General features: G+C 66.3%; 44 protein-coding genes and 4 pseudogenes (1 of these 48 only partly in view). 40 read left to right on the top strand and 8 right to left on the bottom strand.

Annotated features, from left to right (window positions below; all coding sequences use genetic code 11):
* The 10 genes from BFF94_RS15940 to BFF94_RS15895 all read left to right on the top strand — a co-directional run.
* Positions 1 to 682, top strand: a 682-nt coding sequence (locus BFF94_RS15940; RefSeq protein WP_219139536.1) for an aminotransferase class III-fold pyridoxal phosphate-dependent enzyme, incomplete at its 5' end; no start/stop codon positions are given.
* A 62-nt stretch (positions 683 to 744) separates the two neighbouring features.
* Positions 745 to 1863 (top strand): polyamine ABC transporter substrate-binding protein, encoded by a 1119-nt coding sequence (locus BFF94_RS15935; protein WP_128849213.1) that lies wholly within the window; start codon positions 745 to 747, stop codon positions 1861 to 1863.
* 186 nt (positions 1864 to 2049) lie between these two features.
* A complete protein-coding gene (locus tag BFF94_RS15930; protein ID WP_219139535.1) occupies positions 2050 to 3204 on the top strand; it encodes an ABC transporter ATP-binding protein in 1155 nt (384 codons plus the stop codon).
* 10 nt (positions 3205 to 3214) lie between these two features.
* Complete coding sequence (locus tag BFF94_RS15925; RefSeq protein WP_219139534.1) at positions 3215 to 4198, top strand: ABC transporter permease subunit; 984 nt, start codon at positions 3215 to 3217, stop codon at positions 4196 to 4198.
* The gene (locus tag BFF94_RS15920; RefSeq protein ID WP_246637329.1) at positions 4195 to 5163 is read left to right on the top strand and encodes an ABC transporter permease subunit; all 969 of its coding nucleotides are present in this window, start codon (positions 4195 to 4197) and stop codon (positions 5161 to 5163) included. Before BFF94_RS15925 ends, BFF94_RS15920 begins: the two co-directional genes overlap by 4 nt.
* Positions 5160 to 6725, top strand: coding sequence for a DUF3138 family protein (locus BFF94_RS15915; protein WP_219139533.1), 1566 nt, complete (start codon positions 5160 to 5162; stop codon positions 6723 to 6725). Before BFF94_RS15920 ends, BFF94_RS15915 begins: the two co-directional genes overlap by 4 nt.
* A gap of 26 nt (positions 6726 to 6751) precedes the next feature.
* On the top strand, positions 6752 to 8044 hold the full coding sequence (locus BFF94_RS15910; protein WP_128846448.1) for an NAD(P)/FAD-dependent oxidoreductase: 1293 nt from the start codon (positions 6752 to 6754) through the stop codon (positions 8042 to 8044).
* A 71-nt stretch (positions 8045 to 8115) separates the two neighbouring features.
* On the top strand, positions 8116 to 8496 hold the full coding sequence (locus tag BFF94_RS15905; protein ID WP_128846451.1) for a cupin domain-containing protein: 381 nt from the start codon (positions 8116 to 8118) through the stop codon (positions 8494 to 8496).
* 45 nt (positions 8497 to 8541) lie between these two features.
* Positions 8542 to 9957, top strand: a complete 1416-nt coding sequence (locus BFF94_RS15900; protein WP_219139532.1) for an amidase family protein — start codon at positions 8542 to 8544, stop codon at positions 9955 to 9957.
* Between the two features lie 25 nt (positions 9958 to 9982).
* On the top strand, positions 9983 to 11473 hold the full coding sequence (locus BFF94_RS15895; protein WP_219139531.1) for an aldehyde dehydrogenase: 1491 nt from the start codon (positions 9983 to 9985) through the stop codon (positions 11471 to 11473).
* Between the two features lie 71 nt (positions 11474 to 11544).
* On the opposite strand, the gene BFF94_RS15890 is transcribed toward BFF94_RS15895, so the two are convergent.
* Together BFF94_RS15890 and BFF94_RS15885 are read right to left on the bottom strand one after the other, a co-directional pair.
* A complete protein-coding gene (locus BFF94_RS15890) occupies positions 11545 to 13398 on the bottom strand; it encodes an ABC transporter ATP-binding protein (RefSeq protein WP_128844669.1) in 1854 nt (617 codons plus the stop codon).
* 98 nt (positions 13399 to 13496) lie between these two features.
* A complete protein-coding gene (locus tag BFF94_RS15885; RefSeq protein ID WP_372454204.1) occupies positions 13497 to 14546 on the bottom strand; it encodes an alpha/beta hydrolase family protein in 1050 nt (349 codons plus the stop codon).
* 157 nt (positions 14547 to 14703) lie between these two features.
* Here BFF94_RS15885 and BFF94_RS15880 point away from each other — a divergent pair, with 157 nt between their 5' ends.
* The 7 genes from BFF94_RS15880 to BFF94_RS15850 all read left to right on the top strand — a co-directional run bounded on the left by BFF94_RS15880 (position 14704) and on the right by BFF94_RS15850 (position 19634).
* Complete coding sequence (locus BFF94_RS15880) at positions 14704 to 15300, top strand: TetR/AcrR family transcriptional regulator (RefSeq protein WP_128844667.1); 597 nt, start codon at positions 14704 to 14706, stop codon at positions 15298 to 15300.
* Between the two features lie 147 nt (positions 15301 to 15447).
* Positions 15448 to 16014 (top strand): TetR/AcrR family transcriptional regulator, encoded by a 567-nt coding sequence (locus tag BFF94_RS15875; RefSeq protein ID WP_128844665.1) that lies wholly within the window; start codon positions 15448 to 15450, stop codon positions 16012 to 16014.
* 225 nt (positions 16015 to 16239) lie between these two features.
* Positions 16240 to 16665, top strand: coding sequence for an organic hydroperoxide resistance protein (locus BFF94_RS15870; protein WP_128844662.1), 426 nt, complete (start codon positions 16240 to 16242; stop codon positions 16663 to 16665).
* Between the two features lie 56 nt (positions 16666 to 16721).
* A complete protein-coding gene (locus tag BFF94_RS15865) occupies positions 16722 to 17756 on the top strand; it encodes an alpha/beta hydrolase (protein ID WP_128844660.1) in 1035 nt (344 codons plus the stop codon).
* A 241-nt stretch (positions 17757 to 17997) separates the two neighbouring features.
* Positions 17998 to 18369, top strand: a complete 372-nt coding sequence (locus tag BFF94_RS15860) for a CidA/LrgA family protein (protein ID WP_219139530.1) — start codon at positions 17998 to 18000, stop codon at positions 18367 to 18369.
* Complete coding sequence (locus BFF94_RS15855; protein WP_219139529.1) at positions 18366 to 19100, top strand: LrgB family protein; 735 nt, start codon at positions 18366 to 18368, stop codon at positions 19098 to 19100. The genes BFF94_RS15860 and BFF94_RS15855 overlap by 4 nt, the downstream gene beginning before the upstream one ends.
* A gap of 228 nt (positions 19101 to 19328) precedes the next feature.
* Complete coding sequence (locus tag BFF94_RS15850; RefSeq protein WP_128847026.1) at positions 19329 to 19634, top strand: hypothetical protein; 306 nt, start codon at positions 19329 to 19331, stop codon at positions 19632 to 19634.
* A gap of 81 nt (positions 19635 to 19715) precedes the next feature.
* Here BFF94_RS15850 and wrbA read toward each other — a convergent pair whose 3' ends face one another.
* Together wrbA and BFF94_RS15840 are read right to left on the bottom strand one after the other, a co-directional pair.
* The gene (gene wrbA, locus BFF94_RS15845; RefSeq protein ID WP_128847023.1) at positions 19716 to 20318 is read right to left on the bottom strand and encodes an NAD(P)H:quinone oxidoreductase; all 603 of its coding nucleotides are present in this window, start codon (positions 20316 to 20318) and stop codon (positions 19716 to 19718) included.
* Positions 20319 to 20379: 61 nt separating this feature from the next.
* Positions 20380 to 21105, bottom strand: coding sequence for a pirin family protein (locus BFF94_RS15840; protein ID WP_128847021.1), 726 nt, complete (start codon positions 21103 to 21105; stop codon positions 20380 to 20382).
* 128 nt (positions 21106 to 21233) lie between these two features.
* Here BFF94_RS15840 and BFF94_RS15835 point away from each other — a divergent pair, with 128 nt between their 5' ends.
* From BFF94_RS15835 to BFF94_RS15825, 3 genes are all read left to right on the top strand, one after another.
* Positions 21234 to 22151 carry a LysR family transcriptional regulator gene (locus tag BFF94_RS15835; RefSeq protein WP_128847018.1) on the top strand — a complete coding sequence of 306 codons (918 nt, stop codon included), beginning with the start codon at positions 21234 to 21236 and terminating at the stop codon, positions 22149 to 22151.
* A 94-nt stretch (positions 22152 to 22245) separates the two neighbouring features.
* The gene (locus BFF94_RS15830; protein ID WP_201260438.1) at positions 22246 to 23367 is read left to right on the top strand and encodes a Fic family protein; all 1122 of its coding nucleotides are present in this window, start codon (positions 22246 to 22248) and stop codon (positions 23365 to 23367) included.
* 243 nt (positions 23368 to 23610) lie between these two features.
* Positions 23611 to 24681 carry a lysozyme inhibitor LprI family protein gene (locus BFF94_RS15825; protein ID WP_219139528.1) on the top strand — a complete coding sequence of 357 codons (1071 nt, stop codon included), beginning with the start codon at positions 23611 to 23613 and terminating at the stop codon, positions 24679 to 24681.
* Positions 24682 to 24706: 25 nt separating this feature from the next.
* On the opposite strand, the gene BFF94_RS15820 is transcribed toward BFF94_RS15825, so the two are convergent.
* A complete protein-coding gene (locus BFF94_RS15820; protein ID WP_219139527.1) occupies positions 24707 to 25792 on the bottom strand; it encodes a LacI family DNA-binding transcriptional regulator in 1086 nt (361 codons plus the stop codon).
* Between the two features lie 241 nt (positions 25793 to 26033).
* On the opposite strand from BFF94_RS15820, the gene rbsK reads away from it, so the two are divergent.
* From rbsK to BFF94_RS15800, 4 genes are all read left to right on the top strand, one after another.
* A complete protein-coding gene (gene rbsK, locus BFF94_RS15815; protein WP_219139526.1) occupies positions 26034 to 26960 on the top strand; it encodes a ribokinase in 927 nt (308 codons plus the stop codon).
* Between the two features lie 45 nt (positions 26961 to 27005).
* Positions 27006 to 28340, top strand: coding sequence for an MFS transporter (locus tag BFF94_RS15810; protein ID WP_372454203.1), 1335 nt, complete (start codon positions 27006 to 27008; stop codon positions 28338 to 28340).
* 43 nt (positions 28341 to 28383) lie between these two features.
* A complete protein-coding gene (locus tag BFF94_RS15805) occupies positions 28384 to 29331 on the top strand; it encodes a dihydrodipicolinate synthase family protein (protein ID WP_128847013.1) in 948 nt (315 codons plus the stop codon).
* A gap of 337 nt (positions 29332 to 29668) precedes the next feature.
* Positions 29669 to 30316, top strand: a complete 648-nt coding sequence (locus BFF94_RS15800) for a hypothetical protein (RefSeq protein WP_128847011.1) — start codon at positions 29669 to 29671, stop codon at positions 30314 to 30316.
* 162 nt (positions 30317 to 30478) lie between these two features.
* On the opposite strand, the gene fliD is transcribed toward BFF94_RS15800, so the two are convergent.
* Complete coding sequence (gene fliD, locus BFF94_RS15795) at positions 30479 to 31993, bottom strand: flagellar filament capping protein FliD (RefSeq protein WP_128847008.1); 1515 nt, start codon at positions 31991 to 31993, stop codon at positions 30479 to 30481.
* A gap of 1005 nt (positions 31994 to 32998) precedes the next feature.
* Here fliD and BFF94_RS15790 point away from each other — a divergent pair.
* The 11 genes and pseudogenes from BFF94_RS15790 to BFF94_RS15740 form a co-directional block, all read left to right on the top strand.
* Positions 32999 to 33412: a DoxX family protein gene (locus BFF94_RS15790; RefSeq protein WP_128847006.1), complete on the top strand. Its 414-nt coding sequence runs from the start codon at positions 32999 to 33001 to the stop codon at positions 33410 to 33412.
* Between the two features lie 422 nt (positions 33413 to 33834).
* A pseudogene (locus BFF94_RS15785) lies at positions 33835 to 34527 on the top strand (type VI secretion system baseplate subunit TssF); the annotation flags it as partial.
* Entirely contained in the window at positions 34502 to 35128 is a 627-nt protein-coding gene (locus BFF94_RS15780; protein WP_443627104.1) for a hypothetical protein, read from the top strand. The pseudogene BFF94_RS15785 and the gene BFF94_RS15780, both read left to right, overlap by 26 nt.
* 104 nt (positions 35129 to 35232) lie before the next feature.
* Positions 35233 to 35913, top strand: a complete 681-nt coding sequence (locus BFF94_RS15775; RefSeq protein ID WP_128847031.1) for a hypothetical protein — start codon at positions 35233 to 35235, stop codon at positions 35911 to 35913.
* Between the two features lie 56 nt (positions 35914 to 35969).
* Positions 35970 to 39314, top strand: a complete 3345-nt coding sequence (locus BFF94_RS15770; protein WP_128847004.1) for a type VI secretion system Vgr family protein — start codon at positions 35970 to 35972, stop codon at positions 39312 to 39314.
* Positions 39292 to 39786 carry a hypothetical protein gene (locus tag BFF94_RS15765; protein WP_128847001.1) on the top strand — a complete coding sequence of 165 codons (495 nt, stop codon included), beginning with the start codon at positions 39292 to 39294 and terminating at the stop codon, positions 39784 to 39786. Before BFF94_RS15770 ends, BFF94_RS15765 begins: the two co-directional genes overlap by 23 nt.
* 81 nt (positions 39787 to 39867) lie before the next feature.
* Positions 39868 to 42426 (top strand): annotated as a pseudogene (locus BFF94_RS15760) (type VI secretion system Vgr family protein); the annotation flags it as partial.
* A 689-nt stretch (positions 42427 to 43115) separates the two neighbouring features.
* Complete coding sequence (locus BFF94_RS15755; RefSeq protein ID WP_128846999.1) at positions 43116 to 44201, top strand: DUF6708 domain-containing protein; 1086 nt, start codon at positions 43116 to 43118, stop codon at positions 44199 to 44201.
* 81 nt (positions 44202 to 44282) lie between these two features.
* Positions 44283 to 45227, top strand: a complete 945-nt coding sequence (locus tag BFF94_RS15750) for a dTDP-4-dehydrorhamnose reductase family protein (protein WP_128846996.1) — start codon at positions 44283 to 44285, stop codon at positions 45225 to 45227.
* Between the two features lie 98 nt (positions 45228 to 45325).
* Positions 45326 to 45669 (top strand): annotated as a pseudogene (locus BFF94_RS15745) (LysR family transcriptional regulator); the annotation flags it as partial.
* Positions 45659 to 45868: pseudogene (locus BFF94_RS15740) on the top strand (succinylglutamate desuccinylase); the annotation flags it as partial. The pseudogenes BFF94_RS15745 and BFF94_RS15740, both read left to right, overlap by 11 nt.
* A 197-nt stretch (positions 45869 to 46065) precedes the next feature.
* Here the strand turns inward: BFF94_RS15740 and BFF94_RS15735 are convergent.
* Positions 46066 to 46338, bottom strand: a complete 273-nt coding sequence (locus BFF94_RS15735) for a hypothetical protein (protein WP_128846993.1) — start codon at positions 46336 to 46338, stop codon at positions 46066 to 46068.
* Between the two features lie 759 nt (positions 46339 to 47097).
* On the opposite strand from BFF94_RS15735, the gene BFF94_RS15730 reads away from it, so the two are divergent.
* From BFF94_RS15730 to BFF94_RS15710, 5 genes are all read left to right on the top strand, one after another.
* Positions 47098 to 47670, top strand: coding sequence for a plasmid fertility inhibition factor family protein (locus BFF94_RS15730; RefSeq protein ID WP_219139525.1), 573 nt, complete (start codon positions 47098 to 47100; stop codon positions 47668 to 47670).
* A 246-nt stretch (positions 47671 to 47916) separates the two neighbouring features.
* The gene (locus tag BFF94_RS15725; protein ID WP_219139524.1) at positions 47917 to 49266 is read left to right on the top strand and encodes a reverse transcriptase family protein; all 1350 of its coding nucleotides are present in this window, start codon (positions 47917 to 47919) and stop codon (positions 49264 to 49266) included.
* A 326-nt stretch (positions 49267 to 49592) separates the two neighbouring features.
* Positions 49593 to 49922, top strand: a complete 330-nt coding sequence (locus tag BFF94_RS15720) for an H-NS histone family protein (RefSeq protein ID WP_128846989.1) — start codon at positions 49593 to 49595, stop codon at positions 49920 to 49922.
* 577 nt (positions 49923 to 50499) lie between these two features.
* Complete coding sequence (locus BFF94_RS15715; protein ID WP_128849445.1) at positions 50500 to 51747, top strand: MFS transporter; 1248 nt, start codon at positions 50500 to 50502, stop codon at positions 51745 to 51747.
* A gap of 44 nt (positions 51748 to 51791) precedes the next feature.
* The gene (locus tag BFF94_RS15710; protein ID WP_246637326.1) at positions 51792 to 52343 is read left to right on the top strand and encodes an SLOG cluster 4 domain-containing protein; all 552 of its coding nucleotides are present in this window, start codon (positions 51792 to 51794) and stop codon (positions 52341 to 52343) included.
* A gap of 299 nt (positions 52344 to 52642) precedes the next feature.
* Here the strand turns inward: BFF94_RS15710 and BFF94_RS15705 are convergent, their stop codons facing one another.
* Positions 52643 to 52771, bottom strand: the 3' end of a protein-coding gene (locus BFF94_RS15705; RefSeq protein ID WP_128842730.1) for a bifunctional helix-turn-helix transcriptional regulator/GNAT family N-acetyltransferase. The gene runs 855 nt beyond the window's last position; 129 of the gene's 984 nt are visible here — the last part of the coding sequence; its start codon lies beyond the right edge, outside the window; its stop codon occupies positions 52643 to 52645.

Below are 52771 nucleotides of genomic sequence, written 5' to 3'. Positions count from 1 at the left end.
CGCGGGCGGCGTGATCTTCCCGCCGTCGACGTACTGGCCGGAAATCCAGCGGATCTGCCGCAAGTACGACATCCTGCTCGTCGCCGACGAAGTGATCGGCGGCTTCGGCCGCACCGGCGAATGGTTCGCACACCAGCACTTCGGCTTCGAGCCGGACCTGATCACGATGGCCAAGGGCCTCACGTCGGGCTATGTGCCGATGGGGGCGGTCGGCATTCACGAGCGGGTGGCGCGGCCGATCATCGACAACGGCGAATTCAACCACGGCCTCACGTACTCGGGTCACCCGGTCGCGGCGGCCGTCGCGGTCGCGAACCTGAAGCTGCTGCGCGACGAAGGGATCGTCGAGCGCGTGAAGACCGACACGGGCCCGTACTTCCAGGCGCTGATGCGCGAAACCTTCGCGCGTCACCCGATCGTCGGCGAAGTGCACGGCCACGGCCTCGTCGCGAGCCTGCAGCTTGCCGAGGCGCCGGCCGAACGCCGCCGCTTCGCGAACGGCGGCGACGTCGGCACGATCTGCCGCGACTTCTGCTTCACCGGCAACCTGATCATGCGCGCGACCGGCGACCGGATGCTGCTGTCGCCGCCGCTCGTGATCTCGCGCCAGGAAATCGATGAACTCGTGTCGAAGGCAAAGAAGGCCGTCGATGCAACCGCCCAGCAACTGGGTATTTCGTAACGGCTTTGCCTACAGGCGTGCGGCAGGCGCCGCACGCCGCCATAACCCAAGGGAATTCCACCATGCGTGCCTGCTTACTTCGCCAAGCCTGCTCTGTTGCCGCCCTTGCCGCCGCGGCAGCGTTCACGTCGGTCGCCAGCCCGTCGGCGCATGCGGCCGACGAGCTGAACGTCTACAACTGGTCCGACTACATCGCGCCGGACACGATCCCGAACTTCCAGAAGCAGACGGGCATCCACGTCAAGTACGACAACTACGACAGCGACGACACGCTTCAGGCGAAGCTGCTTGCCGGCAGTTCGGGTTACGACATCGTCGTGCCGACGTCGAACTACATGGCCAAGCAGATCCAGGCCGGCGTGTACCAGAAGCTCGACAAGTCGAAGATTCCGAACCTCGCGAACCTCGACCCGCTGCTGATGAAGATGATCGCCGACGCCGATCCGGGCAACCAGTACGGCGTGCCCTGGGCCTACGGCACGGACGGCATCGGCTACAACGCGCAGGCGGTGAAGAAGGCGCTCGGCGACAAGGCGCCGGTCGACAGCTGGGCACTGGTGTTCGACCCGGCCAACATGGAAAAGCTGAAGAGCTGCGGCGTGTCGTTCCTCGACCAGGCCGTCGACGTGTTTGCCGCCACGCTGCAATACATGGGCAAGGATCCGAACAGCAAGAACCCCGGCGACTATCAGGCTGCCTTCGAAGTCCTGAAGAAAGTCCGCCCGTACATCACCCAGTTCAACTCGTCGGGCTACATCAACGATCTCGCGAACAACGACGTGTGCGTCGTGCTCGGCTGGTCGGGCGACGTCGGCATCGCGCACCGCCGCTCGGCGGAAGCGAAGCGCTCGTACGACATCAAGTTCTCGAACCCGAAGGAAGGCGGCCTGCTGTGGTTCGACGTGATGGTGATCCCGAAGGATGCGCCGCACCCGGAAGCTGCGCTGGTGTGGATCAACTACGTGTCCGATCCGAAGGTCAACGCGGCGATCACCAACACGGTGTTCTACCCGACCGCGAACAAGGCCGCGCACCCGTTCGTCACGCCGGCCGTCGCGCAGGACCCGACCGTCTACCCGCCTGAAGACGTGCTGAAGAAGATGGTGCTGATGAAGCCGATGCCGGCCGACATCCTGCGCCTCCAGAACCGCCTGTGGGCGCAACTGAAAACCGGCCACTGATCGCCATGCATCACGGCGGCGCAGGTATCGCTCCACGCCTGCCCGCCTGAGATCCGCGGACCTCCGTCCGCTCGCGCGCACCGCGCACTGTTCCATCCGGCACGAGCCGTTGTCCGCGAGTCGCGTTGCGCGCCTCGTGCGGGGACGCTCACGCCTGAAATCCGTGAAGAACGAATGGTGACTCCCATGCAATCGATACCCTCTTCCGCTGCTGCACGACAGACCCAACCGGCCGCCGCGGCCCGTACGCAAAACGACGCCTTCGTGCGCATCGAAAACGTCGTGAAGAAATTCGGCGACAGCACAGCTGTCGACAACGTGAACCTGACGATCGCGAAGAACGAGCTGTTCGCGCTGCTCGGCAGCTCGGGCTGCGGCAAGTCGACGCTCCTGCGCATGCTCGCCGGGCTGGAGACGGCCACCTCCGGCAAGATCTTCGTCGACGGCGAGGACCTCGCGTCGCTGCCGCCGTACCGCCGCCCGGTGAACATGATGTTCCAGTCGTACGCGCTGTTCCCGCACATGTCGGTCGAATCGAACGTCGCGTTCGGCCTGAAGCAGGAAGGCACGCCGAAGAACGAGATCAAGGAACGCGTGGCCGACGCGCTCGCGCTCGTGCAGATGAGCAAGTACGCGCAGCGCAAGCCGCACCAGCTCTCCGGCGGCCAGCAGCAGCGCGTCGCGCTCGCCCGCTCGCTGGTCAAGCGCCCGAAGCTGCTGCTGCTCGACGAGCCGATGTCCGCGCTCGACAAGAAGATCCGCCAGAAGACCCAGCTCGAACTCGTGAACATCATCGAGAAGGTCGACGTGACCTGCGTGATGGTCACGCACGACCAGGAAGAGGCGATGACGATGGCGAGCCGCCTCGCGGTGATGAGCGAAGGCAAGATCGTGCAGATCGGCGCGCCGGGCGAGGTGTACGAGTTCCCGAACAGCCGCTTCTCGGCGGAATTCATCGGCTCGACCAACCTGTTCGAGGGCCGCGTCGTCGAGGACGAGCCCGATCACATCTTCGTCGAAAGCGACGATCTCGAAGCGAGGATGGTTGTGAACCACGGCGTGACCGGCCCGCTCGGCATGCCGGTCGGCATCTCGGTGCGCCCGGAGCGCGTGCACGTGTCGCGCGAGAAGCCGGGCTCGAAGCACAACTGGGCGCGCGGCGTCGTGACCGACATCGCGTACATGGGCAGCTACTCGCTGTATCACGTGCGTTTGCCGAGCGGCAAGACGGTCGTGTCGAACCTGTCGAGCTCGCACCTGATGCACGACAGCGCGCCGGCATGGAACGACGACGTGTTCGTGTCGTGGTCGCCGGCCAGCGGCGTCGTGCTGACCCAGTGAGGACGACATGATGAGAAACCCTGCTTCCACGCCGTCCGCGCCGGTGTCAGTCGCCGCCGCGAGCACCGGCGCCGGCCGGTCGCGCCCGAGCCGCTTCGCCGCGCTGTCGCGCTTCCTGCCGTCCGGCCGCAGCGTCGCGATCGGCGTGCCGTTCCTGTGGCTCGCGGTGTTCTTCGCGCTGCCGTTCGTGCTGGTGCTGAAGATCAGCTTCGCCGACCAGATGCTCGGCATCCCGCCGTACACCGCGCTCGCGCGGGTCGAGGCCGGCACGGTGCAGGTCGTGCTGTCGCTGAAGCATTACGCGCTGCTGTTGCAGGACGACCTGTATCTGAACACCTACGTCAGCTCGCTGAAGATGGCCGCCGCGTCGACGCTGATGTGCCTGCTGGCCGGCTACCCGATCGCGTACTGCATCGCGCGTGCGGCGCCGGCTCGCCGCAACCTGCTGATGATGGCCGTGATGCTGCCGTTCTGGACGTCGTTCCTGATCCGCGTATACGCATGGGTCGGCATCATGAAGGACGACGGGCTGCTGAATCATGCGCTGGCGGCGCTTGGCATGATCGCGACGCCGCTGCGCCTGTATCACACCGACGCGGGCGTCTACATCGGGATGGTCTATTCGTACCTGCCGTTCATGGTGATGCCGCTGTACGCGCACCTCGTCAAGATGGATCTCACGCTGCTCGAGGCCGCGAACGATCTCGGTGCGACGCCGTGGTCCGCGTTCTGGCGCATCACGCTGCCGCTGTCGAAGAACGGCATCGTCGCGGGCAGCCTGCTGGTGTTCATCCCGGCGGTCGGCGAGTACGTGATCCCCGAACTGCTCGGCGGCGCGAACACGCTGATGCTCGGCCGCGTGATGTGGGACGAGTTCTTCAACAACATGGACTGGCCGATGGCGTCCGCGGTGACGGTGACGATGGTGCTGCTGCTGCTCGCGCCGATGGCGCTGCTCCATTACAGCCAGGCCGAAGGGGAGGCGCAGCCATGACCCGCGCGAATCGCATCCTGTCCGCCTGCGTGCTGGGCGCGGGCTTTCTGTTCCTGTACGTGCCGATCGTCAGTCTGGTCGTCTATTCGTTCAACGCGTCGAAGCTCGTGACGGTGTGGTCGGGGTTCTCGCTGAAGTGGTACGGCGCGCTGCTGCACGACGGCGAACTGCTCACGGCCGCGTGGCTGTCGCTGAAGATCGCGCTGCTGACGGCCACCGCATCGGTCGCGATCGGAACCTGGGCCGGTTTCGTGCTGGCCCGCATGGGGCGCTTTCGCGGCTTCACGCTGTATGCCGCGATGATCAATGCGCCGCTGGTGATTCCCGAAGTGATCCAGGGCATCTCGCTGCTGTTGCTGTTCGTCGCGATGCAGCAGACCTTCGGCTGGCCGGCCGGGCGCGGCTGGCTGACGATCTGGATCGGCCACGTGATGCTGTGCCTGTCGTTCGTCGCGGTGATCGTGCAGTCGCGCGTGAAGGAGCTCGATCGCTCGATCGAGGAGGCCGCGCTCGATCTCGGCGCGAGGCCGTGGAAGGTGTTCTTCGTGATCACGCTGCCGCTGATCGCACAGGCGCTGGTGTCCGGCTGGCTGCTCGCGTTCACGGTGTCGATCGACGACGTGATCCTGTCCGCGTTCCTGTCGGGCCCCGGCGCGACGACGCTGCCGCTCGTCGTGTTCTCGCGCGTGCGGCTCGGGCTGAATCCGGAGATGAATGCGCTCGCAACCGTGTTCATCACGGTCGTGACGATCGGCATCGTCGTCGTGAACCGCGCGATGCTGGCCCGCGAGCGGCGGCAGGCGCGCGACGCGCGTGCGCGGCTCGCGGCATCCGCACCGGATGCGCCGGCCTCGCCGCCTGCTTCGTCGCCTGCCTTGCCGCCCGCGCGTTCGCCGGCCGCGCCCCGTTGCACGACCGCGTACCGCATCCCACGAAGTGACGAACGACAAGGAGACATGCGATGAAAAAGAAAATACTCTGCGCGCTGATCGCCGGCGCGCTGCCGGGGTTGGCTGCCGCGAATTCGAGCGCCGACCAGATCAGGGCGCTGCAGCAGCAGCTCGCGGTGTTGCAGCGGCAGATGAACGCGCTGCAATCGCAGCTCGCCGCGAAGCCGGCGGCCGCACCGGTTTCGTCGAACGCGGCGGCCGGTGCGGCGCCGGCCGACCCGTCCGTGCCCGGCTACGGGCAGGCGCCGGCCGTGCTGAGCAACGACGACGTGTCGGAAATCCGGCAGCAGGTCGCGAACCAGCAACTGAAGGTCGACTCGCTGACCGATGCCGCGCGCACGGGCCCGATCGCAGGGCTGTCGGTGACCGGCTACCTCGACCCGACTTACGTGTACAACCGTGGCGGCGGCACGTCGTCGTTCCAGTTCGCGAACCATGAGAACGCCTACACCTATTACAACAGCACGTTCGGCGACGTATTCCTCGACATCAAGAAGACGTTCGGCGTTGGCCCGACCGCGCCGTCCGCGGAAATCACGCTGATGCCGAACCGCGGCGCGGGCCTGTCGATGATGACGGGCAGCGGCGCGAGTGGGCTCAACATCGTGAACACGGCGGTCGTCACGGTGCCGCTGTCGGGCACGACGTCATTCGTCGGCGGGCTGGTGCTCGGCTTCGGCGGCTACGAGTACCAGCAGTCGAACCAGATGCTCGCGCTCACGCACAACCTGTTGTACGACTTCTCCGATCCGGGCTCGTCGATCGGCGCGGGCATCAATTATCAGAGCGCGGACGGCCACTGGGCGTGGAAGTTCTTCGTCGGCAACGAGCAGTTCCGCAGCGCGGGCGCGGTTACGCAGACCGGCGTGAACGCGCTCGGCGACCCGATCACGACGAGCAACAAGGTACCGACCTTTACCGCGCGCGTCGACTACATGCACGGCAGCGCGCTCGACGTCGGCGGCTCGATCAACATCGGCCGCCAGACGCTGGTGAGCGCGATCGATCCGGCGACCGGCAACGTGCGCTACGGCGTGGGCGGCAACGCGCCGAGCGCGTACGGCGCGTTCTTCTTCGGCGAAGCCGACGCAACCTACACGCTCGCCGATGCGCAGTACAACGCGGAGCTCGACTACGGCCAGCAGCAGCACGGCGCGTTCAACGGCGGTCTCGCGCAGTGGTTCGGGCTGTCGTTGCTCGCGCACCGCAAGTTCAATGCGCCGGTGGTCGGCCGGATGGGCGCGACGCTGCGCTACGACCTGCTCGTGAACCGGAAGAACGGCGGCGGCGGTTCGTCGATCGGCCTGAACGGCAACGGGATGGATCCGAACAACGGCTTCGGCATCGATGCGGACTGCCTCGCGATGTCGAAGGCGAACGGCGGCGTCGGCTTCGAGTGCACGGGCGCGACGCGGCAGGCCGCCGCGTTCGACCTGCTGTTCTACCCGACCCAGCAAGTGACGGTGAAGGTCGAGTACCGGCACGACTGGGCGAGCAACAAGGTCTTCCTGCGTCACGACGGGTCGTATGCGAAGTCGAACGACCTTCTCGCCACCCAACTCATCTACGCGTTCTGACGCGACGCCGTTCGCGAGTCTTACTCATGCTCAAGTTCAAGAAGCAGCAACATGTTCAGTCGTACTATGCAGCGACAGTCAACGAGCGCGTGCGCCATCCGTCGCTCGACGGGGCCGTGGCCGCCGACGTCTGCGTGATCGGCGGCGGGCTCACCGGCCTGTCCGCGGCGCTCGATCTCGCCGAGCGCGGCCATTCGGTCGTGCTCGTCGAGGCGTCGAAGATCGGCTGGGGCGCGAGCGGCCGCAACGGCGGCCAGCTGATCGCCGGCTACTCGTGCGACATCGATACGTTTTCCGCCTACCTGCCGGAGGACGACGTGCGGCGCGTCTGGGCGATGGGGCTGGAGTCGGTCGACATCGTCAGGCAGCGGGTCGAGCGTCACGGCATCGATTGCGACCTGACCTTCGGCTACGTGACCGCCGCGAACAAGCCGCGCCATGTCGACGCGCTGCGCAAGTGGCGCGATACCGCGGCGAGCCGCTTCGGCTATCGCGGCTACGAAATCGTCGAGCGCGCCGACATGCCGCGCTTCGTCGCGTCGGACCGTTACCTCGGCGGTCTCCGTTACGAAGGCAGCGGCCACCTGCATCCGTTGAACTACACGCTCGGCCTCGCGCGCGCGGCGCGCGACGCCGGCGTGACGATCCACGAGGACACGCCCGCGCTCTCGCTCGATCGAACGGCGCAGCATCATCGCGTCACATGCGCGCGCGGGCACGTGGACGCCAGCTACGTCGTGCTGGCCTGCAATGCATACCTGGGGCAGCTTGCGCCGGCGCTCGCGCGCAAGATCATCCCGGTGGCGACCTACCTGATCGCGACCGAGCCGCTCGGCGGCACGCGCGCGGCCGAAACGATGCCGGCCGATGCGGCGATCAGCGACTGCAATTCGGCGCTCGACTATTTCCGGCTGACGCGCGATCGCCGGCTGCTGTGGGGCGGCAAGGCCAGCAGCTCGACGCGCACGCCGCGCGACCTCGTGGCCGCGATGCGGCGCGACATGCTGAAGACGTTCCCGCAGCTTGCCGACGTGCGGATCGACTACGCATGGGGCGGCCTGATCGACGCGACGATGAATCGCGCGCCGCATTTCGGCCGGCTCGAGCCGACCGTGTACTTCGCGCAGGGATTTTCCGGGCATGGCGTCAACGTGACGGGCCTCGCGGGGCGGCTGATCGCGGAAGCGATCGATGCGCAGGCCGCGCGCTTCGACCTGTTCGGCCGGATTCGTCATCGCGACTTCCCGGGCGGACGCCTGTTGCGCACGCCGCTGCTCGCGCTCGCGATGGCGTGGCACCGGACGATGGACCTGCTTTGACCCGCGCAGGCCGGCCCGCCCGGCCGCGCGGCACCGCAACGTTTCGACACACTCATGCCCAGGAGGCACTCATGACCAACATCACGAATCTCGTCGACCTGATGCGGGCACCGGCCAAGCTCACGCAAAGCCGCGTGCCGAGCGGACTGCTGCTCGACGGCGACCCGGTGCAGACGCTGTCGCATCATTACATCAGCCCGTGCGGGCAGTTCAGTTGCGGGATCTGGGCATGCACGCCCGGCCGCTGGACGATCGCCTACGACGAGTCGGAGTACTGCGAAATGCTGAGCGGCGTCGCGATCGTGCGCGACGCGGACGGCCGCGAACGCGTGCTGCGCGCCGGCGACCGGTTCGTGATCCCGCCGGGTTTTCGCGGCACGTGGGAAGTCGTCGAGACGTGCCGCAAGATCTATGCGTCGCACGCCCCGCAGGCCGGGCAGCCGCGCGCGTAGCGCGGCCGAGTCAACCCACCCATCGAGATCAACGAGGAGCAACCCATGACCCAGGAATTGTGGCGTCTCAGCGCGGCCGAGATGGCCGCGCATGTCGCGCGGCGCGACGTGTCGGCAACCGAACTCACGCGCAGCTGCCTGCAGCGGCTTGAAGCAGTGAACCCCGTCATCAACGCGATCGTCGACGTGATGGCCGACAGCGCGTTGCAGGCAGCGTCGGAAGCCGATGCGGCGATCGCGCGCGGCGCATCGCTCGGCCCGCTGCACGGCGTGCCGGTGACCGTGAAGATCAACGTCGACACGGCCGGATGCGCGACGACCAACGGCGTGCGCGCGTTTTCGGGCCTGATCGCACAGGAGGACAGCCCGGTGACCGCGAACCTGCGCAAGGCCGGCGCGATCGTGATCGGGCGCAGCAACGCGCCGGCGTTTTCATACCGCTGGTTCACCGACAACGAGCTGCACGGCCGCACGTCGAATCCGTGGGATCCGTCGCTGACGCCGGGCGGCTCCAGCGGCGGCGCGGCTGCGGCGGTGGCCGCCGGCATCGGCGCGATCGCGCACGGCAACGATCTCGGCGGCTCGATCCGCTATCCGGCCTATGCATGCGGCGTCGCCGGGCTGCGGCCGAGCACCGGGCGCGTGCCCGCCTACAACCCGACGCAGTCGAAGGATCGCACGCTCGCCGTGCAGCTCGCGTCCGTGCAGGGGCCGCTCGCGCGCACGGTCGGCGATCTGCGCCTCGCGCTCGACGCGATGGCGGCCGGCGACGCGCGCGACGCATGGTGGATGCCGGTCACGCCGGCCGCGCGCGATGCCGCGTTCCCCGTGCGCGTCGCTGTATGCCCGGCGCTGCCGGGCGTGCCGTCCGATCCGGCGGTGGTCGACGCGATCCGGCAGGCCGCGCGCTGGCTCGAGGACGCCGGCTGCATCGTCGACGAGGCGGAGCCGCCGCGGATCGCCGAAGCGTGCGAACTGTGGCTGGATCTGGTGACCAACGAAGCGCGCAGCGGGCTCGGCGACGTGATCATGCAGCACGGCGACGCGGCGATCCGCACCGCGTTCGCGAGCCAGCGCAATCTGGCCGCGCCGCTGGACCTCGCCGGCTACATGAACGGCCTCGCGCGGCGCACCGCGCTGCTGCGCGACTGGCAGCAATTCTTCGCGCGCTATCCGCTGCTGCTGATGCCCGTGTCGTGCGCGCAGCCGTTCGCGATCGACGCCGACCTGCGCGGCGACGACGCGATGCGCGACATCGTCGACCGGCAGGGGCCGCTGCTCGCGACCGCGCTGCTCGGGCTGCCTGGGCTGTCGGTGCCGACCGGTATCCGCGACGGCGTGCCGACCGGCGTGCAGCTCGTCGCCGGACGCTTCCAGGAGGCGCTGTGTCTCGCCGCGGGCGAAGCGATCGAGGCGCGCGCGGGCATCTTCACGCCGATCGATCCGGTTCGCGGATCGTGACGCGCGACTTTTCACGAGGAAACGCATGAATCAACCGACATTCGAAGACTGGCAGGCCCGCGCGGCCGTGCTGCGGATCGAAGGGCGCGCATTCGTCGACGGCGAAGCGCGCCATGCGCAAGCCGGCGCGACCTTCGCCTGCGTGAGCCCGATCGACGGCTGCGTGCTCGCGCACGTGGCCGATTGCGGCACCGGCGACGTCGACTTCGCGGTCGCGGCCGCGCGCCGCGCGTTCGACGCGCAGGTCTGGGCCGGCATGAATCCGCGTGCCCGCAAGGCCGTGCTGCAGCGCTGGGCCGCGCTGATGCGCGAGCACCTCGACGAGCTCGCGCTGCTCGAGACGCTCGACACCGGCAAGCCGATCGCCGATACCACGGCGATCGACGTGCCGGCCGCCGCGCATTGCGTCGACTGGTATGCGGAAGCGATCGACAAGGTCGGTGGCGAGGTCGCGCCGGCCGACCGTCATCTCGTCGGGCTCGTCACGCGCGAGCCGATCGGCGTCGTCGCGGCCGTCGTGCCGTGGAATTTCCCGCTGCTGATGGCCGCGTGGAAATTCGCGCCGGCGCTCGCGGCCGGCAACAGCGTGGTGCTCAAGCCGTCGGAGAAATCGCCGCTGACCGCGATCCGCGTCGCGCAGCTCGCGTGCGACGCCGGCGTGCCGCCGGGCGTGTTCAGCGTCGTGCCGGGCGGCGCGGAGCCGGGCAGGGCGCTGGCGCTGCATCGCGAGGTCGACTGCATCGCGTTTACCGGGTCGACGCGCACCGGGCAGCAGATCATGGCGTGCGCCGCGCAGTCGAATCTGAAGCGCGTATGGCTCGAACTCGGCGGCAAGTCGCCGAACATCGTGCTGCCCGATTGCCCCGATCTCGACCGTGCCGCGCAGGCGGCCGCCGACGCGATCTTCTTCAACATGGGCGAAGTGTGCACGGCGGGTTCGCGCCTGCTCGTGCATCGCGACATCAAGGATGCATTCGTCGCGAAGCTGGTCGACGCGTCGCGGCGCTTCGCGCCCGGGCATCCGCTCGACCCTTCGGTGACGATGGGGGCGATCGTCGATCGCGCGCAGCTCGATCGCGTGATGGGCTATATCGGCCTCGGACGCGACGAGGGCCGCCTCGTGACGGGCGGCGCGCGCGTGCGCGAGGAGACGGGTGGGTTCTATGTCGAGCCGACGGTATTCGAGGTGAAGCCAGATGCGAAGATTGCGCGGGAGGAGATCTTCGGGCCCGTGCTGTCGGTGATCGCATTCGACGACGTCGACGAAGCCGTTCGCATTGCCAACGACACCGAGTACGGGCTCGCGGCGGCTGTATGGTCGGCCGATCTCTCGACCGCGCATGGGGTTGCGCGGCGCCTTCGTGCAGGCACCGTGTGGGTCAACTGCTACGGCGACGGCGGCGACGACATGAACTTCCCGTTCGGCGGCTACAAGCAGTCGGGCAACGGCCGCGACAAGTCGCTGCATGCGCTCGACAAGTACACCGAGCTCAAATCGACGATCGTGCGGTTGTAGGGTCGTCGTGTCCGGCGCGACGCGCGGCCTGGGCAACGAGGCCGCGCGTCGCGCGCATCCTGCTGAGCGGCTTACTGCTCCGCGCCCTCCGCATCCGCCGTTTCGCCGAGGAACCCGCCGCTCTGGTGCGCCCACAGCGCCGCATAAATGCCGCCCGCCTGCAGCAACTGCTGGTGCGTGCCTTCCTCGACGATGCGCCCTTCGTCGAGCACGATCAGCCGGTCCATCGCCGCGATCGTCGACAGCCGGTGCGCGATCGCGATCACCGTCTTGCCGCTCATCAGCGTGTCGAGGCTGCGCTGGATCGCGACTTCGACCTCGGAATCGAGCGCGCTGGTCGCTTCGTCGAGCACGAGGATCGGCGCGTTCTTGAGCATCACGCGCGCGATCGCGACGCGCTGCCGCTGGCCGCCCGACAGCTTTACGCCGCGCTCGCCGACCTCGACGTCGTAGCCGCTGCGGCCGTGGCGATCGCGCAGCCGGTCGATGAACTCGGACGCCTCGGCGCGCACGGCCGCATGCTGCATCTCGTGCTCGGTCGCGTCGGGGCGCCCGTACAGCAGGTTCTCGCGCATCGTCCGGTGCAGCAGCGACGTATCCTGCGTGACCATACCGATCGCGCTGCGCAGGCTGTCTTGCGTCACGTGCGCGATGTCCTGCCCGTCGATCCGGATCGTGCCGCCGCCCACGTCGTAGAAACGCAGCAGCAGGTTCACGAGCGTCGACTTGCCGGCGCCCGAGCGGCCGATCAGGCCGATCCGCTCGCCCGGACGGATCGTCAGGTTCAGCCCGTCGAACACCGCGCGATCGTTGTCCTCGTGCGCGAACTGCACGTTGTCGAACACGATCTCGCCGCGCTGTACCGTGAGCGGCTTCGCGTCGGGCGCGTCGACCACGCTGTGCACCTTCGTCAGCGTGTTGATGCCGTCCTGGATCGTGCCGACGTTCTCGAACAGCTCGGTCATCTCCCACATGATCCAGTGCGAGTAGCTCGACAGGCGCAGCGCCATCGCGATCACGGCCGCGACGACGCCCGCGCTCGCGTCGCCGTGCATCCACAGATACAGCGCGAGCCCGGCCGAACCGACCAGCAGCAGCGTCGACAGCAGATGGTTGACGACCTCGAACGCGCTGACGAGCCGCATCTGCGTGTCGCCGGTCGCCTTGAACGCTTCCATCGCGCGCCGTGCGTGGTCGGCTTCCCGCCGCGTGTGCGAGAACAGCTTCACGGTCGTGATGTTCGAATACGCATCGGTGATGCGGCCCGTCATCAGCGCGCGCGCATCGGCCTGCCGGCTGCCGACGGCACCCAGGCGCGGCACGAAATACGCGCATGCCGCGCCGTAGCTGAGCGCCCACAGCACGAGCGGAATCATCAGCCGCCAGTCGAAGCTCGCCGCCAGCACGAGAATGCCGATCAGGTAGGCGGTGACGCCGATCACGACGTCGACCGACATGAACAGCGCGTCGCGCACCGCGAGCGCGGTCTGCATGATCTTGGTCGTCACGCGGCCCGCGAACTCGTTCGCGTAGAACGACAGGCTCTGGTCGAGCATCAGCCGGTGAAACAGCCAGCGCAGCCGCATCGGGAAGTTGACCGCGAGCACCTGGTGCTTGACCATCGTATGCAGGGCAATCAGCGGCGCGCTGCCGGCGAGGATCGCCGCGAAACCGGCGAGCGCGCCGAAGTGGCGGCCGCCGAATTCCGCCGGCGTCGCGGACGACAGCCAGTCGACCACGCGGCCCATCATCGCGAACAGCGCGGCTTCGTACGCGGCCAGCGCGGCCGACGTCAGCGCGATCAGCAGGATCCAGCCGCGCGCGCCTTTCGTGCACGCCCAGACGAACGAGAAGAATCCCCGCGGCGGCGTGACGGGATCTTCGAGCGGGAAAGTCGGCAGGCGCCGTTCAAACCACGAATACATTGAGACCTCTCCTTGATGCGGCCACGTCGATCGGCGCGGCCCGTATTGCCCGTTTCAGGCGCGGCGCCATGGGTGGCGGCGCCGTATTGCACATGTGTTCACTGCGACCGGATCCACGCCTCGATCGGGCCGAGCGTACCCGGCGCATACGCGCGGCGCCCGAGCGCCATGTAAAGCCACGTCTTCCACTTCGGCCAGTCGGACTCGAGCTGGTAGTCGAACCAGCCGGCGCGCAGCAACGCATGCGTCGCGCCGGGCACGACTACCGCGCGCCGGTCGGGCCGGTGCGCGAACGCGTGCGCATAAGCGTTCGCCTCGTCGGCCGGATCGACGTTGCGATCCAGCGCGCCCCACACGGCCAGCACGGGCCCCTGCATCGTCGCGAGCGCCTGCGATGCGTCTTCCAGGTAGTTGCGCGCGATGAAGCCGAAGCGGTGCGGCTCGATGTCGGGGCGGCGGCGCGGATCGGCCGGCATGTCCGCTTGACCGAAGATCGCGTCGTTGCTGCGTCGCTCGGCGGCCAGTGTCGCATCGATTCGATCCGGCTGCAGGCCGGTTGCCTGGAGCTGCTGTCGCGTCAGGTAAGTGCCTTGCCGGCGCCAGCTGACGGCGCCGCCGACGATCACCGAGAATGCGGGCCGCACGGCATTCGCGACGCGCGGAACGACCCAGCCGCCCTGCGAGAAGCCGAGCAAGCCGATCTTGTGCGCGGGCCCGGCGGCGGCGCGCACGCGTGCCATTGCCGCGATCGTTTCGTTCGCGCGATCCTGCATCGATTGCGCGAGCCAGTCGCCGCCGCTGCGGCCGGTGCCTTGCTTGTCCCATGCGAACACGCCGATGCCGGCATCGAGCAGGCTGTTGACGAGCGGCAGCATCGCGTCGTCCGAGAAGCGCGTGCGCGGCCCGTCGCCGTGGACGAGCAGCACGATCGGCGCGTCGGGCGCACCGGCCGGCAGCGCGAGCGTGCCGACGAGGCCGGCGTCGCCGGCGCGGAACGTGAGCGTCGACGCGTTCGTGTCTTTCAACTCGAAATCGGACAGGCCGCGCAACGCAAGCCCGCCGGCCGCGACGAGCACGAGCACGAGCACGAGCACGAGCACGAGCACGAGCAGTGCGAGTGCGACGCCGGCAATGACGATTCGTTTCAAGGGGCCCTCTGACCGGTGGTGTGAATCGGATAATGCAAACCCGCAGGCGGCACATGCATGAGCACGGTGCCTTGACGCCTGCGGGCCGTCGCGATGATAATAGATCGACTGATCAGTCTAATAAAGATTTGAGCCATCGTCGAGCCCGGAGTTCCCGTTGAGAAAGATCGATCCTGAAAGAGTGGAAGCGAAGCGGCGCCAGATCCTGGATGCCGCGATCGACTGTTTTGCGCGCGACGGCTTCCATGCGACGTCCACCGCCGCGATCTGCAAGGCGGCCGGGATGAGCCCCGGCAACCTGTTTCACTATTTCCCGACGAAGGCGGCGATCATTGAGGCGGTCGCACAGGACGACCAGCGCGAGATGGCCGAGCTGTTCGCGCGGCATGCGGACGCCGACGATGCGCTGACCGCGATCGAGGGCATCGCGCTGGCGTTGATGGAGCTGTCGAGCGATCCCGTCTATGCGCGCATCTGCGTCGAGACCGCGGCCGAGGCGACGCGCAATCCGGATGTCGCCGCGCTGTTCGCGGCGAACGAGGCGCAGGTGAAAGGGCGAATGGTCGCGCTGATCAAGCGCGGGGTGGCTCAGGGGACGATCGACGGGAGCCTTAAGCCCGATCTCGTCGCAACCTGGCTGCTGGCGCTTGCGGAAGGCGCGGTCGGGCGCGTGGTGTTCGAGCCGGGGTTCAAGCCGCGCGCGCATCGCGCGATGTTGCGGACGATCATTCAGCGGATGTTGCGGCCGCAGTGACGGGATGACGCTGACTTGTCGATTCGTGCGGGGCACCCGCCGGGCGAGCGTTGGCGGCGGAGCCCGATCGAAGGGCATCGGAAGCATCGCATCGCGCCCCCAAAAAACTGCTTGACTGTCTATCTACGAGTAGATAAAGTTCGATCCATGGAAACGAAACCGACCGTCCGCGAACAGATTCTCGACCACGCGATCACGTTGATGATGCTGCGCGGTTACAACGGCTTCAGCTATCGAGACCTGTCCGACCTGGTGGGCGTGAAGACGTCGAGCATCCACTACTATTTCCCGTCGAAGGACGATCTCGTGCTGGAAGCCGTGGCGGCCTACAGCGGCGAAGTCGTCGCGGCCATGCGGACGATCGATCCGGCATTGCCGGCCGACGTGAAGCTGAGCCTGTACACGAAGATGTTCGGCCGGACGCTCGGCGACGGCAACCTGATCTGCCTGTGCGGGATGCTCGCGGCCGACATCGAAACGTTGCCGGAGAACGTGCGGCAGGCCGTGCAGGCGTTCTTCAAGGCCAACGAGCGCTGGCTGGCGGAATTGCTGGCGCAGGGTGCGAAGGAAGGCACGCTGCAGTTCAGCGGCGAGCCCGAAACGGCGGCGCGCACGTTGTACGCGGCGTTCCAGGGCAGCGTGTTGGCCAGCCGGCTGTTTCACACGCGGGCGCGTCTCGAGGATGTCGAGGCCGTCTGGAAAACGCGGTCTTGACGGACGGCGCAAGCGGTCGGGCGGTTCGCCGCCTTTTTATTGAATCTCGTTGTCTATCTTTCGATAGATAGATAAATGGTGCAGGTGGTCAATCCATCTGCATTTTTTTGGGGATATTTATCTATCTATGAGTAGATAAATAAGCGCGGTGCCAGCGGAGAAGCAGCCGGCACGCGCTCCCCGGTTCGAAGGTTGTTTCACTCACTCGTTGAAAAGGAGTCTGTCATGTCGATCGAAAACGTGCTGTACCGCGCCCATGCAAAAGCCACCGGCGGCCGTGACGGCCGTGCGACCGTGCCCGAAAGCGGCCTCGACCTGAAGCTGACCACGCCGCGCGAACTCGGCGGTGCGGGCGGCGCAGGCGCGAATCCCGAGCAACTGTTTGCCGCCGGCTACAGCGCGTGCTTCATCGGCGCGATGAAGTTCGTCGCCGCCCGCGACAAGATCGCGATGCCCGCGGACGCCGCCATCGAAGGCAGCGTCGGCATCGGCGCGATCCCGAACGGTTTCGGCATCGAAGTCGAACTGAAGATCTCGCTGCCGGGCCTCGATCGCGACACCGCACAGACGCTGATCGACCGTGCGCACGTCGTCTGCCCGTATTCGAACGCGACGCGCGGAAACATCGACGTGACGCTCACGCTCGCCTGATCGATCGCACTGCGAATCATCCATCGTCGTTCACCGCAAAACCAAGGAGTTGCACCATGAAGATCGTCAAGCCGCTGCTGATCGCCGCCGCCGTCGCAGCCGCGCTGTCCACCGCACCTGCCGCATTCGCCGCCGGCGCCGATACCGTCCGTCCCGATACGGTGACGAGCGGGTTCCTCGCCGCGCTGAACGGCCAGAAGGGCCCGGGTCTCGAAACGTTGAGCCCCGCGAAGGCACGCCAGGTGCTGGTCGACGCGCAGAACGGCGGGAAGGTCGATCTGTCGGGCATCGACGTGTCGAACCGCACGATCGAACAGGACGGCCTGTCGGTGCCGGTCACGATCGTCCGCCCGCAGGGCGCGACGGGTACGCTGCCGGTGTTCATGTTCTTCCACGGCGGCGGCTGGATTCTCGGCGATTTCCCGACGCATGAACGCCTCGTGCGCGATCTCGTCGTGCAATCGGGCGCCGTCGCGGTGTTCGTGAACTACACGCCGTCGCCGGAAGCGCATTACCCGGTCGCGATCAACCAGGCGTATGCGGCGACGAAGTGGGTGGCCGCGCACGGCGCCGAGATCGGCGTCGACGGCAGCCGCCTCGCGGTGGTCGGCAACAGCGTCGGCGGGAACATGGCAGCCGTCGTGTCGCTGATGGCGAAGGACAAGGGTGGCCCGGCGATTCGCTTCCAGGGCCTGCTGTGGCCTGTCACGGATCACGACTTCAACACGGGCTCGTACAACGCGTATCAGCAGGATCACTTCCTGACGCGGCCGATGATGAAGTGGTTCTGGGACGCCTATACGAAGAACGAAGCGCAACGCAACGAGATCTACGCGTCGCCGCTGCGCGCGAGCGTCGCGCAGTTGAAGGGCCTGCCGCCCGCGCTGATCCAGGTCGCGCAGTTCGACGTGCTGCGCGACGAGGGCGAAGCGTACGGCCGCAAGCTCGATGCGGCCGGCGTGGAAGCGACGATCACGCGCTACGACGGCACGATCCATGATTTCGGTTTGCTGAACGCACTGGCCGCGGATGCGCCGACGAAGGCCGCGATGAAGGCAATGGCGAATGAAATCGCGACGCGGTTGAAGTAACGCGGCGGATGGTCGTTCGAACGTGAGCGACAAGGCGGCGGGCGCATGCCCGCCGTTTTTGCATCAAGGTGACGGGCGAGCCGACGCGCCCGCAGGTCCGGCAAGCGTGTCAGATCCCGCGCCCTAGGCGAAGTTGGTACGATCACGCGTATCGTTCACGCCGGCGCCTCAAGCCGCCGGCCATCGGTCGCACGGCCGCTCGGCTGCACGGCATCGCGGCCACGTTCGGGAGAAGCGGTTCATGCTGCAGGCGTTCGCGGTCTTGTTGATTTTCCAGTGTCTCGGGGAAGGCGTGTCCTACCTGTTCGGGCTGCCGGTGCCGGGCCCGGTGATCGGCATGCTGCTGCTGTTCGGCTTCGTGATGCTGCGCCCGCAGGTGGCCGACGCGATCGAGCCGACCGCGCTCGAGCTGCTGCGCCACCTGTCGCTGCTGTTCGTGCCGGCCGGCGTCGGCATCATGGTGTCGGCCGACCGCGTGCGCGGCGACGCGGTCGCGGTCGTCGTCGCGCTGGCCGTCAGCACCACGCTTGCGATCGCCGTGACGGCGCTCGTCACGCGCGCGCTGCTGCGGCGCCAGCGGCGCGCGGGCGGCACCGCGGAGGGCACGCAATGACGGCCTTCCCGAAACTCGGCGCGATCTGGGTCTATCTCGCCGCGAGCCCGTTGCTGGGCCTGACCATCACGCTGGTCGCCTACCTGTTCGCGCAGGCCGTCTATGCGCGCTCGCGCTTCAACCCGCTCGCGAACCCCGTGCTGATCGCGGTCGCGGTGATCGTCGCGCTGCTGACGATCACGCATACGCCGTATCCGACGTATTTCGAAGGCGCGCAGTTCGTCCACTTCCTGCTCGGCCCCGCGACCGTCGCGCTCGCGCTGCCGCTGTACCGGCAGTGGCCGAAGCTGCGGCGTACCGCGCTGCCGCTGCTGGTCGGCCTGCTCGCGGGTTCACTGACCGCGATCGTGTCGGCAGTCGGCATCGCCACGCTGTTTGGTGCGTCGCACCAGACGATCGCGTCGCTCGCGCCGAAATCGGCGACGACGCCGATCGCGATGGCCGTCGCCGCGGAGATCGGCGGCATTCCGTCGCTGACCGCCGTGCTCGTGATCTCGACCGGGATCTTCGGCGCCGTCTGCGCACGCGGGATCCTCAACGTGCTGCGGGTCGACGAGCCGGCCGTGCGCGGCTTCGCGCTCGGCGTCGCGTCGCACGGGATCGGCACCGCGCGTGCGTTCCAGGTCGGCGAGGAGGCCGGCGCGTTCGCCGGGCTCGGGATGGGGCTGAACGGCGTGCTGACGGCGTTCGTCGTGCCGATCCTGCTGCCGCTGCTGTCGCGCTGGATCTGAGCGCCGGCCGGGGGTATCGGTTTCCCTGATGGCGCGGACGCGGCGCCGCAACGACGGCGCGCGCGGTGCGCACGTATCGCTGCCGTTATCAGGAGAATTCAGGAACGCACACGGACATTTGCGCAGCGATCGGCTAACGTTGCATCGGCGCCGTTGTCGCAAGCCGTCGCATGCGCGCAGGTGTCCGACCCACAATCATCAATCAACAATCGACAAGGAGGTCCGGTCATGAAGCAGTCTCGCGTGGTTTCGGTGGCAGTAGCAGTAGCGGCGTCGTTCGGTCTGTTGTTGACCGCCGCGCCGGCGGCATACGCGCAGGATCCGGCGTCCGCGCCGACGCAGAAGCAGCTCGACAAGGCGCAGAAGAAGGCGGCGCGCAAGGCGGCCCGCGCGCGGCACGCGTCGGACCTGAAGGCGATCGGCACCGGCAGCGGCTACCGGCTGACCAACGATCAGAGCAACTATCCGCAGAACGCCGTGCAGAAGGCACCTGCGACGAAGGCGGCGCCTGCCGCGCCGGCTTCCGGGCAGTAACGCGGGAGCCCGTGCACAGCGCGAACGGCGCCGGTTCGACCGGCGCCGTTCGTTCGTGTGCGGGGCCGCGAAGCCGCGGCGTCAGGACGCGAGCTTGCTCGCGAGTTCCGCGACGTGCTTGCCCTGGTAGCGCGCGATGTCGAGTTCGTTCGCGCTCGGCTGGCGGCTGCCATCCGCGCCCGCGAGCGTCGTCGCGCCATACGGCGTGCCGCCGGTGATTTCGTTCATGTTGACGAGCCCGCTGCATGCGTACGGCACGCCCACGATCACCATCCCGTGGTGCAGCAGGGTCGAGTGGAACGACGTGATCGTCGTTTCCTGGCCGCCGTGTTGCGTGCCGGTCGACGCGAACACGCTGCCGATCTTGCCGACGAGCGCGCCCTTCATCCACAGGCCGCCGGTCTGGTCGAGGAACGTGCGCATCTGGCCGGCCATGTTGCCGAAGCGGGTCGGCGTGCCGAAGATGATCGCATCGTAGTCGGCGAGTTCGTCCACCGTGGCGACCGGTGCGGCCTGGTCGACCTTCACGCCGATCGCGCGGGCCTGGTCGACGGGAATCGTTTCCGGCACGCGCTTGAGCGCGACCTCGACGCCGGGCACCGATTGCGCGCCTTCCGCGATGTGCTGCGCCATCGTTTCGATGTGCCCGTAGGACGAGTAGTAAAGAACGAGTACCTTGGCCATGTTGCGAATCTCCGATTAAAAGGGCCCCGCGTTCAGCGGGGCCCGGTTTCCCGAACGGACCTTATGCCCATTCGGCCGTCACTTCGACCGGACGCAGGTCGAACACCAGCACTTCGGCATCCTTGCCGTCGGCAAACGTCAGCGCCTGTTCGTCGCGGATGCGCACGCCGTCGCCTTCGCCGAGCGTCGTGCCGTTGACCGTCACGCTGCCGCGTGCCACATGCACGTACGCAAAGCGGTTCGGCGCCAGTGCCAGCGTGGCGCTTTCGTCGCCGTCGAACAGGCCTGCGTAGATCCGCGCGTCCTGCCGGATCTTCAGCGAACCGGCGTCGCCGTCCGGCGATACGATGAGCGCGAGCTTGCCGCGCTTGTCGTCGGCCGCGACATTGGTCTGCTGATAGCGCGGCTCGGCACCCTTTTCGGCCGGCCCGACCCAGATCTGCAGGAAGTGGACCGGCGTTTCCGGCGAGTGGTTGAACTCGCTATGGCGCACGCCCGTGCCCGCGCTCATCAGTTGCACGTCGCCCGGCACGATCACCGAGCCGGTGCCCATCGAGTCCTTGTGTTCCAGCGCGCCGTCGAGCACGTACGACAGGATCTCCATGTCGCGGTGCGGGTGCGTGCCGAAGCCGCGGCCCGGCGCGACGCGGTCGTCGTTGATCACGAGCAGGTCGGAGAAGCCGACTTGCTTCGGATCGTAGAAATTCGCGAACGAAAACGTATGACGGGAGCTGAGCCAGCCATGCTCCGCACGGCCACGTTGGTTTGCTGCACGGATTTCGATCATGATTTTTGTCCTTGAAGTCGCCGGACCTCGGAAGTGGGCCCGGCCGTTCGTTGAGATGAATCTTAGGTCAATCGATTTGACAAATAAATGGCTGTAGAGATAATGACTGTCGCTATGGAGTGGACAATATGGAACTCAACGACCTGAGGATCTTCGTCGCGACAGTCGACGCGGGCAGCTTTACGGCGGCTGCCGACCAGCTGATGCTGTCCAAGCAGTTCGTCAGCCGGCGCACGATGGCGCTGGAGGCCTCGCTCGGCGTGCGGCTTCTGCATCGCAACACGCGCAATCTCGCGGTGACCGAATCGGGGCAGGAGTTTTATGCGCGCGCGCAGCGGATCCTCGCGGAGATCGCCGACGCCGAGCAGGCGATGTCGGTGCGCAGTACCGAGCTGCATGGGTCGCTGAAGATCAGCGCGCCGCTGTCGTTCGGGATCACGCACGTGTCGCCGCTGATCGCCGAATTCCTGTCCGCGCACCCGGCAGTGCGGCTGAACCTCGACCTGACGGACCGGCGCGTCGACCTGATCGGCGAGGGCTTCGATCTCGTGTTGCGGATCGGCTCGCTCGAGGATTCGACGCTGATTGCACGCCCGCTCGGCGCGTGGCGGATGATCGCGTGCGCGAGCCCCGCCTATCTGAAACGGCAGGGCACGCCCGGGACGCCGGCCGATCTCGCCGGCCACACGTGCCTGCTGTACGGGCGTGAGCGGCGCGTCGGCTGGGAATTCCGCGTCGACGGCGCGGCGCGCACGTTCGACGTGCAGGGGCCGCTCGTCGCGAACAACGGCGAAGTCGTGCGCGATGCGGCGATCGCGGGGCTCGGCATCGCGCTGCTGCCGCACTTCATCGTCGGCGCGGCGCTCGACAGCGGCGCGCTCGTGCCGGTGCTCGACGCGTATGCGCCGTCGCCGATCACGCTCAATGCGGTGTTTCCGCAGCATCGGGAAGGGTTCGTCACGCTGCGCACGTTCATCGGGTTTCTCGCGGAGCGGCTCCGGGAGGCTGCGCCAGCGGCGAAGGGCGGGGCGGGCCGGCGGCGGTAGCGGGCGGGTTTGCGGTGAATGGGGTGGCTATTCTCCGCAGAATTTGCGGAGAATAGTGAGGCGTGCGGTGAATTGGTGGGATAATCTCCGCATCATGAGCGGAGATTACACCTACATCTGGGAGTCGGCCGACTGGCCGGCATGGCGCTTCGACCTCCCGGCCCTCGCCACGTCGCTCGCCGACGTCAGCCGTGCGCAAGGCATGCTGGTCGGGCGACTGGCGGATATCGGCCTGTCGCTGCGCGACGAGGCCAGCCTGGCCGCGCTGACGGAGGATGTCGTCAAGACCAGCGCCATCGAGGGCGAAACCCTGAACGTCGCATCGGTCCGATCGTCGATTGCGCGCCGGCTCGGGGTCGATATCGGTGCGCTGGCGCCGGTTGATCGTCACGTGGAAGGCGTGGTCGACATGGTGCTGGATGCGACGACCCATGCGGCGGCGCCGGTTACCGAAGCCCGCCTGTTCGGGTGGCATGCGGCGCTGTTTCCGACCGGCTACTCGGGGATGTCGCGGATCACGGTCGGCGCATGGCGTACGGATGCGAGCGGGCCGATGCAGGTGGTGTCCGGGCCGATCGGCCGGCAGCGCGTGCATTTCGAGGCACCGCCTGCCGCGCGCCTGGCGAACGAGATCGCGCGCTTGCTCGCGTGGCTCAACGCCACGCCGGTCGAGCCGTTGCTGATCCGGGCCGGCCTGGCCCACCTGTGGTTCGTCACGCTCCACCCGTTCGACGACGGCAACGGCCGTATCGCGCGAGCGCTCGGGGATCTGGTCCTGGCGCGCGCCGATCGGAGCCCGCAGCGCTTCTATAGCCTGTCGGCGCAAATCCAGCGCGAGCGCAACGCGTATTACGACGTGCTGGAGCGTACGCAGCGCGGTTCGCTCGACGTCACGGAATGGCTCGCGTGGTTTCTGGACACGCTGGGCCGGGCCATCGATCACGCGCACACGACGCTCGACGCGGTCCTGGTCAAGGCGCGCTTCTGGCAGCGGCGTGCCGGCTTCGCGATGAACGAACGCCAGGTCAAGGTCATGAATCGCTTGCTCGACGGCTTCGAAGGGAAGCTCACGACTACCAAGTGGGCGGCCCTCGCGAAGTGCTCGCAAGACACGGCGCTGCGCGACATCACGGAGCTGGTCGAGCACGGTGTGCTGCGCCGCTCGTCGTCCGGCGGCCGGAGCACCAGTTACGAGCTGGTGCCGTTCGACGGCTGACGCCTGGCGCGTCATCACCGGCTTGTGCCGACCGCAGCGGATTTTCGCCGTGGTTTGCCGTCGATCATTTCCGCTCGCTGAAACGGTTGCGCCGACATCGAACGCCGATTGATCGGCGTCGCGCATTCGGGTTAGGCTTCGGCGAGCAACGGCATGCGTTGCATGCCGGGCCGGGCGCTTTTACCTCGAATGTCGCGCGCAGGTAGCTTCTACAGGCACGCGACCCAGCGACGATCCAAGCCGATGACCATCCAGAACCGATCGAATGCGCGCGGGCCAACCGCGATTCCCGCAGGTGACGCGCGGCACGCACACCTGCAATCCATCGCGATGGCCGCGCTGCTGACGTTGTTGCCGGTCGCCGCGCACGCGGCCGGCTTCGATTGCGCGAAGGCCGCTTCGCCGGCCGAGAAAGCGATCTGCGCGGACGCCGCACTGTCGAAGCTCGACGGCGACCTGGCGGCGGCGTGGAAGAAGGCGCTCGCGAAAGGCGGCGACACGGCCGTGCTGAAGGCCGCGCAGTTGAAGTGGCTCAAGCAGCGCGACCGGTGCGGCGGCGATGCGCCGTGCCTCGGTGATCGCTACCGCGAACGGCTCGCGAGCCTGAACGGCACGCCGCTGGCCGCCGATCGCTGGCAGCAGACGTGGTACCAGACGAGCGACAACCCGTCGTTCGGCGGCGTGCTGACCTTCACTGGCATGGCGCCGCGCCTGCATTTCGAGGTGGGCGGCAACAACGGCGCGAATACCGGCGGGCTCGACGGCGACATCGTGCTGCACGGCGACAGCGGCACCTATCGCAAGGACAAGTGCCGGCTCGATTTTGAGCGAAAGGGTGGACGCATCGGCGTCACGCAACACGGCGCGGATTTCGATTGCGGTGCCGGCTCGGGTGTCTTCTACGGCGGCGAGTATGTGACCGCGTCGCAGTTCCAGGCCAAGCCGGCGGCTGACCTGCTGAGTCTCAAGGTCGTCGCCGACGCGACGCAAAACGCGACCGCGCACAAGCTGCTCGGCGCCGATTACCAGACGCTCGTCGACATCGTCAATTACAGCGCCGACGAAAAGGATCTCGACGGGCTGAACGCGCAGGTGAACGCGTACTGGGTGCGCGGCATCGCGACGACGAACGCGGCGATCGTGATGCGCCGCGGCACCGATCTGTGGATCGGGCTGCTCGTGTTCGACGCGCAGAACAAGGTCCGGATGCGCTATTACTCGAACGCGCCGACGTGGAAGAAAACCGTGCCGAAAACGATCCAGGCGTGGCACGACAATCTCGACAAGACGCTGCCGGTCGACGTGATGCAGTGAGCGGGCGCCGCCGCCCGGCACTTCTTCATGGCTTGCGCGCCGCGCGCGCCTGGGCCGGCGGAGCGGCCGATTCCCGCGTTCGCAACTCGGGCAGGACGGCACGACCGGGCCCCGTTGCGCCGTTCTCGAGCGCGTCGAGCAACGCATGCGCGGCCTGGCGCCCGATCGAGTCGGTGTCGACCCACATCGTCGTCAGCGGCGGCTGGATCTCGCGCGCGAGCGCGATGTCGTCGAACCCGGTGATCGACAATTGCGCGGGCACGTCGATGCCGAGCGCCTGCGCTTCGAGCAACGCGCCGAGCGCGAGCGCGTCGTTGCCGCAGATCACGGCTGTCGGCCGCGTCGCCGCGTCGCTGCCGGCGATCGCGCGCAGGCTCGCCCGCCCGAATGCGATCGTGGCCGCGCCTTCGTGCTGATGCACGGGGCGCACCGCGAGCCCGTATGCGGCAAGCGTGTCGTGGATGCCGCGCAGGCGGGCCTGCACGCGATCGTTGTCGGCCGACGGCTGCATGATGATCGCGAAATCGCGGTGGCCGAGGTCGAGCAGGTGAGTGGTGAGCCGTGCGAACGCCGCGCGGTTGTCGAAGCCGATGCAGCAGTGCGGGCTGTCGTCGCGATAGGCATAAGTGACGACGTACGGCACGCGGTGCATCGCGAGCAGTTCGAACAGTTCCGGCGGATACGCTTCGCCGACCAGCGACACGGCTTCCACGCCGCGCGACAGCATCGCGCGCACCTGGGCCAGCGCCTGCGCGGGATCGTAGTTCGAGCAGCCGAGGAACAGCGTGATGCCGTGCTCGGCCATGACCGCCTGCATGCCCGCGACCTGCGACGCGAACACCTGGTCGTCGAGCGTCGGAATGATCGCACCCGTGATGTGGGTGCGCGTGGACGCGAGCGCGCGGCCGGCCGCATTCGGAATCCAGTTCAGTGCAAGCGCCGCGTCGCGCACGCGCTGCTGCACGTCGGCCGACACCTTGCCCGGATCGTTGTAGACGCGCGAGACCGTCGCAGTCGACACGCCGGCCAGCTTCGCGACATCGCCGAGCACCGAGCGGCCGCTGCCGCGGCGCGCACGCGACGCGCCGCCGCGGGGCGGGGGCGTGCTCATTGGTCGTCTCCCGGCGTGGCGGTTTTGCCGGCGCCGCGCATGGTCAAAAGCGTCATTGTTTACCCTCGCTTCGTGGTGGCTTCGCTTGCTTTCCCGTTCGACCCTGTGAGAATGTAAGCGCTATCTTGACGTTGTTCCCTATTATGTCAGACACATATTCTATCCACTTCGCTGAATTTTCATCGACGACGGCCTTCACGGCCATTTTGTCCGCCGAAAATGTAAGCGGTTACATTCAGAAATGAGCTACGCCAATCCACCGCGAATCGCTGTCGTCGGCAGCGTGAACATCGACCTCGTCACGCGCGCGCCGCGCCTGCCGGTGCCGGGCGAAACGCTGCTCGGCACGGCATTCCAGACCGTTCACGGCGGCAAGGGGGCGAACCAGGCGGTCGCGGCCGCGCGCCTGGGCGCGTCGGTCGCGATGATCGGCTGCGTCGGCGACGACGCGTTCGGTGCGCGCCTGCACGACGCGCTGGCGGCGGAGTGCATCGACGTGACGCACCTGCATCGGATCGGCGGCACGGCGACCGGGGTGGCCACGATCACGGTCGACGATGGCGGCGCGAACAGCATCGTCGTCGTGCCGGGCGCGAATGCGCGTCTCGATGCCGACCGGATCGACGCGGCGCGCGAAGCGATCGCCGGGGCGGCGCTGCTCGTGTGCCAGCTCGAAGTGCCGGTCGCCACCGTGGCGCGCGCGATTGCCTGTGCATCCGCGCATCACACGCCGGTGCTGCTCAATCCCGCGCCCGCGCAACCGCTGTTCGATGCGTTGCTGGCGCGGGTCGACTACCTCGTCGTCAACGAAACCGAAGCCGAATCGCTGACCGGCATCGCCGTCGGCGACGACGCGTCGGCCGTGCGTGCGGCCGATGCGCTGTGCGCGAAGGGCGTCGGCAACGTGCTGGTCACGCTCGGGGCGCGCGGCGTCTGCTGGCGCGGCAGCGCAGGGAACGGCCGCCATCGTGCGATGACGGTGGTCGCCGTCGACACGACCGCGGCCGGCGACACGTTCGTCGGCGGGTTCGCGGCGGCGCGGGCGAACGGCGCGTCGATGGACGACGCGATCGGCTTCGGCCAGCGTGCGGCCGCGATCAGCGTCACGCGCTACGGCGCGCAGACGTCGATCCCGACGCGCGACGAAGTGGCACCTATGGATTCCTGAATTCCGCATGCGACGGAACGGCCGGACCTGGCCAATACCAGTGACATGGAGACAATCGACATGAACGAGCACCAAACTATTCCGCACACGCCGCCACGGATCCGGCGCGGGCAACGCATCGCGCTCGCGCTGTTGATGGCGAGCGGGATCGTCAACTATCTCGATCGCGGCACGCTGGCCGTCGCGAGCTCGGCGATCCGCGGCGATCTCGGCTTGTCGCTTTCGCAGATGGGGCTGCTGCTGTCCGCGTTCTCGTGGAGCTATGCGCTGTGCCAGTTCCCGGTCGGCGGGCTCGTCGACCGCATCGGCCCGCGCCGGCTGCTCGGCATCGGGCTAATCGTCTGGTCGTTCGCGCAGGCGGCGGGCGGCATCGTGTCGACGTTCGGCTGGTTCATCGTCGCGCGCATCGCGCTCGGCATCGGCGAGGCGCCGCAATTCCCGTCGGCCGCGCGCGTGGTGAGCAACTGGTTTCCGCTGCGCGCACGCGGCACGCCGACCGGGATCTTCAATGCCGCGTCGCCGCTCGGCACCGCGCTCGCGCCGTTGCTGCTGTCGATCGTCGTCGCGTCGTTCGACTGGCGCTGGGCATTCATTGCGACGGGCGCGCTCGGCCTCGTCGTTGCTGTCGTGTGGTTCGCGCTGTACCGCGATCCGGTGCGTGCGCAACTGACCGCAGCCGAGCGCGGCTATCTCGATGCCGACGCGCAGAGCCCGGTCGCGGCGCCTAAACTGACCTTCGGCGAATGGCGCAGCCTGTTCTCGCACGGCACGACCTGGGGGATGCTGATCGGCTATTTCGGCTCCGTGTACCTGAACTGGGTGTACCTGACCTGGCTGCCGGGCTACCTGACGATGGAGCGGCACATGAGCCTGATCCGGACCGGGTTTGCCGCGTCGGTGCCGTTCCTGTGCGGGTTCATCGGCTCGCTGGTCGCCGGCTGGCTGTCGGATCTGATCACGCGCCGCAGCCGTTCGCCGGTCGTGAGCCGGCGCAATGCGGTGGTGGTCGCGATGCTCGGGATGGTCGCGTTCACGATTCCGGCCGCGCTCGTGCAAAGCAACACCGTTGCGCTCGCCTGCATTTCGGTCGTGATCTTTCTCGCCAACGCGGCGTCGGCCTGCTCGTGGGCGCTCGCGACGGCAGCCGCGCCGCCGAGCCGCATCGCGTCGCTCGGCTCGATCCAGAATTTCGGCGGTTTCATCGGCGGCGCGCTCGCGCCGATCCTGACGGGCGTCATTGCGCAGAAGTGGTCGTTCGTGCCGGCGCTGCTGACTGCCGCGGCGATCGCGTTCGCGGGCGCGATGGCCTACCTGCTGCTGGTGCGCAAGCCGATTCCCGAGCAAGCCGCGAACGCGGCGCCCGGACCGTTGCCGGCCTGAGCATGCAGCTGCCCCACGCATTCACTGAAGCAAGGAGAAACAGATGCAACACCCGCAGCAATCGAACGTGACCATCGAGGGAATCGTGCCGGTCATGCTGACGCCGTTCGACGACGCCGGCGCGATCGACTACGCAGGGCTCGAGCGGCTGATCGAATGGTATCTGACGCACGGCGCGGATGCGTTGTTCGCGGTGGCGCAATCGAGCGAGATGCAGTTCCTGAGTCTTGCCGAACGCGCGGAACTCGCGCGCTTCGTGGTCGAGCGGGTGGCCGGGCGCGTGCCTGTCGTCGCGTCCGGGCACATCAGCGACGATCCCGACGCGCAGGCCGCCGAGCTGTGCGCGGCGGCCGATTCGGGCGCGCAGGGCGTCGTGCTCGTGACCAACCGGCTCGATCCGCAGCGCAAGGGCAGCGCCGCGTTGCTCGATCATCTGCACCGGCTGCTCGCCCGACTGCCGTCGGATCTGCCGCTCGGCCTGTATGAATGTCCGGCGCCTTACCGGCGGCTCCTGTCCGATGACGAACTGCGCGCGTGCATCGACACGGGCCGGTTCGTGATGCTCAAGGACGTGAGCTGCGACCTGGCGACGGTGAAGCGGCGCGTCGCGCTCGCCGAGGGCTCGCCGCTGAAGATCCTGAACGCGAACGCCGCGATTGCATGGGACGCGATGAAGGCCGGTTCAGCCGGCTTCAACGGCGTGTTCACCAACTTCCATCCGGATCTTTACCGGTGGTTGCGCACGCAAGGACACACGAACCCGGCGCTGGCCGACGAGCTCTCGACGTTCCTGGTCGTCTCGGCGGTGTCGGAGGCGCTGGGGTACCCGGCGCTCGCGAAGCTCTATCACCAGCGGATCGGCACCTTCGCGTCGATCCGTTGTCGCGCGATCGACTACGACGTGCGTGAACGGTTCTGGGCGCTCGATGCGGTGCTCGACAAGATCGTCGCCGGAACCGAGCATTTCCGCCGGCGCATCGCCGCGCAATAACACATGCCGCGCGCCGCGAGCGGCGCGCGACTGCATCATTCGCGATCGCGCCGACAACGGACACGCGATCGCGCCCGCAGCCGCACCGTGCGCCAGCCGGCCGGCCAGTCTCGATCCCCATCCCCCATCGTCACAAACGGCGTCGCGCGTCGCCATGAAACCGACGCGCGGCTCGCCCGTTTCACCAGGGCCGACTACCCGTCGGCGCATTTCCCGCGACGCGAGAGAAAAGCACACAAATCTGCGCAATTCTCCCTATCGTTTCTTGTAATGGTTCGTAATATTATGCCGCGGAGCGTTTTTTACCGATGAACCGTTGACTCCGCATTCGCCTCCCATGCAACACGTGACGACGACAAGCCAGCCACCGATCCTGGCGGCACCGGTTGATGCCATGCTGCACGCCGCGATCGACGAGGTCGTCCACCGGAGCGTATCGGAAGCGACGACGCGCAGCGGCTACATGCGCTGTGCCGACTATGCGATCGTCGGCGCGCAGGTGCTGACGCTGCTGACGGGCAAGCCTTACCGGCCGTTCGCGGGCGGCGAAGTGCTGGATTTCGGCGGCGGCAACCTGTATGCGCTGTGCACGACGCGCGAGCGGCGCCGCACCGCGCGGCACCTGTCGCAACTCGCGCGGTATCACTGCTGGATCGAAGCGCGTCACGACGACGTCGGCGGCCGCGCGCGCAAGGAGATCGTCGATTTCACGCTGCGCCACGACGAGACCGTCGCGGACAATCTGGGGATGCCGTTCGCCCGCGCGTACCAGGCGTATTTCTGGGGCTGGGACGACGAGCACGCGGTACCGGCCGAGCTGCACGATCATCCGGCATTCGCGAAGCAAGGCCCCGTGTGGCGCTGGGCCGAGCGCGAATGCACGTCGCTGCTGCGCGCGTACGAGCGCGAGCGGCCAGGCTATTTCGGGCGTCAGGTGTCGCGTGCGCTCGACTTGTTCGGCGATCGCGTCGAAGGTCTCGGCTGACGGCAAGCTTGTTGCGGGCGAACCGGGGCAACGAACCCGGCGAGCGCTTGCGCATCGCCGGGCATGGACGACGTCGCCACGCGCTACGCCGCGCGCGGCGGCGCGAGCCGGTCGATCCATCGACCGGAGGCCGCCGGCGCGGTCATCGCGCCGCCCGGCCGCTCACTTGTTCGACAGCGCACCGCTGCTGTTTGCACCGCCGAACAGCCGCGTCAGGTACTGCGTGTTCGAATTCATCTTGGCCATCAGCGTGTTGAGCGCCGTGAACTGCGCCTGGTACTGCCTGGTCAATTGCGCGGCGTAGTCGGACAGGTTCGACTGCTGCTGCGTGACGCGCTTCAGATCGGCGTTCAGCGCGTTGGTACGCACGTCGATCATCCCGTCCTTCTTCGTGAAGTGCGTGATCTGCTCGGCCAGGCGCGTGCCGATCCCGTTCGTCGGGTTGAACAGGCGCGCGACCCCCGACGGGTTGGCGGACAGCGCGCTGTCGAGCTTCGCGCTGTCGACGTTCAGCGTGCCGTCCTTCTCGAGCTTGATGCCGATCGACAGCAGGTTCATGTGCCCGTTGCCCTTTTCGTTGACGGCGCCGCTGTCGACGCCGCGCGCGACGATCGACGCGAGCGAGTTGCGGATCGTGTTCAACGTCGAATCGCCGATCAGCGCGCCCTGCGCGTTCGCCCCTTCCGTATAGCTCGTCAGCGCGCCCATTGTCTTGACGACCGTGTTGTACAGGTTCGCGAAATTCGTGATCGTCGCCGCTTGCGACTTCGTGTCGGTGCTGACCGTCAGCGTCTGCGTATCGGTCGCGCTGATCGCGGCCGCCGACAGGTTCAGCGTGATGCCGGTCAGCACACCCGACACAGCGTTGCTCGCGCTGGTCGACGCGATCCCGTTGAGCGTGAACTTCGCGTCCTGCGCGACGGCGCTCTGCCGCCACGCGGCCGCGCCGTTCGCCGAATCGATCTTCGATGCGCCGCCGGACGTGTCGGCCGTCGACGTGACGCCGAGGTTCGACAGCCCGCTGTCGTTGGACACGTTGCCGACCGCGACGCTGATCGCGTTCGCCGAGCCTGTTTTCGACGACGCGAGCACGAGGTGCGCGCCGTCCGTGCCGTTGATGACCGTCGCGCTGATCCCCGGGTTGCCCGATGCGGTGTTGATCGCGGCCGCGATGCCCGACAGCGTGTTGTTCGTGCTGCCGACCTCGACCTTGAACGACTGGCTGCCGAGCGACAGCGTCAGCGTGCCGGTGCCGAGCGCCTTGCTCCCGTTGAACCCCGACGAGGACAGCGCCTGCGCGGTTGCGATCTGCGTGACGCCGACGGTGTAGGTGCCGGCGACCGCGCCCGCACCCGCCGTCGCGGCCAGGCCCTTGCCGCTCGCGACGGCGTTGAACGTCGACTGCAGCCCGCCGTTCTTCAGCGACGTCAGGCCCGCCTCGAGCGCGCCCAGTGCCGACGACAGCGCGCCGAATGCGGAAATCCGCGTGGTGCCGGTCGCTTGCGACGCGGCAAGCGTCGCGGCCCGGCCGGCCGTCTTCGCGTTCACCAGCGTCTTGACGAGCGTGCCGACGTCCATCGACGGATTGCCGGTCGAGCCGTTGATGATCGATTGCGCCGCCTGTTGCATCAGGCTGTTCGCGCTCGCTCCGCTGTTCACGGGCGTGTTCGTTGGCATGGGTGGTCTCCGGTTGAAAAGCGATCCTGTGACGAACGGCTGCCGTTTCCCGCACGACGCATTCCCGGGGTTCACGGCATATGTCGGGGAAACGTAAGAACGAATCGGCGCTATCGTATATTTAAATCGGTATTAATTGGTAATTTTTTGTAATGTTTCTTGAGGAAAACTGTAGGCTGGCGTGAGGTGAGTGGGCGCGCGCTGAAGGTCAGCGATTTTTCACCTTAAATACATGATTTTTATTGTGTTTATTCAATGGTTTTTGCCGGAATTTAAACTTGCTGAAGGCATGAATGTTTGATGAAGGTTTTTTCGCTTGCTCCGCTAAACACTGTGCAGATCGACTGCGTGGAGAGGGCGTTCTTCCTGGCAGGCATCGAGCCGGGATCCTTGTCTAATGGGCGCTATCTCGCCGCGTGCACATCAAACTGCATGCCCGTGAAACGTTTTCGTTTGCCGATACGTATTTCCGGGCCATGCGTCATTGCCCGAAACAAGAAGCTTCGTGGATTGAAAGCCAGTCGAGCTGAAGGGTTGAAATAAGCCTGAGTGAGTCGCGCATCGAACGTGTCGCCGAATAACAGTCGCGATGTACGGTCGCGGCCGGCTCGTGTCAATTGAAGTCGTGAATATCGATTGAATCCGGCGGCGTGAAGGAAGCGACCAGTTTTCATGTTCCTGAGACGTGGAACTCGATTCAATTGCACCGCCCGGTCAGTCGTTGTCTACCGGCCTCGTCGCCTCCGATTGTCCACTAAATCGAGACAGCGAATCATATTTTTACGGATTGATGATTTCCTTCGAGACAGTAGACTGCACCCGTGCTTCGCCAGAACCGATCCGAAGCGCGCCGGCAGACGCGGCGCAACCGGACGGATTCTTCGGCGGCGGGCCAGGCGGCTTGCTGTCCGATTGTGCGAGGAGTGGTCCGTTGCCGATCTGGCGCGCCGATTCGGCACGCAGCGGCCCCGGATGCATCAAACCGTTAATTCAAGGGTGATTGCTATGCGTTACGTTTCGCTGGAGTCGAAGAAGGACGAGCTGCTGCTGGCGGCTCGCGTGCTGATGATGATCCTGTTCATGCTGTTCGGCTGGCAGAAGCTGAACGGCTTCTCGGGCACGGTCGCGTACATGGCGTCGACGGGGAACCCGGCGCCCGAACTGGCGGCCGCGATCGCGGTGGCGGTCGAGCTGGCCGGCGGCGTGCTGATCGCGGTCGGCTTCTATACGCGTCCGCTCGCGCTGTTGTTCGCCGCCTATACGCTCGCGACCGCGCTGATCGGCCATCGCTACTGGGCGCTGCAGGGGATGGAGCAGTACATGGCGATGATCAACTTCTACAAGAACGTGAGCATCATCGGCGGGCTGCTGTTGCTCGCGCTGAGCGGGCCGGGGCGGTATTCGGTTGACCGGAAGTAAGGCGGGGCGAAGTTTCTGTCAGGTGTGACGGGCCCGGTGCGCGCAAGCGTGCCGGGCTTTGTTTTTTGTTGGCGATGGATGGGCCGCAGATCCGAAGGTCGTGCTCGCAGCGACCTCCATCGTGTCATGCCGGCGCTGGCGCAGCGTTGCCAAACGGACGGGTTCCGGACATGATTGCACGTGCGCAACGACGCTGTTCACGCCGCTTCGCCCGGCGTGCTTTCGCATCGCGCTTCAATTTCTCGCGCGTTCCGCACCGGCATCCGTACGTTGCCGGTGGCGCGGAAAGGGCCGCAGGCCGGACGCGATGCCGTTTCCGACGTGCGCCGGTACTGCCGGGCCAAACACGCAATGCCGGCTGGCGGCTCAGCGCCTGGCAGGAATCGTCTGCTTCAGGTATTGCCGACGGAGAATGACGACGTATGAGTCCGGAAGACCTGCTGTCATATTACGAACGGGAACTTACCTACTTGCGGCAGTACGTGCGTGAATTTGCGGCGCACTATCCGAAGATCGCAAGCCGCCTGTCGCTCACCGGCGGGATGGACAGCGGCAGCATGGATCTGCACGTCGAGCGTCTGGTCGAGTCATTCGCGTTGATGGCCGCCCGGACTGCCCGCAGCATCGACGACGACTATCCGCAATTCACCGAAGCCTTGTTCGAGACGCTGGACCCGCACTATCTGCGGCCGTTTCCGTCATGCTCCATCGCGCACTTCGAGATGGACAGCGGCAGGGCGGCGCAGATGTCATCCACCGTGACCGTGCCGCGCGGGACGCAGTTGTATAGCCGGCCGCTGCACGGAACCAAGATACTGTTCCGGACTGCGTATGACGTTACGCTTTCGCCTTTGCAACTGACAGCGGCGCAGTTCCGCTCCATTGCCGACGTGCCGAGAACCTTGCGCCTGCCTGCGGGTGCGACGGCGTTGATCTCGCTGGCGTTCGAGATTCAGTCCGCCCATGTGTCGATCGCCGAACTGAAGCTGGATTCGGTTCGACACTATACGCAAGGCGCGCCGGTCTTTACTGCGATGCTGCGCGACGCGCTGTCGATGAAGGCGCTACGCGCCTACGTCGAGCCGGCACATGGCGGCCGATGGATCGAACTCGACGGCATGCTGCGAGTCCTTTATCGAGGATCCCGCGGGCAACAAGCTGTTCCTCGGCACCCATGTGCGGATCGGCACGCCCGCCACCCATCTGGCCGGTGACAACAAGCGCATCATGTTCGCCAATGTATTGCGGGTGGAACTGACGCTCGACGGCAACTTCGGATCGAAGCTGTGGATCTTCACGCAGGCGCTTGGCGGCACGCCCGACCGGCGCGACGACTATCCGGCGATCCGCGACATCAAGACCGCGCCGGGTACGCCCACGCGTCATATGAGCGACCAGGATCCGTCGGAATGGTCCGGCCTGCCGGGCGACGGGCCGCCGGTCATCCTGCCGGGCATGGACGTCGTGTCGTGGCCGGCCGATCCGCTCGGCAAGATCGGCGACGGCGTGAGCGGCGGCCTGGGCCAGCCTCTGCATATTTCCGCGTACGAGGACGTGGGTGCCGTGTGGCAGCGCCTGCGGGACAGCTTCAAGCGACCGCCCGCCACCCGCGACACGACCGTTCAGGCCTGGAATGACTATCACCTTCATCGCAATCCCAACGAGGGCCGCGCGCCCGATAGCGAAGACCTGGATCCCAAGCTATGGAAGAAGTAGTGCCACCGTCGTCGTCGGGGCGTCGCGTCAGGTGGCGCTACGTTGTGTTGCTCGCCCTCGTGGTGCTTGCTGCAATCGTGTTTGGACTGGATAGGAGTCGACGCATGCCATTGATCTATGTGATTCCGGAAGGCTATGTCGGTCCTGTGGTCGCATTGTTCGATCAACCCGACGGTGTCGTCGAGCCGGCCCATGCAAAGGATGGCCTCGAGGTGCGCGTTCCCGCGAACGGCATCGTCAAGATAAAGGGCAACCCGAAGCTCGGACATTCGGAGGCGTTTCCGAAGAGCACGGTCGTGTTCGAACTGGAGAAGCGCGATGGCAGCCGCGAGGTGCTCCAGGAGGCGATCAACCCGTGGCAAGACTACGATCGGAACGACGATCCGCACTGGAAAGTCGGCATTCGCGATGCGCAGGGGAATCTGCGCACCATGGCCGTTTCCGACCGGAAGGAAGGTTTCGTGTTCGACGATTTCCCCGAGTCGGATCGACGCCGGGTCATGGTTTTCTGGCACGAGTCCTGTCAGGATCGTGTGTTCGGTCCGGAATCGGACGCGTATCTCGCCGGCGAAAAGTCCGCCGAGGAACTGCACGTTCCGCCGTGCGGCGAGTTTGTCGTGGGCGCCTTCGATCACATCCGGCAATGGCCGGAATGGATGTTCCTGCGCGGCAAAGGCAAGCAGGAAAAGTCGGGAGTCCGGAATCCGACGTACAGCTCGATCCAGGAACTGGTCGACGAGGCGAATGCGCGCGTCGCCAGAAAGAAGGCCGACGCGATCAACTGATCGAATTCGCGTGGCCTTGAACGGGCACGGCGGCCGGCGTGATGCAAGAGGACGGAATGGATATTGCTGCTGCATTGAAGGGCTATTCGCAAACCACTCGCCAGATCCAGCTCGATACGGCGATGCCGGGCGCATTCGCGGTCGAGCGTTTCCATAGCCGGGAAGCGATGGACGAGTCCTTCCGGTTCGAAATCGACGTGTTGTCGAGCGCACCGTTCCTCGACCTGAATCCGCTGCTCGGCACGGCGATCCGCCTGCGTCTCGCGACCGGCACGGGCGAGCGCTGCTGGAACGGGTACGTCGTGCGAGCCGCGTACAGCGACAGCGATGGCGAGATCACGCGTTACCGGCTGACGATGGCGTCCTGGCTCGAGCTTCTCCAGCTTCGCCGCAATTGCCTGTATTTCGTCGGCCTCGATACCGAAGGTATTTGCGAGCGTGTGTTCGGCGATTATCCGGAGGCGCATCGACGCTATGAACTGAAGGAGCCGCTGCGCACGTTCGATCTGCGAGGCCAGTATCGCGAAACCGATTACGACTTCGTGATGCGCCAGTTGTCCGAGGCCGGCTTGTCGTTTCGTATCGAACATGCGCAGGACGCCGGCGAAAAGCCGTCGGGCAACCATACGGTCGTCGTGTTCGACCGGCGAGCCGAACAGCGCAAAGGCAGCACCGTCGCATACAACCGGCAGGATGTGGGCGACCCCGACGGCGTGATGACCTATTTCACGACGCGTCACCAACTGGTCCCGGACCGTGTCACCGCGACGAGCTGGAAAGCGGGCAATCTCGTCGCGCTCGCCGGGCATGCCCAGGGCGAGGCCGATCGCGATGCGCCCGTCATACCCGTGCGCGAAGTGCTGGACGCGCAGCGTGCCGGCCGCTTCGAGACGTCGGACCAGGCACAGCGCTACGCGTCGCAGCGTCTCGACGCGCTGCGCCTGTCGAAGCGGATCCATTACGGCGCAGGCTCGTCGCGCACGCTGGAGATCGGCAAGGTCCACACGCTGACCGGGTATCCGGACGAGACGATTTCGTTTGTCCCGCTGACGCTCGAGCACGAGGCGGTCAACAACCTCGGCGCCGATATTGCGCAGTTGCTCGAGCACGGCGACCTGGACCAGGGGCTTTATCGCAACCGGTTTGTCGCCGTACCGCCCGGCGTGCCGATCGTGCCGCCTTACCGCGACCGGCCGATCGTGCTGGGCGTGCAGACCGCGACTGTTGTCGGCGAGCCGTCGAACCGGGTGAGCAGCACGCGGGATCATCAGGTGCGCGTGCAGTTTCCGTGGATGCGCGGCACGGCACCGCTGCCCGGCGGATTGACCGACACGGCCAGTCGGTCGAACCCGCAGGGTCATGCGCCCGGCGACCACCGATCCGGCGTGGTCGCACGCATTGCCGAACAATCGGCGGGCCCGAACTTCGGCCACAGCTTTACCCCGCGCATCGGCGCGGAAGTGGTGGTCGGCTTCGACTCGGGGAGTATCGACATGCCGGTCGTGCTGGGCCAGCTTTACGGCGGCCGCGTGCAACCTCCGTTTGCGGCTGGCGAAGGCAGTAGTGCGAATCACGCGGGCGTCCTGACCGGCATGCAGACGCAGATGCTCGACGGAGCAGCGGGCAGCCGCTGGGTGATGGACGATTCGCCGGGTCAGTTGCGTCACGAACTCGGCAACAGCATCGCGAACAGCCGGCTCGCACTGGGCTATCTGATCGATCAGCAGGGCTCGGTTCGCGGTGCTTACCGTGGCGAAGGGTTCGACCTTGCGACCGAGGGGTGGGGTGTCGTGCGTGCGGGCGAGGGTGTGCTGGTGTCCGGCACCGCGCGCACGGAGGCGGCTTCGACGCAAATGGATCTGGGCGAGAGCGTTGCGCAGCTGAAGCAGGCGGTGAATACCGCACAGGGGCTCGACGAATCGGCGGCGCGTGCGGCCGCCGGCCGGCTGACGGCGAACACCGCGCAGGCGGATTTCCTGAAGGCGATCGATCCGGCGCAGGACGGCAAGTACACGGGTGCGGTGAATGGACAGAGCGCGACCAAACCTGCTGCCGGCGGACAAGGTGGCAGCGCGGATCCGGTCGAGCGCTTCGCGGTGCCGGCGGTCGTGCTGGAGTCGCCGCAAAACGTCGTGATGAGTACCGGCAACAGCGCGGTTTCCTATGCGGAACAAAACGTGCATCTGACCTCGCAGGGCGATGCGCATCTGGCCGCCGGCGCAACGATCGCCGGTGCATCCGGCGATGCGGCGAGCCTGTACGCGGCTGCGGGCGGGATCAAGGCCGTTGCCGGCCACGGGCCGGTCAGCGTCGAGGCCCATGCGTCGTCGATGCAGATCCTCGCGGACCAGTCGGTGCGCATCACGTCGTCGGACGACAGGATCGACGTACTGGCGAAGGATGCGATCGTGCTTCAGCAAGGGCCGAGCAGGATTACGCTCAAGGGCGCGGACATCCTCGTCGAGACGCCCGGATCGTTTGCCGTCAAGGCGGGTGCCCATCCCTTCATGGGGCCGGGCGCGCAGTCACCGGTATTGCCGGCCCTGCCGGTACCCGTGCCGCTTGCGCTTTACGACGAGCAGTTGCATTTCGTCAACGAAGACGGCGTGCCGTTGTCGAAGGTCGCCTATCAGTTGAAGCTCGCCGACGGCACCACGGCGTCGGGGGTGACCGACGACGCGGGCAAGACCGAACGCGTGGCGTCGGCCAGCCCGCTGGGGATTCTGTCCGCATTGCTGACGCCGACCCAGATCGTCGATTGCTGCGGACGCACGTCGGGCACGGCGCCGGCGCCGGTCGTGATCAAGATCAAGGGCGTGCAGACGAACGAGTTTCAGGTGGGGAGTTCGGAAGAGACGGTGAAGATCGATGCCCATGAGCGGCTGTTGACTGCGGGCGAAATCGAAATGGCCAGGACAGTCTTCAAGGACGGCATCGATTACGACAAGGTGCGGGTGCACAAAGGGAGCTATTTCTGGTTCAACCTGCAGAGCAAGAACACCGCAGTTACCCCGAACGGGAAAATGTATTTCCTGGACGATCAGTACGCCGATGATTTCTCGGCGATGAACGGGCCGAATATCTGGAAAAGAAGCCTGTTCATGCACGAAATGACTCATGTCTGGCAATACCAGCTAGGGTATTCGGTGCGATGGCATGCGCTGACCGTCACCATTCGAGGACAAAGCGCATACGAATATACCGTCGCGCCAGGCGCGCTATTTCACGATTACAACATGGAGCAGCAGGGCAATCTGGTCGCGGATTATTACGCGGTCCAGGTGCTCAAGGCGCCCTTCGCCGTTCTTCACCGTGGCTATGTCGGAACGCCGTACGAGCTTGATCACGTGCTTGCACCGCTCCTAGAGGATCCCAAGAATGCAGACAATCTTCCGAAGTAGCGTGTTCGGTTTGCTCGCGTGGCTGTTGTGTCTGTCACGCGCGATGGCAACGTCGGAGGCGCCCGTGGAACTGGAAATCAAGCAGGTCGACGGGAACCCCGCCGCCTGCCTGCCCATGAACGACGAGCGGGCCGAGAGCGTCATTCAGATCCGCACGGTCGGCGTCGCAAGGCCAACGGGTCCGGCAAGTCCCGATGTGACTTACTGGTGGTTCGACATGCCGGCCGAGGCCCAGCCTGTCTACCTGAAGCGTGGCGAATGTCTTGTGTATGGACAGGCGGTGAAGGGCGCGATCGTCCGTACGCCGCCCAGGCCGCTTGATCTCAACCGGACTTACTACATATCGATCATTCCGGGCGGGGATGCCGGCCCGGTTTATAGCGCGGCGTTCTGTACGCTCAGGCGGCCCGGTGGTGGCGTGCATATCGCCGTGCCGCTGAGTGGCCGGAATCCATGTGCAGTCGATCACTGAACGGCACGCGGGAACGCGTGTTGACCGCGATGCAGAAATGGCGTGCCCGTCAAGCGCGTCGCTTCTTCAACTGACGGACTTATCTCGACCAATATGGACGTTCTGAAAAAACTCGCCGAGGGCTGGTCGCAGTACGACCGGTTTCTATGGGTCACCACGTCGCTGGGCGCGAACGCGCTGGTCGCCGAAAGTCTTCACGGGTGGGAGGCGGTCGATCACGGCGGCTACCGGTTCCAGTTGACGGCATTGTCCGCTGATGCAGCGCTGCCGCTGGAACGCCTGATCGGCGCGACGATCCTGATCGAATGGCGCGCGCGGGAAGGCAGCGACGTGCGCCGTCCGGTTCATGGCCATGTCATCGCGGCGGAGCGGATCGGCTTCAACGGCGGGCTGGCCCGCTTTCGACTCGAAGTCGCGCCCTGGCTCGCGATGCTCCGTCAACGCGTCGATCACTACAATTTCCAGAACGCGAGCGTGCTCGACATCAGCGAGCAGATTTTCGGCTATTACACCGCGGGCGCCGTGGTACCTGCGTGGCGCTGGGCCCTGGCCGATCCCGCCAGATATCGCAAGCGCAGCCTGACCACCCAGGCAGGAGAATCCGACTTCGATTTCCTGCAGCGGCTGTGGGCGGAAGAGGGCATTTTCTACTGGTTCGAGCATGTCGGTGACGCTCACGCGTCCAGCCTCGGCACACACACGCTCGTGCTTGCCGATTCGAACCAGCGTTTCGCGCCGGACAAGCCGGATATCATCGGTTTTCACCAGGCGAGCGATGGCGATCCGGCGGGCAGCATCCAGCACTTCATGACTGCGCGTCGCTGGCGTATCGGCCGGGTCGCGCGCGCCAGCTGGGATCACCGCACGTTGTCGACCCGGCCGACCGGGGCGCAGGCCGACGGCGTTGCAATGGCCGGCGAAGACCGTGACGTCGCTGGCCCGTATGCATTTCAGACCGCGGCACTCGGCGATCAGCGCGCGCGCCAGCAACTTGATGCGCAACGCGTCGCCACGCTGTGCAGCGAAGGACGCAGCACCTTCATGGCGCTGCATCCGGGAATGCGTTTCGCGATCAGCGGGCATCCGGCGCTGAAGGTGTCGGACGCACTTGTCTGCCTGCACGTTCGGCACAGCGTGCGTGCGAACGTCGATGCGGATGTTCGTGCCGCGATCGAGCAGACGCTCGGCAACATACCGCCGATGCTGAACACCGATGCGAACGAATACGGTGTTGCCCACGCGCTGCACGCCGCGCTCGGAAGCGGGACACACGATGCCGCGCCGCTCGTGGGCAACGAAGCGGTTTATGCGAACAGCTTCGTCGCATTGCCGGCCGGCCAGACGTACCGGCCGCTGGTCGAAGGCGGTCACGGCGCGCGTTCGCATCCCGTGGCGGCCGTACAGGGTGCGCAAACGGCGATCGTCGTGCGCGCAGGCGATCCGGTTCACACCGATCGCGATCATCGCGTCCGGATTCAGCACCATGCGCAGCGCGGGCAGAAGGCCGCCAGTCTCGAGGAGCATCCGCACGCGGCCAATGCGCCTGCCGACCGTAACGCCGGCACATGGACGCGCGTATTGACGCCGGTCGGTGGCGACAACTGGGGCGGCGTGAGTCTGCCGCGCGTTGGCCAGGAAGTGTGGACCGAATGGCTCGAAGGACAACCGGACCGGCCGGTGGTGGTGGGTTCGCTGTACAACGGTCAGGGCAATGCCGATGCGCAGCACAATGCGCAAGCCGGCGGTCCGGCCACCAGTACCGGCAACGCGGCCGCGTGGTTTGCAGGCAATGGTCATCCCGCGGCGCTGACTGGCATCAAGACGCAGGACCTGAAACTGAGCCAGCAAGGTACGGGCGGCTATCGCCAGTTCCTGCTCGACGACACCGCCGGCGAGGCAAGTGCGCGCCTTTACACGACGGACCACAACAGCGGGCTGACGCTCGGGCATCTCAAGCAGATTCAGGACAACCAGCGGCAGGCCGATCGCGGTTACGGCATGGAGTTGACGACCGATGCCGCCGCCGCATTGCGCGGCGGCTCGGGCCTGCTCGTCAGTGCTGCGCGCGGCGTCAGCCAGATGGATGCGAGTGCGTCGGGCCAGGTGCTGACGCAGAACCGGCAACTGCTCGACGGTCTCGCAGAGGCGGCGCGTGCACAAGGTGCCGAACCGGCGCTGCCCGCCGCGAGCGTCGGCGCCGGGCCGGGTGAAACGGGGCTCGCGACGGGGGCCGATGCGTCGGCGCAACCGGCCGCCGTGGCCGGGTTGCAGCGGAGCGAAAAGGCGCTTGCCGCGACGCGCGACGGCAGGGCTTCTGCCCAAGCCGGCGGCGGCAGCGGCAGTGCCGCGGCATGGACGCGTCCGCATGTCGTTGCGCACGGCGCGGACGGTCTCGCCGCCGTGACACCCGGCAGCCACGTCTGGGTGTCGGGGACGGAGACCGTGTTGAGTGCGGGCCAGGATCTGCAATGGACGGCCAAAGGCAAGACAAGCATGGCCGCTACGCACGGCAATGCCGCGGGCGAGCGGCCGGTCGCCGGGCAAGGCATCGCGTTGTACCGGCTGCCCTCCGAAGCGCAGGGCAAGGTCGCGGCCGATCGCCTGCTGTCGCTCGGGAAGGCGCCGGGCGCGGAGGTCGTCACGAAGGTTCCGGTCAACAGCTATATGGGCACCGTGCTGCGATATGCACGGGCGCCCGGCATGCTGGCGTCGGTGTCGATGGTGTTTTCGACGCTGGGGCTGGCCACCGCACAGGACGCGATGGGTACGGCTCTCAAGAGCGAGGAGGGGCGTGTGGCGTGGGCGTTCAGGGCTGCGACGGTTGGTGTGGTGGGCGCCATGCTGGAACTGGTCAGCACCGGCATCAAATCGGCCGGCGTACGGCGGTTGCCTTTGCTGGGGCCGGTGGCCAAGAGTCTGGGTGGAGGCTTTCTGCGCTATATAAAAGTTGGCGGTGCAGGTGCGAGTGTTGTCGTGATGTGGATTGCGGCGGGTACAGATGCCGTGAACGCATGGGAAGCAATCAAGAACGACGAGCTTGGGATGCTTTCCTTGTATGCAGTACGAGGTAGCTTGGAGGTTGTACTCGCAGTGTCATTGACGCGTGTGTGGATAGTTGCAATCATCAGCGGCGCCGAGGTGGAGGCGTTAGGCCCGCCAGCATGGATTGCGACGGCGGTCATTCTGGTGGTTAGCGTGGTGATCGACATCTTCAAGGATCCGCCCACATTGACGTGGACGCGGAATTGCATGTGGGGACCGGCCAACAGCTATCAGGATGGTCCGGAGGAACAGGATAACTTCCGGAAAGCAACAGCGGGATAGTCGGTATGAGTGATGAATCGTCGATGAAGGCTTACTGGGGCCAGTTGTTTGACAAGCGCTACTGGCGTGAAGTGGTCATTGGTTTGCCACCGAAGGATCCTTGGGCACCAACGGGTGAGATGCTTGCTTACGAGCTTAATAAGGCAAATCCAACGAAAGTAGATTGCCCTCCGGATTCGCTGGACATGGTAGTCATACGTAACGAAACCTACATGGAAGTAGCCGACAGTCAGTACGCTCGGCGTGGCTTCGGTGGAATGGTATTTTCATTGTTTGAATTGCCGATTATTTCATTTCTGGCTATTCCTTTTTACGGTTTCGGAAGATACGGGATAACGTTTCATCTTGTTTTGGTTGCCTTGCTGATTTTTCTATTGTTCTTCCCCTTGTTGATTTGGGTAGGCTATCAATGGAAGCAGGACATGCTGGGCTATACCTACAAGCCGATCCGGCTGGTGCGGTCCACGCGTAAGGTTCATGTGTTCCAGCACAACGGCCCCGACGGAGTGTGGTCGCTGGATTGGGACAAACTGGTGTTCTGCCTGAAGAAGAGTGGGTTGAACTGGGGGGTGCTGGGTTATTTGCCGGACGCGAGCAGCCAGGTGACGCACGCGTTCTATCTCGGCGCTGTCGTACCGGTCCATCCGAACGGTATGCGGGAGGATGAACCGTTGCTTGCGCACTGGGAATACCTTCGTCGTTATATGGAGGAAGGTCCGGCGAGCGTGCCGGTTCCGGATTTTCTGCTGCCTATCGAGAATCGCCGCGAGCCGTTTCTTTACGGTGTGCACCGACTGTGGCAGATGTTCGGGCCGTTTGCGGTCCTGTTCGCACCGGTCACGACGCTAGCGGGCCTGTTCCGCTGGATCGGAATGCGAATGAGTCGCTTGCCGCGCTGGCCGGCGGAGGTGGACGCGCAATGTCAGGTTTCGCCGGATGATGCAACCGTGCAGCCGAAGAAGAAAGCGACGGACAACAGCGTGTCCGTCGCCATGGGTGTCGTGCTGATGCTGGCGCTGGATGCGGTGTTGCTATGGCTGCTGTTCACGCGGGTATTCGGTATCGGTCGTCTGTTTGCCCACGGTTCCTGAAATGACGGGTAGGGAGTCGACAGCGGTGGCCTGATCTTGTATAGATTGGGGCACTCCGTTTTTCTTTCATGGTTGGCTATCGTGCCGCACCCGAACATCCTCCTCATCGGCGCCTCTGGCCTGCTCGGCCGCGCGGTTGCCGCGTCCCTGGCCCGCGAATCGTCGCTGACGCTCATCGCGACCATCCGGAACCCGCAAAGCGCAGGCGCAAAACTTCTCGCATTGCCACCGGAAAATATCGCCCAACTCGACGCCCTCGACCAACCGTCCCTCGAACACCTCTTCGAAACCCGCCAGCCCGCCGCCGTCATCATCTGCGCGGCCGAACGCCGTCCCGACGTCTGCGAACGCGACCCTGCCACCGCACGCGCGATCAACGTCACCGCCCCGGCCCGCATCGGCGCGCTCGCCGCGCGCCATGGCGCGTGGACACTCGGCATTTCAACCGACTACGTGTTCGACGGCAAGGCGGCCCCCTACAGCGAAGACGCCACCCCGAATCCGCTGAACATCTACGGCCGCACCAAACTGGAAGGCGAGGCCGCGCTCCTCGCCGCGTCGCCGCTGTCGTGCGTGCTGCGCCTGCCGTTGCTCTACGGCCCGATCACCGACTGGAGCGAATCGGCCGTCACGAGCCTGGTCCCGGCGATCGTCGCTTCCGCGCGCCCGGGTGCCGACGCGGTCGGCATGGACGCATGGGCGATCCGTTACCCGACCTACACGCCGGACGTCGCGGAAGTCATCCGCGACCTGACGCTGCGTCATCTCGCGGGCTCGCCCGTCACGGGCATCCGTCACTGGTCGGGCGAGGAGCCGATGACGAAGTACGAGATCGCGCAGCGGATCGCGGCCGCGCTCGGCATCACGGCATCGCTCGCGCCGATCGACAAGCCGACCGACGCGACGCCGCGCCCGTACGATTGCCATCTCGACGCAGCGCGCGTGCGCGAGCTCGGGATTGATCACGCGACGCCGTTCGATACCGCGCTGCGCACCGTGCTGCGCGCGGCGCCGCAAGTGCTGTAGGATCGGGCACCGCCCGCCCGACGCCGGCCAGCCGCTTCGCAGCGCATGCGGATCGGGCGCCCCGCGCGGCACCTCACCGCCCGCCCAGAAGCTCAGCCATGCAACTGAAATGGCTCGGAGACTCATCGAACTCGCGCGCACGCGCAGCTTCACGCGGGCAGCGGAGAACCGGTTCGTCACGCATCCGGCGTACGGCCGCCGCATCCGTTCGCTCGAGGAATGGGTCGGCACGCGGCTGATCTCGCGCACGAAGCCGCTCGAACTGACGGCGGCCGGCACCGTCTTCTTCGATGCCGCGTCGAACGCGCTCGACATCCTGCACGGCGCGCGCACGCAACTGCAGGAAGCGTCGTCGGCGCTGGAGAACAACCTCCGGATCGCGACCGGCCGCACGCTGTCGGCGACCTTCTTCCCCGACTGGTACGACGAGACGGTTGCGCGACTACGGCGGCTTCGGCGATCCCGCGAGCGCGAAGAATGCGCTGCTGATCGAGACGGGCCAGCACTTCGCCGCGATCGCGCGCGATGGCGACGCCGTGATCGTCACGTCGTACGACAACTGCGTGATCGTGCAGCCGTCGATGCGCCATCTCGGCGTGAACGTCACGATGATGCGATTGGGGCGTTTGCTGGATCGCTGATTGCGTGCGACTGCCGCCGCGATGCGGTTCAGTACCGGGCTTGCCGGGATGGAAAGAGTAGGGCAATGATCGGGTAGCGGGCACGAATGCGTGATGTAGCGCCGTTCGGGCACCGCAACCCGCGACGGGGCTGGATTGAAAATGTCAATCCAGCCCCCGGTTCCGCGTACGGATAATCGTCAGTGCTTTAAGGCTGATTATCGAATGGCAAAGCGGGTTGCCGGTGAACCATTCGCACAATTATTTCCATAGATAAACAGGTTTCTGTTTTCCGAATATGCCTGGTAAATAATTGAATAAACTTCCTTGGCGCTGAACAAATAGGCGCCGTCGTTGATGGTCACCATCAGGTTGCCGGCGGTGTCGGTTTCGATCTTGTCGATCTTGCCGGCCTTGCAAAGTGCCTGTGCGGAAGCGCACGTGGAGGCGAGCATCAGGGCTGAAAAAAGCACGGTTGCAATCTTCTTCATGTCTTTCCCTTGGTAATGACTGAAGTAATGCGGTTTGGCAACGTTGGTCACGTCCGAAACTACATGTCTGTTTTTCCGGATTGCTGATTCCAGAGTGCCTGGAAATCAACGATGACCTGGTAAGGTGGAAACATTGCGACAAAGCACGAATAAACAATTTGTGCTGCGCCTCCGTTATCTCGTTGATTTTGATTTTCGGTGTTGCGGCGCACAACACAGACTATTTATTGTGATTTAAGAAGGCCAATCGAATTAATTTATCATTAATCCGGCCCGATAATTTTTTTGTTTGAATGCGATTTCATTGAATTTTGCGTGCCGTTGTTTTTGTTTTTGATTGTTTCGGTATTTAGTTAATCGACGATGAATATTGATTCAATGGTTGACGGTATTTTTTGCGCGCATGACATACGAAGCGCACGGGCGTCCACGGGTGCTCGGGTTCCTGCGGGATGGATGACCTCCTGGACGAGAAACCAGACAGGTTGCTGCCCGGAGTCCGGGCGCGTGATGCGTCCGGTGCGCGAATTGCGCAGCGAGCATCCGTCGGTGCCGGCGACCGCCGACCCGGCTCGTGCCGGCACGGAAAGGCGATACACTGCGCGGGTTCCCGAACATATCGGGATCGTCAGGACACCGGGCGCACGTGTCGAGACGGCGCCGCGATGCCGCACCGCCCGTCACCGGCCGGCCGCCGGCGCGCCACGCCGTGCGTTGCCCTGACTCATTCGAACAAGTCACGAGAGAAAGAGAGGGCCCATGCTGACACGTCTTCGTATCGGACTCGACCGCGCGCGCGACCTGCACGACGCGGGACGAGCCTCTCCCGTCCGGCCGCGTCCACAGGCGAGCGAACTGGTCGACCTGAGCGCGAAGCGCGCGATGTGGCGTGTCACCGTTCCGGGCCAGGCCGACTGCTACATGGCGGCGACGCCGGCCGAGTCGGAGCGCTACGTCGTGCATCTCGACGCGGAAACGTTCTACCGTCTGTGGCTCGGCACGAGCCCGGCCTTCCCGAAACCGGATTCGCAGGACTGCGTGCCGCGCCGGGTCATGCCGCTCGACGGCAAGTACGCGTCGGCCGCCGCCGCGTTCCGGGCCGGGCGCCTCGAGCCGGTCGCGCTGCCGCCGGTCGGCTACTGGCTGCAGGGCGGCGGCTACGAGGTCGCGATGAGCGACGGCATGACGCGCTCCTTCTGGCTGCTTGCCAATCGCGTGCGGTCGTTTCCGGTCGCCGTCGACAACGCGACCTGGGCGACGATGCTGGCCAACATGGCAGGCGTCGGCGTCGCACCGATCGCCTACCGTGAACTGTTTTCCCGGAGCGCGTAGGCATCGCAACGCGATTCGGCACGCCGCCGCGTTTGACACGCGGCCTGCGCGGCCATTAAAGTCGCGACGCGGGGCGGTGGGTCAAGCACACCCCCGGAACAGGCAATCGATGTTCCAGGACTACGGGGCTACCCCGTGGATGAGATCGACACCCCGATGCGTCGCAAGTGCCCGAGTTGCGCGTTGCGCAACGACAGCTCTCGCAGCACCAGTCACGTTGACTCATCGTCCCGCCCATCTCCGTCAATGCACTCATCCCTGCGCGACACCACCCGCACGATTGCCGAGGCGATGCTCGCCGGGTCGCCCGAGCGCGGGAGTGTCATCGCGCGGATGGCAGCCGTGCTCGGCGATGCGCAGCCGTGGGCGCACGAATGCGCGGATGCCGCGCTCGCGCGCTTCGGTGCGCACTGGGCCGACGTCGAGATCGACGCGCTTGCGGCGGTCCTGGCCGATGCGCCCGCGTTCGTGCGCGCCTGGTACGGCGATCATCGGCCGGCCGTGATCCGCATCGTGCGGCGGCCGCCGGTCCAGCGGCCGTTGCCGGCACCGCTCGCCGGCTGCGACGTGCCGCAATGGGCGACGCCGGGCGATCTCGCAGGCTGGCTCGGGCTGAGCGCGCCGGAACTCGACTGGCTGTCCGACCACTGGCGTGTCGACGCGCGCAGCAGCGCCACGCCGCTGCATCACTACACGTATGTCGCGGTCGACAAGCGCAGCGGCGGGTGCCGCCTCGTCGAAATCCCGAAGGGACGGCTGCGCGAAGCGCAGCGCCGCATCCTGCACGGCTTGCTCGATCGCATTGCGCCGCACGGCGCGGCACACGGTTTTCGCAAGGGGCACGGGATCGTGTCGTTCGCGGCGCCGCACGCGGATCGCGATGTCGTCGTGCGTTTCGATCTCGCGGATTTCTTCGTGTCGGTGCGCGCCGCACGCGTCCATGCGCTGTTCGCGACGCTCGGGTATCCGGCCGAAGTCGCGCGCACGCTCACCGGGCTGTGCACCAATCGCGTGCCGTCGGCGCGGCTGCTCGCGCCGGACCTGCGCGACCGGTTCGACTGGATCGGCCGCCAGCGCTATCGCGAACGGCACCTGCCGCAGGGCGCGCCGACGTCGCCGGCGCTGGCGAACCTGAGCGCGTTCCGGTTCGACATGCGGCTCGCCGCGCTCGCGCGTTCGCTCGATGCGACCTACACGCGCTATGCCGACGATCTCGCGTTCTCGGGCGGCGGCGCGCTCGCGCGCGACGTCGAGCGGCTGCAGGTGAGGGTCGCCGCGATCGCGCTCGAGGAAGGCTTCGCGCTGCAGCTGCGCAAGACGCGCGTGATGCGGCGCGGCACACGCCAGCAACTGGCCGGCGTGGTGGTCAATCGTCATCCGAATCTGGCGCGCGACGAGTTCGATCTTCTCAAGGCCATCCTGACCAACTGCGTCCGGAGCGGGCCGGCCTCGCAGAACCGCGACGCGCACCCGGATTTCCGAGCGTATCTCGCCGGCCGCGTCGCGCATGCGGCCGCGCTGAACGCGGCGCGCGGCGCGAAGCTGCGCGCGCTGTTCGACCGGATCGGGTGGGACGCTCTCGACGCCGGCCGGTAAACTGCGGGCCCGCAGCGACGCCGGTCGGCAGACTTCTGCAACGCGACGCCGCGCACTGCTATTATTCGCGCCATGCCGCGCCGGTGCCAGGTGCGGCGATCAGTTTCCGCAGCCGTTCGCCTTGCATGCGTACGCGGCGCGCCGCGCGTTGCGGGCCCGGCCCGGACGGTCTGTCATTGACGCACGACGTCGTTTAGTGCGCATCGCGTAAGCCGTGCCGGCTCAGGCAAACGAATCACCGATATGACAGCACCGAGCGGCGGAACTTCGTGGTAGGTTCGGCCATCGGAGTTTTTTGCAAAAACATGCCCAAAGAGGATGAATACATGACCCAGGCTCTGCAGGAACTCGAAGCACAACTTCGGGACCTGAACATCAAGCTGTCGGACGCGAAGCAGAAGGAGAAGCAGGCCGCACTCGCGGCATTCAAGGAACAGGTCGAGCTGTTGGGAATTTCGCAGCAAGAAGTGCTGAGCGCGCTCGGCTATATCGTCCAGCGGAAACGCAAGGCGCTTGCCAAGTACTACGATCCGACGACCGGCCGTTCGTGGTCGGGCCGCGGCCCGCGGCCGAAGTGGCTCGAAGGCAAGAATCTCGACATGCTCGTCGTCGACCGCGAGGCCAAGACCTGGTGGCCCGGGGACGATCAGGGCTGAAGCCGGCCGCGCCGCTACGGCGCCCGGCGCCGTCCGGTTCGCGCAAGCGGGCCGGCCGGCAACGCTTCGCCAGTCCGCTGTCTTTCATCCGGTGTCCGGCCTGAGCGCGACATCGCCGGCTTCGCCGCCGACACCGGATCGCCGTTTTCCCGTTCATTGCCCGCGGAGTCCCGCCTGCCGTCCCGGAAGCGGGCGCTGACGCGCGCCCGGACCACTGCCGCCGGCATGTCCGCCAGCCCGTCGTTCGCGGGCACAGGCCTAGGGTCTGTTTACATATGGAACGCGCATGCGAATGCCCGAAATCGCTCGTAGGGCAAGAAGTGAGGAGCGCCGTTTGGCCGAGCCAAACAAGCGACGAGCGACGCCGCCATACGGGCGATTTCGGGCATTCCCGTGGCATGAATTTTATAATTTGGGGTTGCCACGAGAACGGCCGCTCGCCGCGTTGCGCTCCTTGCGAATACGTCAGTATTCGCGGCGTCACGCGCCTCGCGAGCGGCCGTTCTCGTGGCAACGCATGCGCGTTCCATATGTAAACAGACCCTAGAATGTCGCCGGACATTCGTGGCAGGACACCATGGCAGCAAACATGAAATCTTCGGCGCTCGGCGGCCCGTCGGCCCCGCGCGTGGAGCAGGTCGGGCCATACGCGTGGAAAGCGCTGGCCGGGTCGGCGATCGGCTATGCGATGGACGGCTTCGACCTGCTGATCCTCGGCTTCATGTTGCCCGCGATCACGGCGGCGCTGCACCTGACGCCCGGGCAGGGCGGCGCGCTGGTCACGTGGACGCTGATCGGCGCCGTTGCGGGCGGCATCCTGTTCGGCGCGCTGAGCGACCGCTACGGGCGCGTGCGCGTACTGACCTGGACCATCCTGCTGTTCGCGATCTTCACCGGGCTGTGCGCGTTCGCGCGCGGCTTCTGGGATCTGCTTGTCTACCGCACCATCGCGGGCATCGGCCTGGGCGGCGAGTTCGGGATCGGCATGGCGCTCGCGGCGGAAGCGTGGCCGGCCAGCAAGCGCGCCCGCGTGTCGTGCTACGTCGCGCTCGGCTGGCAGGCCGGCGTGCTGCTGGCCGCGTTGCTGACGCCGCTCCTGCTGCTCCATATCGGCTGGCGCGGCATGTTCCTGGTCGGCGTGCTGCCCGCGCTGCTCGCGTGGGCGATGCGCAACAAGCTGCACGAGCCGGAAGCGTTCGTGCAGCGCGCGACGCAGCCGAAGTCCAACGGGTTCCGCATGCTCGTCGCGGATCGTCGTACCGCGCGCACGAGCCTCGGCATCGTGATCCTGTGTTCGGTCCAGAACTTCGGCTACTACGGGATCATGATCTGGCTGCCGACCTTCCTGTCAAAACAGATGGGCTTCTCGCTGACGAAGTCGGGGCTGTGGACGGCGGCGACCGTCGTCGGGATGATGATCGGCGTCTGGGTGTTCGGGCAACTGGCCGACCGCATCGGGCGCAAGCCGACGTTCCTGCTGTACCAGCTCGGCTCGGTCGCGACGGTCATCGCGTATGCGCGGCTGTCGGACCCGACGGCGATGCTGTGGGCCGGCGCGCTGATGGGGATGTTCGTCAACGGGATGGTCGGCGGCTACGGGACGCTGATGTCGGAAGGCTATCCGACGGCCGCGCGCGCGACCGCGCAGAACGTGCTGTGGAATATCGGCCGCGCGGTCGGCGGCTTCGGCCCGGTCGCGGTTGGCGCGCTTGCCGCGCACTACTCGTTCCAGACGGCCATCGCGCTGCTCGCCGGCCTCTACGTGCTCGACATGGTCGCGACGCTGTTCCTGATTCCCGAGCTCAAGGGCGTCGAACTCGAATGAGCACGATGCCCGCGCGTACCGCCACGATTTCACCGGAAGCCACGATGCAACAGAAAAACAAGACGATCGGCGTGATGGGCTCGGGCAAGGAACCGTGGCTCGCGTTTTCGGAACCGCTTGGCGCGTGGCTCGCGCAGGCCGGCTTCAGCCTGCTGACGGGCGGCGGGCAGGGCGTGATGCTGGCGGTCGCGCGCGCGTTCGCCGGCGTGCCGGGGCGGGCCGGCCGATCGATCGGCATCCTGCCGACGCGGGCCGATCCGCTCGCGGGCTTCGTGCCGCTCGACGGCTATCCCCATCCGTTCGTCGACATCCCGATCCTCACGCCGCTGCCGCGCCGCGAACCGGGCGCCGATCCGCGGACGATCAACCGCAACTACGTGAACGTGCTGAGCAGCGACCTGATCGTCGCGCTGCCGGGCGGGCACGGCACGGCCGAGGAGATTTCGCTCGCGCGGCGCTGGCGCAAGCCGCTCGTCTGCTTCGGGCCGGACGGCGCGTTCCGGGAGCTCGCTGACGGTGCCGTGTGCACGTCGTCGCTCGACGACGTGATCCGGTTCGTGGACGACGCGCTGGCGGCGGAGCCGGCGCTGCGATAGTTCACCGGACGGCCCTCGAACGCATTCGTCGCGATGTTCGCACGGCTGGGCGGGCTCTCAACGCTGCCGGCCGTCCAGCAGGTCGAGCGCCTGCGCCCAGTCGAACGGCAGCAGCGCTTCGTAGTCGACCGCACCCGGCCTCGGCTACCGGTTCAGCGATGCATGGGACGCGACGGCTCGGCGATCGACGGGTTGCACGTGTTCGACGATACGTCGGCAGCCATGATGGGCATGAGCTGCCCGGGCCACGGCTCGATGCCGGTTGCGACGACGGCCGCGCGGCGACAGTCCGTCGAACCTCAGCAGCCGGATGGCCCGGGCCGGCTGAAGCGCTGCTCGACCACCTCGGTTCCCCAACGCGTGCCCGCGGATTCGCTGGTCAGCGTAAAGCCGAACGACTCGTACAGATGGCGCGCCGAATCGAGACC

The organism is Burkholderia catarinensis (genome assembly GCF_001883705.2).
Taxonomy (GTDB): domain Bacteria; phylum Pseudomonadota; class Gammaproteobacteria; order Burkholderiales; family Burkholderiaceae; genus Burkholderia; species Burkholderia catarinensis.
The sequence above is the reverse complement of the archived record's forward strand: the minus strand, read 5'-3'. Positions and strand labels throughout refer to the sequence as shown.

Bases quoted from the DNA above. Each gene is read 5' to 3' on its own strand.
- BFF94_RS15935 (WP_128849213.1), top strand. From the start codon at position 745: ATGCGTGCCTGCTTACTTCGCCAAGCCTGCTCTGTTGCCGCCCTTGCC.
- BFF94_RS15930 (WP_219139535.1), top strand. From the start codon at position 2,050: ATGCAATCGATACCCTCTTCCGCTGCTGCACGACAGACCCAACCGGCC.
- BFF94_RS15925 (WP_219139534.1), top strand. From the start codon at position 3,215: ATGAGAAACCCTGCTTCCACGCCGTCCGCGCCGGTGTCAGTCGCCGCC.
- BFF94_RS15920 (WP_246637329.1), top strand. From the start codon at position 4,195: ATGACCCGCGCGAATCGCATCCTGTCCGCCTGCGTGCTGGGCGCGGGC.
- BFF94_RS15915 (WP_219139533.1), top strand. From the start codon at position 5,160: ATGAAAAAGAAAATACTCTGCGCGCTGATCGCCGGCGCGCTGCCGGGG.
- BFF94_RS15910 (WP_128846448.1), top strand. From the start codon at position 6,752: ATGCTCAAGTTCAAGAAGCAGCAACATGTTCAGTCGTACTATGCAGCG.
- BFF94_RS15905 (WP_128846451.1), top strand. From the start codon at position 8,116: ATGACCAACATCACGAATCTCGTCGACCTGATGCGGGCACCGGCCAAG.
- BFF94_RS15900 (WP_219139532.1), top strand. From the start codon at position 8,542: ATGACCCAGGAATTGTGGCGTCTCAGCGCGGCCGAGATGGCCGCGCAT.
- BFF94_RS15895 (WP_219139531.1), top strand. From the start codon at position 9,983: ATGAATCAACCGACATTCGAAGACTGGCAGGCCCGCGCGGCCGTGCTG.
- BFF94_RS15890 (WP_128844669.1), bottom strand. From the start codon at position 13,398: ATGTATTCGTGGTTTGAACGGCGCCTGCCGACTTTCCCGCTCGAAGAT.
- BFF94_RS15875 (WP_128844665.1), top strand. From the start codon at position 15,448: ATGGAAACGAAACCGACCGTCCGCGAACAGATTCTCGACCACGCGATC.
- BFF94_RS15870 (WP_128844662.1), top strand. From the start codon at position 16,240: ATGTCGATCGAAAACGTGCTGTACCGCGCCCATGCAAAAGCCACCGGC.
- BFF94_RS15865 (WP_128844660.1), top strand. From the start codon at position 16,722: ATGAAGATCGTCAAGCCGCTGCTGATCGCCGCCGCCGTCGCAGCCGCG.
- BFF94_RS15860 (WP_219139530.1), top strand. From the start codon at position 17,998: ATGCTGCAGGCGTTCGCGGTCTTGTTGATTTTCCAGTGTCTCGGGGAA.
- BFF94_RS15855 (WP_219139529.1), top strand. From the start codon at position 18,366: ATGACGGCCTTCCCGAAACTCGGCGCGATCTGGGTCTATCTCGCCGCG.
- BFF94_RS15850 (WP_128847026.1), top strand. From the start codon at position 19,329: ATGAAGCAGTCTCGCGTGGTTTCGGTGGCAGTAGCAGTAGCGGCGTCG.
- wrbA (WP_128847023.1), bottom strand. From the start codon at position 20,318: ATGGCCAAGGTACTCGTTCTTTACTACTCGTCCTACGGGCACATCGAA.
- BFF94_RS15840 (WP_128847021.1), bottom strand. From the start codon at position 21,105: ATGATCGAAATCCGTGCAGCAAACCAACGTGGCCGTGCGGAGCATGGC.
- BFF94_RS15835 (WP_128847018.1), top strand. From the start codon at position 21,234: ATGGAACTCAACGACCTGAGGATCTTCGTCGCGACAGTCGACGCGGGC.
- BFF94_RS15830 (WP_201260438.1), top strand. From the start codon at position 22,246: ATGAGCGGAGATTACACCTACATCTGGGAGTCGGCCGACTGGCCGGCA.
- BFF94_RS15825 (WP_219139528.1), top strand. From the start codon at position 23,611: ATGACCATCCAGAACCGATCGAATGCGCGCGGGCCAACCGCGATTCCC.
- BFF94_RS15820 (WP_219139527.1), bottom strand. From the start codon at position 25,792: ATGAGCACGCCCCCGCCCCGCGGCGGCGCGTCGCGTGCGCGCCGCGGC.
- rbsK (WP_219139526.1), top strand. From the start codon at position 26,034: ATGAGCTACGCCAATCCACCGCGAATCGCTGTCGTCGGCAGCGTGAAC.
- BFF94_RS15810 (WP_372454203.1), top strand. From the start codon at position 27,006: ATGGAGACAATCGACATGAACGAGCACCAAACTATTCCGCACACGCCG.
- BFF94_RS15805 (WP_128847013.1), top strand. From the start codon at position 28,384: ATGCAACACCCGCAGCAATCGAACGTGACCATCGAGGGAATCGTGCCG.
- BFF94_RS15800 (WP_128847011.1), top strand. From the start codon at position 29,669: ATGCAACACGTGACGACGACAAGCCAGCCACCGATCCTGGCGGCACCG.
- fliD (WP_128847008.1), bottom strand. From the start codon at position 31,993: ATGCCAACGAACACGCCCGTGAACAGCGGAGCGAGCGCGAACAGCCTG.
- BFF94_RS15790 (WP_128847006.1), top strand. From the start codon at position 32,999: ATGCGTTACGTTTCGCTGGAGTCGAAGAAGGACGAGCTGCTGCTGGCG.
- BFF94_RS15780 (WP_443627104.1), top strand. From the start codon at position 34,502: ATGGCGGCCGATGGATCGAACTCGACGGCATGCTGCGAGTCCTTTATC.
- BFF94_RS15775 (WP_128847031.1), top strand. From the start codon at position 35,233: ATGCCATTGATCTATGTGATTCCGGAAGGCTATGTCGGTCCTGTGGTC.
- BFF94_RS15770 (WP_128847004.1), top strand. From the start codon at position 35,970: ATGGATATTGCTGCTGCATTGAAGGGCTATTCGCAAACCACTCGCCAG.
- BFF94_RS15765 (WP_128847001.1), top strand. From the start codon at position 39,292: ATGCAGACAATCTTCCGAAGTAGCGTGTTCGGTTTGCTCGCGTGGCTG.
- BFF94_RS15755 (WP_128846999.1), top strand. From the start codon at position 43,116: ATGAGTGATGAATCGTCGATGAAGGCTTACTGGGGCCAGTTGTTTGAC.
- BFF94_RS15735 (WP_128846993.1), bottom strand. From the start codon at position 46,338: ATGAAGAAGATTGCAACCGTGCTTTTTTCAGCCCTGATGCTCGCCTCC.
- BFF94_RS15730 (WP_219139525.1), top strand. From the start codon at position 47,098: ATGCTGACACGTCTTCGTATCGGACTCGACCGCGCGCGCGACCTGCAC.
- BFF94_RS15725 (WP_219139524.1), top strand. From the start codon at position 47,917: ATGCACTCATCCCTGCGCGACACCACCCGCACGATTGCCGAGGCGATG.
- BFF94_RS15720 (WP_128846989.1), top strand. From the start codon at position 49,593: ATGACCCAGGCTCTGCAGGAACTCGAAGCACAACTTCGGGACCTGAAC.
- BFF94_RS15715 (WP_128849445.1), top strand. From the start codon at position 50,500: ATGGCAGCAAACATGAAATCTTCGGCGCTCGGCGGCCCGTCGGCCCCG.
- BFF94_RS15710 (WP_246637326.1), top strand. From the start codon at position 51,792: ATGCAACAGAAAAACAAGACGATCGGCGTGATGGGCTCGGGCAAGGAA.